Source organism: Pseudomonas sp. IC_126, assembly GCF_004331835.1.
Lineage (GTDB): Bacteria > Pseudomonadota > Gammaproteobacteria > Pseudomonadales > Pseudomonadaceae > Stutzerimonas.
Genome location: NZ_SJSS01000002.1, coordinates 746,476 through 804,146 on the forward strand (window position 1 = coordinate 746,476; position 57,671 = coordinate 804,146).

General features: G+C 61.4%; 44 protein-coding genes, 2 pseudogenes and 1 riboswitch (2 of these 47 only partly in view). Of the genes and pseudogenes, 36 read left to right on the forward strand and 10 right to left on the reverse strand.

Features of this window, described 5'->3' with window-relative positions; genetic code table 11:
* From bioC to E0D86_RS08805, 6 genes are all read left to right on the forward strand, one after another.
* Positions 1-584, forward strand: partial view of a malonyl-ACP O-methyltransferase BioC gene (bioC, locus tag E0D86_RS08780; RefSeq protein ID WP_131649626.1) — the 3' portion only. It extends 238 nt beyond the left edge of the window; only the last 584 of its 822 coding nucleotides appear in the window; its start codon lies off the left edge, out of view; it ends in the stop codon at positions 582-584.
* 1 nt (position 585) lies between these two features.
* On the forward strand, positions 586-1,275 hold the full coding sequence (bioD, locus tag E0D86_RS08785) for a dethiobiotin synthase (protein WP_131649627.1): 690 nt from the start codon (positions 586-588) through the stop codon (positions 1,273-1,275).
* A gap of 90 nt (positions 1,276-1,365) precedes the next feature.
* On the forward strand, positions 1,366-1,620 hold the full coding sequence (locus tag E0D86_RS08790) for a hypothetical protein (RefSeq protein WP_131649628.1): 255 nt from the start codon (positions 1,366-1,368) through the stop codon (positions 1,618-1,620).
* Between the two features lie 322 nt (positions 1,621-1,942).
* Positions 1,943-3,763 carry a phenylacyl-CoA dehydrogenase gene (locus tag E0D86_RS08795; RefSeq protein ID WP_131649629.1) on the forward strand — a complete coding sequence of 607 codons (1,821 nt, stop codon included), beginning with the start codon at positions 1,943-1,945 and terminating at the stop codon, positions 3,761-3,763.
* A 286-nt stretch (positions 3,764-4,049) separates the two neighbouring features.
* Complete coding sequence (locus E0D86_RS08800; protein ID WP_131649630.1) at positions 4,050-5,354, forward strand: diguanylate cyclase; 1,305 nt, start codon at positions 4,050-4,052, stop codon at positions 5,352-5,354.
* Positions 5,355-5,510: 156 nt separating this feature from the next.
* Entirely contained in the window at positions 5,511-7,289 is a 1,779-nt protein-coding gene (locus tag E0D86_RS08805; RefSeq protein WP_131649631.1) for an acyl-CoA dehydrogenase C-terminal domain-containing protein, read from the forward strand.
* A 408-nt stretch (positions 7,290-7,697) separates the two neighbouring features.
* Here E0D86_RS08805 and msrA read toward each other — a convergent pair whose 3' ends face one another.
* Together msrA and E0D86_RS08815 are read right to left on the reverse strand one after the other, a co-directional pair.
* Positions 7,698-8,345: a peptide-methionine (S)-S-oxide reductase MsrA gene (msrA, locus tag E0D86_RS08810; RefSeq protein ID WP_131649632.1), complete on the reverse strand. Its 648-nt coding sequence runs from the start codon at positions 8,343-8,345 to the stop codon at positions 7,698-7,700.
* Positions 8,346-8,443: 98 nt separating this feature from the next.
* Positions 8,444-11,113, reverse strand: a complete 2,670-nt coding sequence (locus E0D86_RS08815) for a bifunctional diguanylate cyclase/phosphodiesterase (protein WP_131649633.1) — start codon at positions 11,111-11,113, stop codon at positions 8,444-8,446.
* Between the two features lie 109 nt (positions 11,114-11,222).
* Here E0D86_RS08815 and E0D86_RS08820 point away from each other — a divergent pair, with 109 nt between their 5' ends.
* Complete coding sequence (locus E0D86_RS08820; RefSeq protein ID WP_131649634.1) at positions 11,223-11,750, forward strand: hypothetical protein; 528 nt, start codon at positions 11,223-11,225, stop codon at positions 11,748-11,750.
* 117 nt (positions 11,751-11,867) lie between these two features.
* Here the strand turns inward: E0D86_RS08820 and aceF are convergent, their stop codons facing one another.
* Both aceF and aceE read right to left on the reverse strand, forming a co-directional pair.
* Positions 11,868-13,865, reverse strand: coding sequence for a dihydrolipoyllysine-residue acetyltransferase (aceF, locus tag E0D86_RS08825; protein ID WP_131649635.1), 1,998 nt, complete (start codon positions 13,863-13,865; stop codon positions 11,868-11,870).
* A gap of 27 nt (positions 13,866-13,892) precedes the next feature.
* The gene (gene aceE / locus E0D86_RS08830) at positions 13,893-16,538 is read right to left on the reverse strand and encodes a pyruvate dehydrogenase (acetyl-transferring), homodimeric type (protein WP_131649636.1); all 2,646 of its coding nucleotides are present in this window, start codon (positions 16,536-16,538) and stop codon (positions 13,893-13,895) included.
* A gap of 275 nt (positions 16,539-16,813) precedes the next feature.
* On the opposite strand from aceE, the gene glnE reads away from it, so the two are divergent.
* From glnE to E0D86_RS08900, 14 genes and pseudogenes are all read left to right on the forward strand, one after another.
* Entirely contained in the window at positions 16,814-19,759 is a 2,946-nt protein-coding gene (gene glnE, locus E0D86_RS08835) for a bifunctional [glutamate--ammonia ligase]-adenylyl-L-tyrosine phosphorylase/[glutamate--ammonia-ligase] adenylyltransferase (RefSeq protein ID WP_131649637.1), read from the forward strand.
* A 45-nt stretch (positions 19,760-19,804) separates the two neighbouring features.
* Entirely contained in the window at positions 19,805-20,728 is a 924-nt protein-coding gene (gene ilvE / locus E0D86_RS08840; protein WP_131649638.1) for a branched-chain-amino-acid transaminase, read from the forward strand.
* Positions 20,729-20,809: 81 nt separating this feature from the next.
* The gene (gene waaF, locus E0D86_RS08845; protein ID WP_131649639.1) at positions 20,810-21,844 is read left to right on the forward strand and encodes a lipopolysaccharide heptosyltransferase II; all 1,035 of its coding nucleotides are present in this window, start codon (positions 20,810-20,812) and stop codon (positions 21,842-21,844) included.
* Positions 21,845-22,846 (forward strand): lipopolysaccharide heptosyltransferase I, encoded by a 1,002-nt coding sequence (gene waaC, locus E0D86_RS08850; RefSeq protein WP_131649640.1) that lies wholly within the window; start codon positions 21,845-21,847, stop codon positions 22,844-22,846. It abuts the gene before it with no gap.
* Positions 22,846-23,967 (forward strand): glycosyltransferase family 4 protein, encoded by a 1,122-nt coding sequence (locus E0D86_RS08855; protein ID WP_131649641.1) that lies wholly within the window; start codon positions 22,846-22,848, stop codon positions 23,965-23,967. The genes waaC and E0D86_RS08855 overlap by 1 nt, the downstream gene beginning before the upstream one ends.
* A complete protein-coding gene (gene rfaP, locus E0D86_RS08860; RefSeq protein ID WP_131649642.1) occupies positions 23,964-24,776 on the forward strand; it encodes a lipopolysaccharide core heptose(I) kinase RfaP in 813 nt (270 codons plus the stop codon). Before E0D86_RS08855 ends, rfaP begins: the two co-directional genes overlap by 4 nt.
* On the forward strand, positions 24,773-25,510 hold the full coding sequence (locus tag E0D86_RS08865; protein WP_131649643.1) for a lipopolysaccharide kinase InaA family protein: 738 nt from the start codon (positions 24,773-24,775) through the stop codon (positions 25,508-25,510). Before rfaP ends, E0D86_RS08865 begins: the two co-directional genes overlap by 4 nt.
* Positions 25,511-25,622: 112 nt before the next feature.
* Complete coding sequence (locus E0D86_RS08870; RefSeq protein ID WP_131649644.1) at positions 25,623-27,062, forward strand: lipopolysaccharide kinase InaA family protein; 1,440 nt, start codon at positions 25,623-25,625, stop codon at positions 27,060-27,062.
* Between the two features lie 100 nt (positions 27,063-27,162).
* Positions 27,163-28,948: pseudogene (locus E0D86_RS08875) on the forward strand (carbamoyltransferase).
* A complete protein-coding gene (locus E0D86_RS08880; protein WP_131649646.1) occupies positions 28,902-30,020 on the forward strand; it encodes a glycosyltransferase in 1,119 nt (372 codons plus the stop codon). Before E0D86_RS08875 ends, E0D86_RS08880 begins: the two are co-directional and overlap by 47 nt.
* A 175-nt stretch (positions 30,021-30,195) precedes the next feature.
* Positions 30,196-31,017: a hypothetical protein gene (locus tag E0D86_RS08885; RefSeq protein ID WP_131649647.1), complete on the forward strand. Its 822-nt coding sequence runs from the start codon at positions 30,196-30,198 to the stop codon at positions 31,015-31,017.
* A gap of 21 nt (positions 31,018-31,038) precedes the next feature.
* The gene (locus tag E0D86_RS08890) at positions 31,039-31,998 is read left to right on the forward strand and encodes a glycosyltransferase (RefSeq protein ID WP_131650030.1); all 960 of its coding nucleotides are present in this window, start codon (positions 31,039-31,041) and stop codon (positions 31,996-31,998) included.
* 53 nt (positions 31,999-32,051) lie between these two features.
* Complete coding sequence (locus E0D86_RS08895) at positions 32,052-32,918, forward strand: DUF6625 family protein (protein ID WP_219852974.1); 867 nt, start codon at positions 32,052-32,054, stop codon at positions 32,916-32,918.
* Between the two features lie 30 nt (positions 32,919-32,948).
* The gene (locus tag E0D86_RS08900; protein ID WP_131649649.1) at positions 32,949-34,070 is read left to right on the forward strand and encodes a glycosyltransferase; all 1,122 of its coding nucleotides are present in this window, start codon (positions 32,949-32,951) and stop codon (positions 34,068-34,070) included.
* Here E0D86_RS08900 and E0D86_RS08905 read toward each other — a convergent pair.
* The gene (locus E0D86_RS08905; protein ID WP_131650031.1) at positions 34,022-34,651 is read right to left on the reverse strand and encodes a toluene tolerance protein; all 630 of its coding nucleotides are present in this window, start codon (positions 34,649-34,651) and stop codon (positions 34,022-34,024) included. The genes E0D86_RS08900 and E0D86_RS08905 overlap by 49 nt on opposite strands.
* 592 nt (positions 34,652-35,243) lie before the next feature.
* Between E0D86_RS08905 and E0D86_RS21575 the strand changes: the two are divergent.
* From E0D86_RS21575 to hldE, 3 genes and pseudogenes are all read left to right on the forward strand, one after another.
* Positions 35,244-35,669: pseudogene (locus tag E0D86_RS21575) on the forward strand (O-antigen ligase family protein); the annotation flags it as partial.
* 261 nt (positions 35,670-35,930) lie between these two features.
* The gene (msbA, locus tag E0D86_RS21580) at positions 35,931-37,748 is read left to right on the forward strand and encodes a lipid A export permease/ATP-binding protein MsbA (RefSeq protein WP_256681186.1); all 1,818 of its coding nucleotides are present in this window, start codon (positions 35,931-35,933) and stop codon (positions 37,746-37,748) included.
* 178 nt (positions 37,749-37,926) lie between these two features.
* Positions 37,927-39,348, forward strand: coding sequence for a bifunctional D-glycero-beta-D-manno-heptose-7-phosphate kinase/D-glycero-beta-D-manno-heptose 1-phosphate adenylyltransferase HldE (gene hldE, locus E0D86_RS08915; protein WP_131649650.1), 1,422 nt, complete (start codon positions 37,927-37,929; stop codon positions 39,346-39,348).
* Positions 39,349-39,528: 180 nt separating this feature from the next.
* Here the strand turns inward: hldE and E0D86_RS08920 are convergent, their stop codons facing one another.
* From E0D86_RS08920 to E0D86_RS08930, 3 genes are read right to left on the reverse strand one after another with little or no spacing between them, the layout of a single operon-like run.
* Positions 39,529-40,416, reverse strand: a complete 888-nt coding sequence (locus tag E0D86_RS08920; protein ID WP_131649651.1) for a metal ABC transporter ATPase — start codon at positions 40,414-40,416, stop codon at positions 39,529-39,531.
* 37 nt (positions 40,417-40,453) lie between these two features.
* Positions 40,454-41,269: an aldo/keto reductase gene (locus tag E0D86_RS08925; protein ID WP_165914227.1), complete on the reverse strand. Its 816-nt coding sequence runs from the start codon at positions 41,267-41,269 to the stop codon at positions 40,454-40,456.
* On the reverse strand, positions 41,266-42,438 hold the full coding sequence (locus tag E0D86_RS08930) for an FAD-binding oxidoreductase (RefSeq protein ID WP_131649653.1): 1,173 nt from the start codon (positions 42,436-42,438) through the stop codon (positions 41,266-41,268). Before E0D86_RS08930 ends, E0D86_RS08925 begins: the two co-directional genes overlap by 4 nt.
* Positions 42,439-42,632: 194 nt before the next feature.
* Between E0D86_RS08930 and waaA the strand changes: the two genes are divergently transcribed.
* Entirely contained in the window at positions 42,633-43,904 is a 1,272-nt protein-coding gene (gene waaA / locus E0D86_RS08935; protein ID WP_131649654.1) for a lipid IV(A) 3-deoxy-D-manno-octulosonic acid transferase, read from the forward strand.
* A 292-nt stretch (positions 43,905-44,196) separates the two neighbouring features.
* Here the strand turns inward: waaA and E0D86_RS08940 are convergent, their stop codons facing one another.
* Entirely contained in the window at positions 44,197-45,651 is a 1,455-nt protein-coding gene (locus tag E0D86_RS08940) for a TolC family outer membrane protein (protein WP_131649655.1), read from the reverse strand.
* Between the two features lie 197 nt (positions 45,652-45,848).
* Positions 45,849-45,955: riboswitch (TPP riboswitch) on the forward strand.
* Positions 45,956-46,057: 102 nt separating this feature from the next.
* Between E0D86_RS08940 and thiC the strand changes: the two genes are divergently transcribed.
* Positions 46,058-47,938 (forward strand): phosphomethylpyrimidine synthase ThiC, encoded by a 1,881-nt coding sequence (gene thiC, locus E0D86_RS08945; RefSeq protein ID WP_131649656.1) that lies wholly within the window; start codon positions 46,058-46,060, stop codon positions 47,936-47,938.
* A 332-nt stretch (positions 47,939-48,270) separates the two neighbouring features.
* Positions 48,271-49,572 (forward strand): putative hydroxymethylpyrimidine transporter CytX, encoded by a 1,302-nt coding sequence (gene cytX / locus E0D86_RS08950; protein ID WP_131649657.1) that lies wholly within the window; start codon positions 48,271-48,273, stop codon positions 49,570-49,572.
* Here the strand turns inward: cytX and E0D86_RS08955 are convergent.
* Complete coding sequence (locus E0D86_RS08955; protein WP_131649658.1) at positions 49,538-50,278, reverse strand: RsiV family protein; 741 nt, start codon at positions 50,276-50,278, stop codon at positions 49,538-49,540. The two genes, cytX and E0D86_RS08955, sit on opposite strands and share 35 nt — an antisense overlap.
* A 216-nt stretch (positions 50,279-50,494) precedes the next feature.
* Here E0D86_RS08955 and nudF point away from each other — a divergent pair, with 216 nt between their 5' ends.
* The 9 genes from nudF to parC form a co-directional block, all read left to right on the forward strand.
* Positions 50,495-51,112 (forward strand): ADP-ribose diphosphatase, encoded by a 618-nt coding sequence (gene nudF, locus E0D86_RS08960; protein WP_131649659.1) that lies wholly within the window; start codon positions 50,495-50,497, stop codon positions 51,110-51,112.
* Positions 51,109-51,555, forward strand: a complete 447-nt coding sequence (locus tag E0D86_RS08965) for a DUF1249 domain-containing protein (RefSeq protein ID WP_131649660.1) — start codon at positions 51,109-51,111, stop codon at positions 51,553-51,555. Before nudF ends, E0D86_RS08965 begins: the two co-directional genes overlap by 4 nt.
* Before the next feature lie 178 nt (positions 51,556-51,733).
* Complete coding sequence (gene cpdA, locus E0D86_RS08970; protein ID WP_231752154.1) at positions 51,734-52,543, forward strand: 3',5'-cyclic-AMP phosphodiesterase; 810 nt, start codon at positions 51,734-51,736, stop codon at positions 52,541-52,543.
* Positions 52,544-52,695: 152 nt separating this feature from the next.
* Positions 52,696-53,313 carry a YqiA/YcfP family alpha/beta fold hydrolase gene (locus E0D86_RS08975; protein ID WP_131649662.1) on the forward strand — a complete coding sequence of 206 codons (618 nt, stop codon included), beginning with the start codon at positions 52,696-52,698 and terminating at the stop codon, positions 53,311-53,313.
* 18 nt (positions 53,314-53,331) lie between these two features.
* On the forward strand, positions 53,332-55,218 hold the full coding sequence (parE, locus tag E0D86_RS08980; RefSeq protein WP_131649663.1) for a DNA topoisomerase IV subunit B: 1,887 nt from the start codon (positions 53,332-53,334) through the stop codon (positions 55,216-55,218).
* Positions 55,215-56,198: an esterase-like activity of phytase family protein gene (locus tag E0D86_RS08985; RefSeq protein ID WP_131649664.1), complete on the forward strand. Its 984-nt coding sequence runs from the start codon at positions 55,215-55,217 to the stop codon at positions 56,196-56,198. Before parE ends, E0D86_RS08985 begins: the two co-directional genes overlap by 4 nt.
* The gene (locus E0D86_RS08990; protein ID WP_131649665.1) at positions 56,195-56,722 is read left to right on the forward strand and encodes a TIGR02281 family clan AA aspartic protease; all 528 of its coding nucleotides are present in this window, start codon (positions 56,195-56,197) and stop codon (positions 56,720-56,722) included. Before E0D86_RS08985 ends, E0D86_RS08990 begins: the two co-directional genes overlap by 4 nt.
* Positions 56,719-57,069: a VOC family protein gene (locus E0D86_RS08995; RefSeq protein WP_131649666.1), complete on the forward strand. Its 351-nt coding sequence runs from the start codon at positions 56,719-56,721 to the stop codon at positions 57,067-57,069. The genes E0D86_RS08990 and E0D86_RS08995 overlap by 4 nt, the downstream gene beginning before the upstream one ends.
* A 31-nt stretch (positions 57,070-57,100) precedes the next feature.
* On the forward strand, positions 57,101-57,671 hold the 5' end (the start) of the coding sequence (gene parC / locus E0D86_RS09000; protein WP_131649667.1) for a DNA topoisomerase IV subunit A. 1,682 nt of this gene lie beyond the right edge of the window; only the first 571 of its 2,253 coding nucleotides appear in the window; its start codon is at positions 57,101-57,103; the stop codon falls past the right edge of the window.

Genomic DNA, 57,671 nt, shown 5'->3' on the forward strand with positions numbered 1-57,671 from the left:
CAAGCGAAGGTGTCGCGCTGGATATCGCCGAAGGTATGTTGCGCCATGCACGGCCTCAAGGCGGCGCGGCTGCGTTCATTGCCGGCGATGCTGAATGCCTGCCGCTGCGAGATGCATCGGTCGATCTGGTCTTTTCCAGTCTGGCGCTGCAATGGTGTGAAGATTTTTCCGCCGTACTGAGCGAGGCGAAAAGGGTGCTGCGTCCAGACGGCGTTCTGGCCTTTACCAGTCTGTGCAGCGGCACCCTGCAGGAGCTGCGCGACAGCTGGCAAGCAGTGGACGGTTTTACCCACGTCAATCGCTTTCGTTCCCTGGAGGTTTACCAGCAGCTCTGCGCCGCCAGTGGATTGCGGCTGGACCGGCTCGATGTCGAGCCCCAGGTGCTGCACTTCGCCGAGCTGCGTCAGCTGACCCATGAGCTCAAGGCGCTCGGTGCGCACAATCTGAATCCCGGTCGTTCCGGCCGTCTTACCGGCCGTGCGCGCATTCGCGCATTGATTGATGCGTACGAGCAGTTCCGCACACCGAGCGGGCTGCCGGCGACCTATCAGGTGGTATACGGCGTGTTGCGCAAGGATTTCTGAGATGACCGCGGTTTTTTTCGTCACCGGTACCGATACCGAAGTCGGCAAGACCACCGTCGCCGCCGGGCTGCTACATGCGGCGCGGCTGGCGGGGCACAGCACGGCTGCGGCGAAGCCGGTGGCGTCGGGGTGCGAGATGTCCCTTGATGGGTTGCGCAACAGCGACGCGCTGGCGTTGCTCGGCGAATGCACGCTGCCGCTGCGCTACGAGGAGGTCAATCCGTTCGCCTTCGAGCCGGCCATTGCGCCGCATCTGGCCGCGCGCGAAGCCGCTGTCGAATTAAGCGTGGCGGCGCTCGCGAAGCCGGTTCGGCAGATATTGGCGTTGCAGGCACAATTCTCGCTGGTGGAAGGCGCCGGCGGTTGGCGCGTGCCGCTGGCCGGTCGCGAAAGTCTGTCCGATCTCGCTGTGCAGCTGGGATTGCCGGTGATTCTAGTCGTCGGGGTTCGCCTGGGCTGCATCAATCACGCTTTGCTCACGGCCGAGGCCATCGAGCGCGACGGGTTACGGTTGGCGGGCTGGGTTGCCAACATCGTCGATCCGGCAACGTCGCGGCTGGAGGAAAACCTCGCCACGCTGACCGAGCGGTTGCCGGCGCCTTGCCTCGGGCGGGTGCCGCACCTATCCGAGGCGTGTCCCGCCGACGTTGCGCGCTATCTGGATATCGGGCCGCTCATCCCGGCTTGTTGATGCTTCAGGTCCGCTTATAACGATGCGTTACTGGCGGCTGAGTTTCAGCTCTGCTTCAATGATGGCGAATTGACTACCTGGAAGTCGCACATGCAGATCTCCAATCTTCTCTCTTCCGGTCTGGCCGCTTTCCAGGCCGGCCAGCAGCGCGTCGATGATGCCGGCGCTGCGATCGCCGCCGATACGTTGCCGGTTGCCGAAAATTCTCAAACAGTCGCCGATGCCGTCGAGCTGACCGAGCAGCTGATCCAGATGAAGGTCAGCGAGCACGCGGCGAAAGCCGGCGCACGGATGTTGCAGAGCGCAGATGAAGTGCTTGGCACTTTAATTAATACCAAAGCCTGACTCCCTCCGGTCGGTCTCTCCGAAATCCTTCCATCCTCGGGCTGTTGCTGTTTCGCTGTGAGCCGTGTTGCTGCGCGGTATGGCGTTTCTTGTCGTTTGTTTGAAATGACCAAGCAATGGACAGCCCCTACGGGCCATCTCTTTCTAGACTCTCATTAGTAGGGCGCTCCGACCAACGGCGTTCTGGCCCCTGCTTGACATCGCGCAGGGCGAAACGTATGTTTCAAACGCCTGTTTGACCTGCCATGTGGCGGTCACTATCCAAACCAAGAGTGGCCGGTCGGTCACCTGAATCAAAGAGCCCACCGCTGAGGTTTACGCTATGCCTGATTACAAGGCCCCCTTGCGCGATATCCGTTTCGTACGTGACGAACTGCTCGGCTACGAAGCGCACTATCAGAGCCTTCCGGGTTGTGAAGACGCCACCCCGGACATGGTCAATGCCATTCTCGACGAAGGCGCCAAGTTCTGTGAGCAGGTCATCGCCCCGCTGAATCGCGTCGGTGACCTCGAAGGCTGCACCTGGAGCGAGTCGGGCGTAAAAACGCCGACCGGCTTCAAGGAGGCCTACCAGCAGTTCGTCGAAGGCGGCTGGCCGAGCCTGGCCCACGACGTCGAGCATGGCGGTCAGGGCCTGCCGGAGTCGCTGGGCATGGCCATCAGCGAGATGGTCGGTGAAGCCAACTGGTCCTGGGGCATGTACCCCGGCCTGTCCCATGGCGCGATGAACACCCTGCACGCCCACGGCACGCCCGAGCAGCAGGCCACCTATCTGACCAAGCTGGTATCCGGCGAGTGGACCGGCACCATGTGTCTGACCGAGCCGCACTGCGGCACGGACCTGGGCATGCTACGCACCAAGGCCGAGCCTCAGGCCGACGGCAGCTACAAGATCAGCGGCACCAAGATCTTCATCTCCGCGGGCGAGCACGACATGGCCGACAACATCGTCCATATCGTACTGGCCCGTCTGCCCGATGCGCCGCAAGGCACCAAGGGCATTTCGCTGTTCATCGTGCCCAAGTTTTTACCAAAAGACGGCCTGCCGAACGCCGAAGGCGGCGTCGGTGAGCGTAACGGCGTGTCCTGTGGCTCGCTGGAGCACAAGATGGGCATCCACGGCAACGCCACCTGCGTGATGAACTTCGACAGCGCTACCGGCTTCCTGATCGGCCCGCCGAACAAGGGCCTGAACTGCATGTTCACCTTTATGAACACCGCGCGTCTGGGCACCGCTCTGCAGGGCCTGGCCCATGCCGAGATCGGTTTCCAAGGTGGTATCAAGTACGCTCGCGAGCGTCTGCAGATGCGTTCGCTGACTGGTCCCAAGGCGCCCGAGAAAGCCGCTGACCCGATCATCGTCCATCCGGACGTGCGCCGCATGCTGCTGACCATGAAGGCCTTCGCCGAAGGCAATCGCGCGATGCTCTATTTCGCCGCCAAGCAGGTCGACATCACTCAGCGCAGTCAGGACGAGGAGCAGCGCAAGGCCGCAGATGCAATGCTGGCCTTCCTCACTCCGATCGCCAAGGCGTTCATGACCGAAGTGGGCTTCGAAGCCGCCAACCACGGCGTGCAGATTTACGGTGGGCACGGCTTCATCGCCGAGTGGGGCATGGAGCAGAACGTACGTGACAGCCGTATCTCCTGCTTGTACGAAGGTACTACTGGCATTCAGGCACTCGACCTGCTGGGCCGCAAGGTGCTGATGAGCCAGGGCGAAGCGCTGAAGGGCTTCACCAAGGTGGTGCACAAGTTCTGCCAGGCCAACGAAGGCAACGAGTCGATCAAGCAGTTCGTCGAGCCGCTGGCCAAGCTGAACAAGGAGTGGGGCGATTTGACCATGAAGGTCGGCATGGCTGCGATGAAAAACCGCGAAGAAGTCGGTGCCGCTTCGGTGGATTACCTGATGTACTGCGGTTACGCCTGCCTGGCCTACTTCTGGGCCGACATGGCGCGCCTGGCGTCCGAGAAGATCGCAGCCGGCGAAGACAGCGATGGCTTCTACACCGCCAAGGTGCAGACGGCGCGCTTCTACTTCCAGCGCATCCTGCCGCGCACTCGCACCCACATCGAAACCATGCTGTCCGGTGCTGACAACCTGATGGATATGGACGAGGCTCACTTCGAGCTGGCGTACTAAGGTTGTGCTGAGCTGAGATCCGTTGCCTTGGCAATGGACTCAGCTGATGACGAACCCCGCTAATCGCGGGGTTTCGCCTTTATAAGGCAGTCGTTATGAAGGCGTGCCGTGGAGCGATCGGATAGACCACCGATAGCCGCGTGACGCGCTACCGTCGTTACTTGAATCACTGCTTCGCCGGTGGCCTTCAATCCGAGCAAAAGGTGCTCACGCTCGATCTGAGGTGATCGCCTGATCGAGTTAATGGCACAATGCCTGGTTCTCGCGACCATCTGCCGGAGCCGTCGTGCCTCGCCTGAATGCTGCACGCCTTGTTAGTCATCTGTATGCACCGCTGGCCTTGCTATTCGGCTCGCTGATCGCTGCGCGGCAGACGAATCTCAACGAGTTCTTCACATCGCTGTTCAACGTACTGCCGACTGTTCTGCTATTGCTCGGTGGCGCGTTCTGTATCGCCTATGCCCGGGTCCGCGAGGGCTTTCTGTTGTTGGTGGTCTATCTCGTCTATTTTTTGCTGGATACCCAGGTCGATCATTACCGGCTTACAGGCGCTTTATTGCCGGAAGCCGCATTGACGTTTCATCTCTGCAGCCTGCTGTCGCCTGCGCTTTACGGGCTCTACGCGCTGTGGCGTGAACGTGCTCATCTGCTGCAAGACGGTTTGGCGCGCCTCGCTGTGCTGTTTGCCGTGTCGGTGTTGGCGCTGGCCTTGGCGCGACGGTTCCCCGAGGCCACGCTCGACTGGTTGGTAGAGATTCGTTGGCTCTCCCTGCAGACGGACTGGTTGTCACTGATCCAACTGGCCTATCCGGTTTTTCTGGTGGCGCTGACTGGCTTGCTGGTGCAATACCTGCGGCGTCCGCGCCCGGTGCATGCTGCTCAGTTCGTCGCGCTGATTGGTTTGCTGCTGATGCTGCCGCAGGTGTTCAGTCGGCCGGGCACGCTCAATGTTATGAGTAGCCTGCTGATGTTGATGCTGGTGGTAGCGATCGCGCAGGAGGCCTACCAGATGGCGTTTCGTGACGAGCTGACCGGCCTTCCCGGGCGCCGGGCGCTCAACGAACGGCTACAGCGGCTGGGGCGCAATTACGTCATCGCCATGGCCGATGTGGATCGCTTCAAAGCGTTCAATGACACCCATGGCCATGACGTCGGCGACCAGGTGCTGCGACTGGTTGCGAGCCGGTTGCGCAAGGTGGGCGGCGGCGGGCGTGCCTATCGTTACGGCGGCGAAGAGTTCGCGCTGGTGTTTCCGGGCCGCGATCTGGAGCATTGTCTGGTGCATCTGGAGGCCGTCCGGCAGGCGGTCGAGGACTATCCATTGCAGCTACGGGATAAGTCGAATCGGCCAAAGGATGCGGAGCGAGGGCGGCAGCGTCGTGGTGCCAGTTCGGCGGCGTCAGTCTCGGTGACCATCAGCATTGGCGTGGCCGAGCGGCTGATCACGCAGCGCAGCCCGGAGGAAGTTATCAAAAGCGCTGATCAGGCGCTTTATAGCGCCAAGAGTGCAGGGCGCAACTGCATTCGCTCGCATGGCGAGAATCGGTGTGGCGCGGTACGGACGGCAAAGCGTTCGGCCGCTGATACCTAGCGGCCGTGGCGACGCAATCACGCCACCTCAATGGCGCCAGCATGAGAACCAGTCGGTCACTTTAAGACGCTTCGGGCGCCGATTGGTCTTCAGTTAGACTCGCAAAACTCCTGCGGCCAACCGGCCCGGCGTCATGTTTTCTGCGAGGTCTCTCCCATGGCTGATTACAAAGCACCGTTGCGCGATATGCGATTCGTCCTGAATGAAGTCTTCGATGCCCCGAAGCTCTGGCAGACGTTGCCAGCGCTGGCTGAGGTCGTGGACGCGGAAACCGCCGATGCCATTCTTGAGGAGGCGGGCAAGATCACCGCCAATACCATCGCCCCGCTCAACCGCAGCGGCGACGAGGAAGGCTGTCACTGGACCGATGGCGCGGTCAGCACGCCGGCCGGTTATCCCGAAGCCTATCGCCTGTATGCCGAAGGTGGCTGGGTCGGCGTGGGTGGCGACCCGGCCTACGGCGGTATGGGCATGCCCAAGGCGATCTCGGCTCAGGTCGAAGAAATGATGAACTCCGCCAGCTTGGCATTCGGCCTCTATCCGATGCTGACCTCTGGCGCCTGCCTGTCGGTCTACGCCCACGCCAGCGAAGAGCTGAAACAGAAGTATTTGCCGAACATGTATGCCGGAACCTGGGCTGGCTCGATGTGCCTGACAGAGCCGCATGCCGGCACGGACCTGGGCATCATCCGCACCAAGGCCGAGCCGCAGGCCGACGGCACCTACAAAGTCAGCGGGACCAAGATTTTCATTACCGGCGGGGAACACGACCTGACCGAGAACATCATTCATCTGGTGTTGGCCAAGCTGCCGGATGCGCCGGCCGGCTCGCGTGGTATCTCGCTGTTCCTCGTTCCCAAGGTGATGGTCAATGAGGACGGTTCGCTGAGCGAGCGCAATTCGCTGTCTTGCGGTTCCATCGAGCACAAGATGGGCATCCAGGCTTCGGCGACCTGCGTGATGAACTTCGACGGTGCGACCGGCTGGATGGTCGGCGAGCCGAACAAGGGCCTGGCGGCGATGTTCACCATGATGAATTACGAGCGGCTGGGCGTCGGCATCCAGGGCTTGGCGACCGGCGAGCGTTCCTACCAGAGCGCCATCGAATATGCGCGTGAGCGCGTGCAGAGCCGCGCTCCGACCGGCCCTGTCGCGCAGGACAAGGTGGCCGATCCGATCATCGTGCACCCGGACGTTCGGCGCATGCTACTGACAATGAAGGCGCTGAACGAGGGTGGCCGCGCATTCTCCAGCTACGTTGCGTTGCAGCTGGATATCGCCAAGTTCAGCGAGGATGCCGAGGCGCGTCAGCGCGCCGAAGCGCAGGTCGCGCTGCTGACGCCGGTGGCCAAGGCGTTCCTCACCGACATGGGGTTGGAAACCACGGTGCATGGCCAGCAGATATTCGGCGGTCATGGCTTCATTCGCGAGTGGGGCCAGGAGCAGCTGGTGCGCGACTGCCGTATTACTCAGATCTACGAGGGCACCAACGGTATTCAGGCGCTGGATCTGCTGGGGCGCAAAGTTGTGGGCAGCGGCGGTGAGCTCTACAACGCTTTTGCAGAAGAGATTCGAAGCTACTGCGCTACGACAAGCGCCGAGTTGGACGAATTCGTCGCGCCGCTCAAGGCTGCGCTGGAAAATCTCGATGAGCTCACTGCGTTCGTCCTAGATAGCGCCAAGCGCAACCCTAATGAAATAGGTGCCGCCTCGGTCGAATATCTGCATGTGTTTGGCTACACCGCGTACGCCTATATGTGGGCTCGCATGGCGGGCGCTGCGTTGGGTAAGGAAGGACAGGACGATTTCTATGCCAGCAAACTCGGCACGGCACGTTTCTTCTTCGCGCGCCTGCTGCCCCGTATTCATTCGCTGAGCGCATCGGTCCGGGCGGGAAGCGACTCGCTCTATCTGCTCGACGCAGCACAGTTCTGAACGCTTAACCCGTAAAGGCACAATGAAATTAATTAGCCAGCTCTGGGAACAAGGCGCCACTACGCCAGTCATAGTTCCGCATCGTTTGTAGTCAATGGCTTACAGAGTGACCTAGGGAAGGGTTTTCTGTAAGTCTTTGCTTACAAATCGCGGTGCAGATGGCTACTACAGGTTTATTCGGCTGAACGGTAGTCTTTTGCGCTGTGGACGCCGCGTAGGGAAGCGCATAGAAAACACGGAAGCGTAGCGGAACGACGCCAGGAAGGCGCAAGTCACGGATGTCAGGATTCAGTCTGCAAAGGCCCCGCTTCGGCGGGGTTTCTTTTTTTGCGGAACCCTTTCGCAAAGACTGGCAAGAAGCATCGCCCGAGCACTGCTGCGTGATGCTCAGGCATTAATGCTTGAATCTCAGAGTGGCATGCAGACGCCAGTGCTACCCAGTCCACAGTAACCGCCCGGATTCTTCGCCAGATATTGCTGGTGATAAGCCTCGGCGTAATAGAACGCAGGGGCTTCAGCAATCTCCGTGGTGATGCCGCCAAGCCCATGCCTGGTCAACTCTGCCTGGAAACGCTCCTCGCTGGCACGCGCTTCGTTCAGTTGGGCTTCGTCGAGGCAGTAGATCGCCGATCGATATTGGGTGCCAATATCGTTGCCCTGCCGCATGCCTTGGGTCGGATTGTGCGCCTCCCAGAATAGCTTGAGCAGTTCGCGGTAACTGATTTGCTGTGGGTCAAAAACGACCAGCACGGCCTCGGTGTGCCCGGTGAGGCCGGAGCAGACTTCTTCATACGTGGGGTTTGGCGTGTGGCCTCCGGCATAGCCCACCGCGGTGGTCCAGACGCCAAATTGCTCCCAGAACCGCCGCTCCGCCCCCCAGAAGCAGCCCATGGCGAACAGTGCCTGCTGCAAGTGGGCCGGGAAGGGTGGCTGTAGCGGGTTGCCGTTGACGAAATGCGCCTCGGGTACCGGAACCGCGGTGGCACGTCCGGGTAGCGCCTGTCCGGCATCGGGTAGCGCCTGTTTTTGAACATGAATTTGTGAGCGCAGAGTCATGATGATCCTCGAGCCTGGAGTAGGGAGCTGCTGGGAGCCTAGGCTATCAAGCGGACAATACCAAAACGCTGCCGCCAGTCTGTACGCTGACGAAAGGCTCAGATCCAGTGCGGATAACGGCTGAGCGAGCCGACGAGCTGGGTGCCGGGTATGGGTTTGTCGAATAGGTAGCCCTGGCCGATATCGCAACGCTGATGGCGCAGAAACGTCAGCTGCTCGGTGGTTTCGATGCCTTCGGCGACGACTTTCAGATTGAGGTTGCGGGCCATGGCGATCACCGCAGAAGTGATTTCGATATCGTCCTGGTTGCCGGGAATGTCCTTGATGAAGCTTCGATCGATCTTGATGACGTCGATGGGAAACTTCTTCAGATAGCTCAACGATGAGTAGCCGGTGCCGAAATCATCCATCGCCAGCGTTACACCGAGCGCCTTCAGGCCAATCAGCTGCTGGCGTGTCTCCTCGGTGGCTTCGAGCAAAAGGCTTTCGGTCAGCTCCAGCTCCAGGCAGCCCGGGGGCAACTGAACTTCGGAAAGAATGGCGGCAATCGAGTCAACCAAATCAGGGTCGGAGAACTGTTTCGGTGAAAGGTTTATCGCCATCTGCGGCGCGCCGATGCCCAGCGCCGCGAGCTTCATTCCCATCCGACACGCTTCGCGCGCGACCCACTTGCCAATCGGGATGATCAGCCCGGTTTCTTCGGCAACGCTGATGAACTGATCCGGGCGGATCATGCCCTTTTCCGGGTGATTCCAGCGCAGCAGCGCTTCCAGCCCTTGCAGTCGCCCGGTCCGCAGGCAAAGCTTGGGTTGGTAGAAAACTTCGAGCTCGTTCTGCGCCAGCGCGCGGCGCAGATTGTTTTCCACGAACAGCTTGTAGTTGGCCTCGGCATGCAGGGCTTCGGTGAATACCTGCACCTGATTCTTACCGTTGGCCTTGGCTTTGTGCAGGGCCTGGCCGGCGTGTTTCATCAGGGTTTCTGGATCGTGGCCGTGCAGCGGGGCGCAGGCCAGACCCAGGGAGCCGCTGACACTGATCAGCTGCTTGTCGACGAACAGTGGCTTTTCCAGAATACGCAGCACCTGATTGGCCAGGTGCTGGCCTTCTTCGAGGTCCATGCCGTCGAGCAGGAGTGCGAATTCATTGCTGGCGAAGCGTGCCAGCACGCTATCGCGGCTCAGGCTATTACGCAGGCGCCGCGCGAGGCTGGCCAGCAGCTTATCGCCGGTCTGGTGGCCAAGGCTGTCATTGATGCGCTTGAAATTGTCGATGTCCACCAGCAGCAGGCACAGCTGCGGAGTCTTGTCGTTGGCGAAGCGCTCTTCGATGCTGCGAATGAAGAAGGGGCGATTGCCGAGGCTGGTCAGGTTGTCGGTATAGGCCAAGCGTTCGATGTGTTGCTGCGCCAACTTGCTATGGGTGATGTCTTCGTAGATGCCGATGTAGTGGGTCAGCTCGCCGTTTTCGCCATACACCTTAGAGATCGAGAGCTGGCCCCAGTACGGCTCGAGATCCTTGCGTCGGCTGCGAAACTCGCCTTGCCAGCTGTTGCTTTTCGCTAGATTGGATGAGGTGTCGAAAAGCAGCTCGCCGAGGTTTTCCAGCGCAGTCAATTCCGTGAGGCGACGTCCGCGGACCTCATCGGCGGCAAATTGGGTGATGTCGGTGAAGCTCGGATTGACGTAATCGACCACGCCGTTCTTGTCGACCAGAATGAAGGCGCTTGCGCTTTGCTCTACTGCGCGCTTGAACAGATGCAGTGTATGGGTGGCGCTAAGTCTTTGCTGGTTGGCCAGCACCTGCGCGTATTGATCGGCCAGTTCGCCGACGAAAGCCACCTCATCGGCATGCCAGTTGCGCGCATTGCCCGAATGCTCCAGACAGAGCACGCCAATGACCTCACCGCCAACCCGAATGGTCGCATCCAATATGGAAATGATACTTCGTGGCCTGAAAAGGCTTTCGGTGAGTTCTCGGGTGCGGGGGTCTTCGTTGACGTTGGCTACGTCGAGGGCTCGACCGCTGTGCAGTGCCTCCAGGTAGCGGGGGCACACAGCGATATCCAGCGTGGGAGGGTGCTCGTAGCTGTCGTTATCGCGTCGATATATGGCGACGGCTTCGAGCTGGTCACCGTTCAGGTGCCAGATCGCCGCTCGGGCGATCCCATAGGCTTCGCTGGCGGCCTGGGTGATCAGCTGTGCCGCTTCGAGCTGGGGGTTAGCCGAGCTGTAGCGGTGCCGTGCCAGGCGCACGATCAAGCTCTGTTGCGCGCGTGAGCGAATCAGATGCTCGAGATGCACATCGGGGGTTTTCTGATAAAGGTCCCCCGACAGCTTGAGCATGGAGTTTTGCAGCTGCGGAGTCGCTTCAGCTGAGCAGGCTTCGACGATCAGGTAGCCGCGCAGCAATTCCCGACCATACTGTTGGCACGGCTCGCCGATTTCCAGCAGCTCCAGCGAGCCGATCGCCGCATGCACGCAATAACGAATGGAGTAGTGGCCTTGGGCGCTTAGCTGTGCTTGGACGACGTCATGCATGTGCAGGCGCGTCGCCGGTTCCATCAGGCTGGCGTACGGTGAGTCGATCAGCGAGCATAACTCGTGCGCCGGTTGGCCCAGGTGACGTTCGCAAGCGGGATCCAGATAGAGCAACGCCCAGCTGGACTCGTTCAAACGCTCGAAACGCAGCATCCCGAGCCTGGAAGGCACTGGCAACTGCGTCACAACCTCGGTCGCCAAACGGCTGGCGGCATCGGTATGTATTTTCATCGAGCGGTTTGCTTCCAGTATGCTGCGGGAGCCGCTTCGCTAGCCGCTGTTGACGGCATTTTTGCGGTGGCGATGGCTAAATAATATTAAATTACGGCAAGGGTGCATCATGCGACAGGGACTGACAAGTCGGCTTTCGAAGTTACTGCTGATCTCACTTCTTCTGGCTACCAGCGTATCGCTGCAAGCTGATGAATCACCCGCCTTGAGCTCGGATGAATCGGCCAATTACCTGGCCGAGCTGAAGGCGCTCTATCTTACCTCGGATGAGCGAAAAGCCCTGCTTGCGCATAGCAATGCCTTGCTTGAAACCCACGGGCTAAAGGCCGCGTACCAGGTTGGGCAGGCCAATCCGCAGGATCTGTCCTATCGCCTGAGCGTGGGCGCGCCGGGTGAATTACGCATCCGCGAAGAGAGGCGAGATGCGTCCGGCAACATCGCTGTGCGCAACAGCAGCTTTTCGGTGTTCGGAATGGACCCTTATTTACGCTATCAATGCCCGCCACAAGGGATTGTTTGCGTCTTTACCAGCCCGGCCGATGGGGACCCCTGGCTGACCATATTGCGTGATCCCGCCGGAGCTGAAGAGCTGGCAAAAGCCTTGTCTTTCCTGTTCCGCAATCTGCAGAAAGGATAGGAACCGTCAAAGCCGCAGTAGAAAACAAAAAGCCCCAAGCTTTCGGGGCTTGAGGCTTCGGCGCTGAGCTTGAAGGAACAGCCCCGCCGGATGGCAGGGCTGTTCCGACTCACACGATCACAACAGCATCGTGCGGATGTCCGCCAGCAGCTCGGACAGACGCTTGGTGAAGCGCGCCGCCGCGGCACCGTTGATCACGCGGTGATCATAGGACAGCGACAGCGGCAGCATCAGGCGCGGCTGGAACGCACTGCCGTCCCATACCGGCTGCATGGTTGCCTTGCTGACACCCAGGATCGCCACTTCCGGCGCGTTGACAATCGGCGTGAAGCCGGTACCGCCAATGTGGCCGAGGCTGGAAATGGTGAAGCAGGCGCCCTGCATGGCATCCGGTGAAAGCTTCTTGTTGCGCGCCTTTTCGGCCAGCTCCGCCGCTTCGCCTGCCAGTTGCAGCAGGCTCTTTTGATCGACGTTGCGAATCACCGGGACCATCAAGCCGTCCGGCGTATCGACGGCGAAGCCTACATGCACGTACTTCTTGCGGATCACTGCCTTGCCGCTGGGGGCTAGCGAGGCATTGAATTCCGGCAGTTCCTTGAGCAGGTGCGCGCAGGCCTTGAGCAGCAACGGCAGTACGGTCAGCTTGACGCCGGCCTTTTCCGCGATTGCTTTCTGCGCGACGCGGAAGGCCTCCAGCTCGGTGATGTCAGCCGATTCGAACTGGGTCACGTGCGGCACGTTGAGCCAGCTGCGGTGCAGGTTGGCGGCGCCGACCTGCATCAGGCGGGTCATTGGCACTTCCTCGACTTCACCGAAGCGGCTGAAGTCGATGGTCGGGATCGGCGGAATACCCGCTCCGCCCGTAGCGCCTTCTGCCGGCGCCTGCTTGGCCTTGCTCATCATGTTCTTGACGTAGGCCTGGACGTCTTCCTTGAGAATTCGTCCCTTCGGCCCGGTGCCCTGGACATCGGCCAACTCGACACCGAATTCGCGCGCGGTCATGCGTACCGCTGGGCCGGCGTGCACCTTTGTGCCGGCCTTGCTTGGTCCGCTTACTACGGGCGGCGCCGTTGCGGCCGCCTGGGCTTCTGGCACGCCCTGCTTGTTCGGCGCGACAGCCTGCTGCTGCGGTGCCGCTTCCTCGCGTTTGGCCTCGGGTTTCTTCGCCGGCGCGGCGCCTTTCACTTTCAGTGTCAGGATCAGGTCGCCGGTCTTGGCTTCGTCGCCGACCTTGATCGACAGCGACTCCACGACACCGGCCTTGGGCGCCGGGATTTCCATGCTGGCCTTGTCAGACTCGAGCGTGATCAGCGATTGATCCGCCTCGACGCTGTCACCGGCTTTCACCATGACTTCGATGACATTGGCGGCGCCGCTGGAGCCAATGTCCGGAATGCGGACTTCTTCCACGGATTCGCCGGCCGGCTCGGCCGCTGACTCTTCAGCTGCTTCCGATTGCTGCGCCTTGGGCTTTTCCGCCGGCGCGCTGGCTGCAGTTGCAGGCTTGCTGGTTGCCGCGCCCTTGAGGATTAGGATCAGATCGCCAGTGCCGACTTCGTCGCCCACCTTGACCGAAATACTCTCGACGACGCCCGCCGCCGGAGACGGAATCTCCATGCTGGCCTTGTCGGACTCCAGGGTGATCAGCGCTTGCTCGGCCTCGATGGTATCGCCGGCCTTGACCGAGATTTCGATCACGCTGGCTTTGCCCGAGGAGCCGATGTCCGGCACCTTGATTTCTTGGGATTCGCCTTCCTCCGCCGAGGCCGAAGCATTTACGTCACCCGGCGGTGTCGGTGCTTCGGTCTCGTCGGTCGGGCCACCGCTGGCGGCGCCGGCAGGCTCGTCGGCCTTTTCAGTCGGAGCTGCAGCTTCTTCGCTACCTTCGCTTTCCAGCTCCAGTAGCTCGTCGCCCTCCTTCAACCGATCACCCATCTTGACCTTCAGGCTCCTCACCACGCCAGCCTTGGGCGCGGGAATTTCCATGCTGGCCTTGTCGGATTCGAGCGTCAGGATGCTCTGGTCGGCTTCGATACGGTCGCCGACCTTGACGAACAACTCGATTACTTCACCCTCACCGCTGCCGATGTCGGGTACGCGTATGGTTTCACTCACAATAGGTTCTCCTGTGCGCACGCTGCATCAGCAATCCAGCGGATTGCGCTTATCGGGGTCGATACCGAACTCGATGATGGCCTCGGCCACGACCTTGCGTTCGATGGCGCCGCGATCAGCGAGTGCCTTGAGTGCGGCGAGAGCAACCCAGCGGCGATCCACTTCGAAGAAGTCGCGCAGCTTGGCGCGCGAATCGCTGCGACCGAAGCCGTCGGTGCCCAGCACCTCGTACTCGCGCGACGGCACCCACTGACGGATCTGATCGGCGAACAGCTTCATGTAGTCGGTCGAGGCGATCACCGGACCTTCGCGACCTTCCAGGCACTGCTCGACGTAGGTCTTGCGCGGTTCTTCTGTCGGATGCAGACGGTTCCAGCGGTCCACGGCCAGGCCATCGCGGCGCAGCTCGTTGAAGCTGGTGACGCTCCAGACGTCGGCGCCCACGCCTATCTTCGCCAGCATGTCCACTGCGGCGCGTACTTCGCGCAGGATGGTGCCGCAGCCTAGTAGCTGCACGCGATGCTTGAAGTCGCCCTTGGCTTCCTCGAGCAGGTACATGCCCTTGATGATGCCGTCCTCTACACCCTGCGGCATGGCCGGCTGCTGGTAGTTCTCGTTCATCACGGTGATGTAGTAGTAGACGCTCTTCTGCTGCTCCATCATCTCGTGCATGCCGTAATGCATGATCACCGCCAGCTCGTAGCCGTAGGTAGGGTCATAGCTGCGGCAGTTGGGGATGGTGCTGGCGAGGATGTGGCTATGGCCGTCCTCGTGCTGCAGGCCTTCGCCGTTCAGCGTGGTGCGTCCGGCGGTACCGCCCAACAGGAAGCCGCGCGTCTGCGCATCACCGGCCGCCCAGGCCAAGTCGCCGATACGCTGGAAGCCGAACATCGAGTAGAAGATGTAGACCGGCAGCATCGGCTGGTTGTAGTTGCTATAGGCGGTGCCCGCCGCGATGAACGAGGAGAAGGCGCCGGCTTCGTTGAGACCTTCCTGCAGGATCTGGCCGTCTTTCTCTTCGCGGTAGTACATCACCTGATCGCGGTCGACTGGCTCGTACAGCTGCCCTACCGGGGAGTAGATACCCAGCTGACGGAACATGCCTTCCATGCCGAAGGTACGGGCTTCGTCGGCAAGGATTGGCACGATGCGCTTGCCCAGATCCTTGTCCTTGACCAGCTGCGAAAGGATTCGACCGAACGCCATGGTGGTGGAGATTTCGCGCTCGCCGGAACCGTCGAGTACGGCCTTGAGTGTTTCCAGCGGAGGCGTCGGAATGCTGAAGCTCTTCGGCCTGCGCTGCGGCAGATGACCGCCGAGCTTCTCGCGGCACTTGCGCAGATAGCGCATTTCCGCGCTGTCTTCGGCCGGACGGTAGAACGGCAGCTCTTCGAGTTGCGAGTCGTTGACTGGAATGTCGAAGCGGTCGCGGAACATCTTCAGGCTGTCGATATCGACTTTCTTGGTGTTGTGGGCGATGTTCTTCGCCTCACCGGCACCGGTGCCGTAACCCTTGATGGTCTTGGCCAGGATGACCGTCGGCTGGCCCTTGTGGTTGACCGCCTGGTGATAGGCCGCATAGACCTTGTAGGGATCGTGGCCGCCGCGGTTGAGCTTCCAGACTTCCTCGTCGGACATCTTCTCGACGCGCTTGAGCAGCTCAGGGTCGGCACCGAAGAAGTGCTTGCGCACGTAGGCGCCGTCTTTGGCCTTGTAGTTCTGATACTCGCCGTCGATCGCTTCGTCCATGCGGCGCTGCATGCGGCCATCTTCGTCGGCAGCGAACAGCGGATCCCACAGGCGGCCCCAGACGACCTTGTTGACGTTCCAGTTGGCGCCTTTGAACACGCCTTCCAGTTCTTGAATGATCTTGCTGTTACCGCGAACCGGGCCGTCCAAGCGCTGCAGGTTGCAGTTGATGACGAACACCAGGTTGTCGAGATTCTCGCGTCCGGCCAGGGAGATCGCGCCGAGGGTTTCCGGCTCGTCGCATTCGCCGTCGCCGATGAAGCACCAGACGCGCTGCTTGCCTTTCGGAATGAAGCCGCGGTTTTCCAGGTACTTCATGAAGCGCGCCTGGTAGATCGCGGTGATCGGGCCCAGACCCATGGAAACGGTCGGGAACTGCCAGAAGTCCGGCATCAGGTGCGGGTGCGGGTAGCTCGACAGGCCGTTGCCGTCCACTTCCTGGCGGAAATTCAGCATCTGATCTTCGGTCAGGCGGCCTTCGAGGAAGGCGCGGGCGTAGATGCCGGGAGAGGCGTGGCCCTGGTAGTAGATCAGGTCGCCGCCATGCTCCTCGGTCGGGGCCTGGAAGAAATAGTTGAAGCCGATGTCGTACAGGGTCGCGCTGGAAGCGAAGGTGGAGATGTGTCCACCCAGGTCAGGGTCCTTCAGGTTCGCGCGCATCACCATCGCCAGCGCGTTCCAGCGGACCAGGGAGCGAATACGGCGCTCCATGAACAGGTCGCCGGGCATCTTCGCTTCACGGGTGACGGGGATGGTGTTGCGGTAGGGCGTGGTGATGCCGTAGGGCAGGGGTGTGCCGCTACGGGTGGCCAATTCACCCATCCGGGTCATCAGGTAGTGGGCGCGGTCTTCACCTTCGCGATCGAGTACTGACTCGAGGGCGTCCAGCCATTCCTGGGTTTCGACGGGATCGAGATCTTGCATGGCTTGCTCCAGGGCGGAAAGGCTTCCAGAATCGGTTGCCTGCTTCGCTGCCGGCTTCGTGAGCCGGTGCGTTTATGTTCTTGGATGTTTGCCGGGGGTAGAGCCGGGCTCTGTAGTTTTACTACAAAACTGCGACTGTTTCAGCCCCCTATGACATTCTTTCGTAGTAAAACTACAACCGCGACGACTCGGTTTGACGGGCTGGCTCGCGCTCAAAGGCTCTAGCCTGGCGCTTTCGCTGTCCTGCTGCCGACCACGGCGTAAAGGAACCTTACATGAGTCTGCCACCGCTGGTTGCATTGCCGACGCCGCTACTGCCATTGGTCAACCGTGCCGAGGAGACGTTCCTCTCGGCGTTGCGCGGCTCGTCGGAGCAGGCTGGCGAGCGCTTCGGCAAATGGCCGACGGAACGCCGCGAGGCATTCGGCAGAGTCTGTGCAGCCAGTGACTTCGTCACCGAGCAGGTTAGCCGAGATCACGAAATGCTGCTGGGGCTGGCCGAGTCGGGGCTATTGGAGCGCTCGCTGCGGGCCGGTGAAATGCGCGCGATGCTCGCCGAGGCGCTCGCCGGCTGCGAAGGCGAGGACAGTCTGGCGAGGCTGCTGCGGCGTTTTCGCAATCGTCAGCAGGTACGAATCATCTGGCGTGACGTGACCCGTCAGGCGGATCTGGCTGAAACCTGTGGCGATCTGTCCGACATGGCCGACGCCTGCGTCGACCTGGCTTACCAGTGGCTGTATGCGCGTCACAGCGAGCAGTTCGGGGCGCCGACCGGCCGGCGCAGTGGTCAGGCGCAACAGATGGTCGTCCTTGGGATGGGCAAGCTGGGTGCGCACGAACTCAACCTTTCTTCCGATATAGATCTGATTTTCGGCTATCCCGAGGGTGGAGAAACCGTGGGCGCCAAACGTTCGCTGGATAACCACGAGTTTTTTCTCCGCCTCGGCCAGCGTCTGATCAAAGCGCTGGATGCGCCGACCGTCGATGGCTTTGTCTTCCGGGTGGACATGCGCTTGCGGCCGTACGGCTCGTCCGGCGCGCTGGTGCTGAACTTCAATGCGCTTGAACAGTACTACCAGGACCAGGGTCGCGACTGGGAGCGTTACGCCATGATCAAGGCGCGGGTCGTTGCGGGTGATCAGGTGGCGGGCAAGGAGCTGCTCGACATGCTGCGCCCGTTCGTTTATCGGCGTTACCTGGACTTCTCGGCCATCGACGCGTTGCGGAGCATGAAGCAGCTCATCCAGCAGGAGGTGCGTCGCAAGGGCGTGGCGGCAAATATCAAGTTGGGTTCTGGTGGCATTCGCGAAGTGGAGTTCATCGCCCAGGCCTTCCAGCTGATACATGGCGGACGCGATCTGAGCCTGCAGCAGCGCCCGTTACTGAAAGTGCTGGCAACCCTGGCCGGACAGGGCTATCTGCCACCCGCAGCTGTCGAGGAATTGCGCGAAGGGTATGAATTTCTGCGTTACACCGAGCATGCGCTGCAGGCCATCGATGATCGCCAGACGCAGATGCTGCCGGACAGCCAGACCGACCGCAGCCGCGTGGCGTTCATGCTCGGCTTCGACAACTGGGCGGCTTTTCATGAACGCCTGCTGCATTGGCGCGACCGAATCGACTGGCATTTCCGCCAGGTCATCGCTGACCCTGACGAGGATGAAAATGCCGAAGGCGAGGCATTGGTCGGCGGCGAGTGGCTGCCGCTTTGGGAGCAGGACTGGGACGAGGAGTTCGCTTGTCGCCAGCTGACCGACGCCGGGTTCCGAGACGGTCAGGCTGCTTGCCAGCGCCTCGCCGCGCTACGTAGCGCCCAGCAGGTGCGAACCATGCAGCGCCTGGGTCGTGAGCGGCTGGATGCATTTATCCCACGGCTGTTGGCGCAGGCGGTCGAGCAGGATGATCCGGACCTGGTGCTGGAGCGCGTGCTGCCGCTGGTTGAGGCGGTCGCGCGGCGCTCGGCTTACCTGGTGTTGCTGACAGAAAACCCCAATGCATTGGAGCGATTGCTGGAACTTTGCGCGGGCAGCCCCTGGATCGCCGAGCAGATCGCGCGTTTTCCGCTGCTGCTCGATGAGCTGCTCAACGCCGGGCGACTGTTCCGTCCGCCGCAGGCGCCGGAGTTGGCCGCCGAGCTGCATGAGCGTCTGGCGCGGATTCCGGAAGACGACCTGGAGCAGCAGATGGAGGCGCTGCGGCACTTCAAGCTGGCGCACCGGCTGCGCGTGGCGGCTTCGGAGATCGCCGGCACCTTGCCCCTGATGAAAGTCAGCGACTATTTGACGTGGCTCGCCGAAGCGACCCTCGAACAAGTGCTGGCCCTTGCCTGGCGGCACACGGTGGCACGTCACGGCCAGCCGCAGCGGGTTGACGGCACGCCCTGCGATCCGTCGTTCGTCATCATCGGTTACGGCAAAGTTGGCGGCATCGAGCTCGGCCATAGCTCTGATCTGGATCTGGTGTTTATCCACGACGGTGATCCCAATGCCGAAACCGACGGTGCCAAGCCCATCGATGGCGCGCAATTCTTCACTCGTCTCGGCCAGCGCATCATTCATCTGCTGACCACCCAGACCACCTCCGGGCAGCTCTATGAAGTCGACATGCGGCTGCGGCCATCCGGCGCTTCCGGATTATTGGTGAGCTCGTTGGGCGCCTTCGAGCGCTATCAGACTCAGGAAGCCTGGACCTGGGAGCACCAAGCCTTGGTTCGTGCGCGAGTGTTGGTTGGCTGCTCTCAGTTGGCTGAAGATTTCGAGCGGGTGCGCGCGGCCGTACTGGCACGGCCGCGTGATCTAGAACAGCTGCGCCGTGAGGTCAGCGAGATGCGCAGCAAGATGCGCGACAACCTCGGCACGCGCACGACTCAGGCCGGCATGGCTGACAAGGCCTTCGAGGCAGAGGGCGCGTTCGATCTCAAGCACGACGCCGGTGGTATCGTGGATATCGAATTTATGGTGCAATACGCGGCTTTGGCGTGGTCGCACCAGCATCCGCAACTGCTGCGCTATACCGATAACATCCGCATTCTCGACGGGTTGGAGCAGGCCGGGTTGATGACCGGCGATGAGGTTCGGTTGCTGCAGGACGCCTACAAGGCCTACCGAGCAGTGGCTCACCGGCAATCACTGCAGAAGCTTCCCGGTGTGGTGAGTGGGGACCAATTCCATGACGAGCGTCGCGCGGTGATGCGCTTTTGGCGCGAGCTGGGGCTCAGCTGAACTCGTCTGCAAACAGAGCATTTATCGAATTCCGAGGTGGCAACAATGTCGATGGCCGATCGTGATGGCGTGATCTGGTATGACGGTGAGATGGTTCAGTGGCGCGACGCGACCACCCATGTGCTGACTCACACCCTGCATTACGGCATGGGCGTCTTCGAAGGGGTGCGCGCCTACGATACGCCGGCTGGCACCGCGATTTTCCGCCTGCAGGCGCATACCGATCGCCTGTTCGATTCGGCGCACATCATGAACATGAAGATGCCGTACTCGAAAGAAGAGATTAACGAGGCGACTCGCGCCGCGGTTCGTGAGAACAATCTGGAAAGCGCGTACATCCGTCCGATGGTCTTCTACGGATCCGAAGGCATGGGCCTGCGCGCCAGCGGCCTGAAGGTCCACGTGATCGTCGCCGCCTGGCACTGGGGTGCCTACATGGGCGACGAAGCACTGGAAAAGGGCATCAAGGTCCGCACCAGCTCCTTCACTCGCCACCACGTCAACATCAGCATGACCCGCGCCAAGTCCAACGGCGCCTACATCAACTCGATGCTGGCGCTGCAGGAAGCCATCTCCGGCGGCGCCGACGAGGCGCTGATGCTCGATCCGGAAGGCTACGTCGCGGAGGGTTCGGGCGAGAACATCTTCATCATCAAGGACGGCGTGATCTACACCCCTGAAGTCACCGCCTGCCTCAACGGCATCACCCGCGGCACCGTGCTGACCCTGGCCGACGAACTGGGCATCAAGGTGGTGGAAAAGCGCATCACCCGCGACGAGGTCTATATCGCCGACGAGGCCTTCTTCACCGGCACCGCCGCCGAAGTCACGCCGATTCGCGAAGTCGATGGCCGCAACATCGGCATTGGCCGCCGTGGTCCGGTCACCGAGCGCATCCAGAAGGCTTACTTCGATCTGGTGTCCGGCAAGACCGATGCGCATGCCGAATGGCGGACATTGGTCAAGTAAGCCGCAAGCTGGAAGCCAGAAGCTGGAAGTGAAGACCACTTCCGCGCTGGCTGCCAGCTTCAAGCTTATGGCTTCCAGCTTATGAATATTCTGATCGTAGGTCCCAGCTGGGTCGGCGACATGGTGATGGCGCAGACGCTGTTCATCTGCCTGAAACAGCGCCATCCGGATTGCCAGATCGACGTACTGGCGCCGGAGTGGAGTCGTCCGATCCTTGAGCGCATGCCCGAGGTCCGCCAGGCCCTGAGCTTCCCGCTCGGCCACGGCGTGCTCGACATGACGACCCGGCGCAAGGTCGCACAGAGCCTGCGTGGCCAGTATGAGCAGGCGATCCTGCTGCCCAACTCGCTGAAATCGGCACTGGTGCCGTTTTTCGCCGGCATTCCCAAGCGTACCGGCTGGCGCGGCGAGATGCGCTTCGGGTTGCTCAACGATATCCGCAAGCTAGACAAGCAGCGCTATCCGTTGATGATCGAGCGCTTCATGGCGCTGGCCTTCGAGCCGGGCGCCGAGCTGCCCAAGCCCTATCCGAACCCGTCGCTGCGCATCGACAGCGAGAGCCGTGATGCGGCGCTGGCACGCTTTGGTCTGCGCATGGATCGGCCGGTACTGGCGCTGTGTCCAGGCGCCGAGTTCGGCGAATCCAAGCGCTGGCCAGCCGAGCATTTCGCCAAGGTGGCCGAAGCGAAGATTCGCGAAGGCTGGCAGGTCTGGCTGTTCGGTTCGAAGAACGATCACGCCGTGGGCGAAGATATCCGTCAGCGACTGATTCCCGGATTGCGCGAAGAGGCGCTGAACCTCGCGGGTGAAACCAGCTTGGCCGAGGCGATCGATCTGCTGTCCTGTGCCGAAGCCGTGGTTTCCAATGATTCAGGGCTGATGCATGTGGCCGCCGCGCTCGCCCGCCCGCTGGTGTCGATCTATGGCTCCACGTCTCCCGCCTTCACACCGCCATTGTCCGAGCAGGTCGAGGTCGTCCGCCTGGGCCTGGACTGTAGCCCTTGTTTCGAGCGCACCTGCCGCTTCGGCCACAACAACTGCATGCGCGAGCTCGAGCCGAATAGGGTGAACGAGGCGCTGGATCGCCTGATTCCTCAGTCGATCGAGGTGCGCTGAGTGAGGGTGTTGCTGATCAAGACCTCGTCGCTAGGCGACGTGGTGCATACGCTCCCGGCGGTGACCGATGCACAGCGCGCGGTTCCCGGCATCCAGTTCGATTGGGTGGTGGAAGAGGGCTTCGCCGAAATCCCCGCCTGGCATCCGGCGGTGGCACAGGTCATCCCTGTGGCGATTCGCCGTTGGCGCAAGCAGCCTCTGCAGACGCTTCGTTCCGGTGAGTGGCGGCGGTTCAAGGCGCGCCTGCGCGAGGCCCGCTACGATCTAGTCATCGATGCCCAGGGGTTGCTTAAAAGTGCCTGGATGACACGTTACGTCAAGGCGCCGATTGCCGGTCTGGATCGTGACTCTGTACGTGAACCGCTGGCCTCGCGCTTTTATGATCGCCGCTACGCTGTGCCGCGTGACCAGCACGCTCTGGAGCGGGTACGCCAATTGTTCGCCCAATCGCTCGGCTATCCCGTGCCCGAGACGATCGCCGACTACGGCCTGGATCGTAACCAGCTGGCGACGCCGGGCGAGGCCCCCTATTTATTGTTCCTGCATGGCACCACCTGGCCGAGCAAGCATTGGCCGGAGCAGTACTGGCGCGAACTGGCCGAGCGGATGAGCGAATTCGGTTGGGCGATCCGTCTGCCGTGGGGCAATGCAGACGAAAAAGCGCGTGCCGAGCGCATCGCTGATGGCTTGGCTGGCGTGTCGGTACTGCCCCGGCTGAATCTCGGCGGAATTGCCAAGGTCGTTGCCGGTGCGCGGGCCTGTGTTGCGGTCGATACAGGCCTCGGTCACCTCGCGGCGGCGCTGGACGTGCCGAGCATCTCGCTTTACGGCCCAACGCTCCCTGGCCGTGTCGGTGCGTACGGGCGCTCGCAAGTACATCTGTGCGCCAGCGGCCCGAATGCCGGCAAAGGCGATCGTCATAAACCCTGCTTCGACGACCTCTCGCCCGAGCGCGTCGCAAGCGAACTCAAGGCCCTGTTGCGGTCATCGGGGATGCACTGATGCAGTTGGCCTTCATTCTTTACAAGTATTTTCCTTTCGGCGGACTGCAGCGGGACTTCATGCGCATCGCGCTCGAGTGCCAGCGTCGCGGCCATGGCATCCGGGTCTATGCGATGATCTGGGAAGGCGAGGTGCCGGACGGCTTCGAAGTATTGATCGCGCCGGTCAAGGCCCTCTTCAATCACGCGCGCAATGAGCGCTTCACGGCCTGGGTCGAGAAGGATCTGGCGAAGCGCCCGGTGGACCGGGTCATCGGTTTCAACAAGATGCCCGGTTTGGACGTCTACTACGCGGCCGACCCCTGTTTCGAAGACAAGGCGCAAACCCTGCGCAACCCGATCTATCGCCGCTGGGGGCGCTACAAGCATTTCGCCGAATACGAGCGTGCGGTGTTTGCGCCACAGTCGAAGACCGAAATCTTGATGATCTCTGAAGTGCAGCAGCCGTTATTCGTCAAACACTACGCGACGCCGGCAGAGCGCTTTCATTTGTTGCCGCCGGGTATTGCTCAGGATCGCCGTGCACCTGCCAACGCCGCAGAAATCCGCGCCGAGTTTCGCGAGGAATTTGAACTGCAGTACGACGAGTTGCTGCTGGTGCAGATCGGCTCCGGCTTCAAGACCAAAGGCCTTGACCGCAGCCTCAAGGCCGTGGCTTCCCTCCCTCGCGACTTGAAAAAGCGCACTCGTCTGTTCGTTATCGGCCAGGACGACCCCAAGGCCTTCCAGCTCCAGGCCAAGACGTTGGGCATTTCTGCGCAGGTCGAATTTCTCAAGGGTCGCAGCGATATCCCGCGTTTTCTTCTAGGCGCCGACCTGCTGATCCATCCCGCCTACAACGAGAACACCGGCACCGTGCTGCTGGAGGCGCTGGTCGCCGGGTTACCTGTGCTGGTGACCGATGTCTGCGGTTACGCGCATTACATCGCAGATGCCGACTGCGGGCGCGTTGTGCCGAGCCCGTTCAAACAGGACGATCTAGATCGTTTGCTGGCCGACATGCTGGCTGATGATGAGCAGCGCAGGCGCTGGGCAAAAAATGCGTTGGCTTATGCCGAGACCGCGGACCTCTACTCGATGCCGCAGAAGGCGGCCGACGTGATTCTGGCGGAACGTCCATGAAACTGATTCTTGCCGAGCCCTTCAAAACGCTCTGGGCGGGGCGTGACCCGTTCGAGGCCGTCGAACAATTGCAGGGCCAGGTCTACCGCGAACTGGAAGGCCGCCGCACCTTGCGTACCGAGGTCGATGGGCGTGGGTTTTTCGTCAAGATCCACCGCGGGATCGGCTGGGGCGAGATTTTCAAGAACCTGAGCACTGCCAAGGCGCCAGTACTGGGCGCCGGGCAAGAGTGGCGGGCCATTCAGCGACTGCATCAAGCGGGCGTGCCGACCATGACCGCGGTGGCTTATGGCGAGCGTGGTGGAAATCCTGCGGCGCAGCACTCCTTCATCATCACCGAGGAGCTGGCGCCGACGATCAGCCTCGAGGATTACAGCGCCGATTGGCTGCAGAATCCGCCTGAGCCGCCGCTCAAGCGTGCGCTGATCGCCGAAGTCGCGCACATGGCCGGCACCATGCATCGCGCCGGGGTCAATCATCGGGACTTCTATATCTGTCACTTCCTGCTGCACACCGACAAGCCAGTAATGGCCCAGGATTTTCGACTGTCGCTGATCGATCTGCACCGCGCCCAGACCCGTACACAGACGCCGCGTCGCTGGCGCAACAAGGATCTGGCCGGGCTGTATTTTTCGGCATTGGGCATCGGCCTGACCCGTCGCGACAAACTGCGTTTTCTGCAGACCTATTTCCAGCGTCCGCTGCGCGAGGCTCTGCGTGACGAGGCTCCGTTGCTGCGTTGGCTGGAAAGCAAGGCGGACAGGCTTCAAAGCCGTTATGAGCGCAAGTACGCGCCGGGTGCTCAATGAGTGGCTGGCGGGTCGTCGGCGACATTACGGCCGGCGCGGCACACGCGTTTGCCAGTCTGGATACGGTTTTTGCGCTTGAAGGCGAGCCGATCGCGCGCGACCCGCTCTCCGAGGTGATCCGCGTCGAATACGACGGCCTGCGCTATTACATCAAACGCTACTGGGCAGCGGGTAAGAATCTGCGACGCTACCTGGGGCGTCCGCGGGTCAAGGCTGAATGGCAAAACCTCAAGCATTTCGAGCGCTGGGGCATACCCGTGGCGCCGCTGGTGGCCTGGGGTATGGAACGCCGCGCTGGTGCATTCGCGCGCGGCGCGCTGATCACCCTGGAAGTACCAGATACCTTGGACATGGCGGCGCTGGCCAAAGGCAACGACCCACGCCTGGGCGACCGGAGCTGGGTCGAGCGCATCAGCCGGCAGGTGGCATCTGCGACCCGTACCCTGCACGACCATCGCTTCGCCCATAACGACCTGAAATGGCGCAACCTGCTGGTCAACGGCGCCGGTGAGCTGTTTCTGATCGATTGTCCGTCCGGCGACTTTTGGCGGGGGCCGCTGCTGCGCCGACGCATCGTCAAGGATCTGGCCTGCCTGGATAAAGTCGCCAAGTATCACCTGAGCCGCACTCAGCGGCTTCGTTTCTACCTGCAATACCAGCAACGCCCGCGTCTGGTATCGGCTGACCGCGCGTTGATCGACCAGGTGCTCAAGTACTTCGAGGGGCGTGAATGAGAGCCGAGCTAAACCCCGCCGAGGCCTATCTCAAGAAGGATGCCCGTGCTCCGGTCATCGATTCCTTGTTGGAGCGTATTGCCAGTCATCGGCAAAGCAAGGGCGCGCGTTCATGAATCTGACGGAACTCGCACGAGCCGGGCGCTCGCCGGCTTTGCCCTTGAACGTGACGCTACCCGCTGGCGAGCTGACGTTGCAGCGGTGGATGCGCGTATTGCCAGGGCAACGCTATGTCGCCAAGGCGCAATGGCAGGGCCGTGACGTGCTGGCCAAACTGCTGGTCGGTGGCAAGGCCGAGCGCCACTTCGAGCGTGAGCGGCGAGGCGCACGGTTACTGGCCGAGCAGGGGATGACCACACCCGCTTTGCTCGTCGAGGGGTTCGCGGCAGGGCAAGGCGGTTGGCTGCTGTTCGACTTCCTCACCGATGCCGAAAGCCTCGAACAGGCCTGGCGCGATGTGGCGCAACAGCCGCTGTTATCCGATGCGCAGCAGGCGGTGCTGGGTGAAGCGCTGGGCGCTGTGGCGCGCTTGCATTCCCGCGGCCTGTGGCAGAGCGACCTGCACCTGGACAACCTGTTGCGCCATGAGGGGCGGCTGTATCTCATCGATGGCGGCGGCGTGCAGGCGCAGACACCGGGCCAACCGCTTGATCGTGACAAAGTGCTGGCGAACCTTGGCGTCTTCTTTGCCCAGCTGCCTGCCAGCCTCGAACCGCATATCGAGGCGTTGCTTGTGCATTACGTCTTGGTCAACGGCGAGCATGCGCTGCCGCTGGAAGCCTTGCTGCGAGAAATCGCCAGCGTTCGGTGTTGGCGGTTGCGCGATTACCTTGGCAAGCTCGGGCGTGATTGTTCCTTATTCAGCGTAAGCCGCAGCCTCGGTCAATTGCGTGTCCTGCGCCGTGAGGATGAGCCGGCGCTGCGTGAGCTTCTGGCTGCGCCGGATGAGGCTGTCGAAGCAGGACGGGCGCTGAAACTGGGCGGTAGTTCGACCGTGGCCCTGGCCGAGCAGTCTGGACGGCAACTGGTCATCAAACGCTACAACATCAAAGGACTGGCGCACTGGCTGCGGCGTTGCTGGCGGCCGAGCCGCGCTTGGCACAGCTGGATAGAAGGCAATCGCCTGGCATTTCTCGGCATCGCCACGCCCCGGCCGCTGGCGATGCTGGAGTTGCGTTGGCTGGGCCTGCGCCGCCGCAGTTACCTAGTTACCGAATACAGCGCAGGCGAGGATATAATCGCTCGTTTCCAGCCGTATCTCTCCAGTTCACCGCCCGAGTCCGAATTGGTGGCGCTGGATCAGCTATTCGAAGCCATGCTGCGCGAGCGCATCAGCCATGGCGATATGAAAGGCACCAACCTGTTCTGGGAGCAGGATCGCTGGGCGCTAATCGACCTGGACGCTGCGCAGCAACATAGTAGCGATACCAGCTTCGCCCGCGCCTATGCCAAGGACCGTGCGCGGTTTCTGCGCAACTGGCCAGCCGACTCAGCGCTATGTCGGTTACTGGATGCACGTTTACCGAAGGACAGCTTGAAGCCAGAAGCTTGAAGCTGGAAGAAAAGCCCTCTGGGGTTGAACTAGACATATTCGCTGTTGCTTCGAGCTTCCGGCTTCAAGCTTCAAGCTGCTTTTAAGAGGCTTCCAACCCGTGTCATTGACGATTCTCGGCCTTTCCGGCGCCCTCAGTCATGATCCTTCCGCCGCGCTGTACATCGACGGCAAACTGATCGCCGCCGTCGAAGAAGAGCGCTTCGTGCGCGACAAGCATGCCAAGAACCGCATGCCCTACGAGTCGGCCAAGTTCTGCCTGGAGCAGGCCGGGATCAAGCCGAGCGACGTCGATGTGGTGGCGATTCCGTTCGCGCCCATCAGCATCTTCGAGAAGGCCCGTTGGCACTACGCCAAGCGCTACTGGTACGCGCCGGACCGCGCGCTGGACGCCATCCTCATGGGCAATCGCCGCTATCACCGCTACAAGAAGCGCATCCAGTGGTGCCTGCAGCAGCTCGGCTTCGACCTGAAGAAGGTCAAGCTGCAGCCGGTCGAACATCACCTGGCCCATGCCTCCAGCGCCTACCATTGCTCCGGCTTCACCGAGAAGACCGCCATCCTCGGCATCGACGGCAAGGGCGAGTACGCCACCACCTTCTTCGGCTGGGGCGAGAACGGCAAGATCCACAAGATCAAGGAATTCTACGATCCGGATTCGCTGGGCGGCCTGTACGGTGCGATCACGGAATACCTCGGCTTCGAGATGCTCGACGGCGAGTTCAAGGTCATGGGTATGGCGCCCTACGGCGATGCGGCTAAGTACGATTTTTCCCGTCTGGCGAAATTCGAGAACGGCGAACTGACCATCAACACCGACTACGCCAACGTCATCGGTTTCCGTCGCTACAAGGAAAAGGGCAAGGGCTTCTACTTCTCGCCCAAGCTGATCGACTGGCTCGGTCCCAAGCGCGAAGGCGATATCGCCGACGATCCCTACATCCATTACGCCGCCAGCATGCAGGCACTGTTCGAGAAGCTGGCACTTGAGATGTTGGACTATTACCTGGGTGACATCATTCGCGAGACAGGCAAGATCGCCTTCGCCGGAGGTTGCGCGCTCAACGTCAAGCTGAACCAGAAAATCATCGCCCGCCCCGAAGTGAAAGAGCTGTTCGTCCAGCCCGCCTCCGGTGATGCTGGCACCGCGGTCGGCGCTGCCGCCTACGTCTCGCACCAGCGCGGCGTGCCGGTGGAGAAGATGGAGCACGTCTACCTCGGCCCGTCCTATAGCAACGAGGACGTCATCGCTGCCTGTGCGCGCCACCCCAGCCAGCCGGTGTGGCAGAAGATCGACGACGTGCCCGAGCGTATCGCCAAGATCATGGTCGATGGCAACCCGGTGGCCTGGTTCCAGGGGCGTATGGAATTCGGTCCGCGCGCCCTCGGTGGCCGTTCCATCATCGGCTGCCCGAGCATTCCGGGCGTGGCCGACCGCATCAATGAGCAGATCAAGTTCCGCGAGCGCTGGAGACCTTTCTGCCCCTCAATGCTCGATACCGTGGCTGAGCAGATGCTAAAGGTTGACCATCCCAGCCCGTTCATGACTTTCACCTTCGAAGTCAATGAAGAGTGGAAAGAACGCGTCAGCGAAGTCGTCCACGAAGACGGCACCTCTCGCGCCCAGGTGCTCAAGCGCGAATACAATCCGCGCTGGTACGATCTGATGCTGGAACTGGAAAAGCTCACCGGCAACGGCGTCTCGCTGAACACCTCCCTCAACCGTCGTGGCGAGCCGATGATCTGCTCGCCGACCGATGCGTTGAATATGTTCTATGGGTCGGATCTGCAGTATTTGATCATGGAAGATATATTGGTTGTGAAAGGCGACAAGCTGGAATGACAGCGTCCGATCCATGGGTTTTGCAGTTCTGCCATGGCTATGACGGCCCGTTTCTGGATTGTGCGCGTCAGTACGCCGCGCTTTTCACAGGCACGCCGTACAAGGTCTGTACCGTCTACCTGACCGGGTCGCCGAGCGACGAGGTCATTCGCGGTTCGGCTTCGGATGAGGTGATCTTTCTCGGCTACGACAGCAAGGATGTGCGTGGGCTCAAAGTCGGTGCCATGCGCCGGCTTCGCAGCATCGCGGCCAAGCGAGATTATCGGTTCTGCATCGCTCATCGGTTCAAACCGATCTACATTGCGTTGCTGGCGACCGGGCTGCCGGTGATTGGCGTACATCATGCCTTCGGCGTTTATAGCCGGCCCATGCGCCGCTGGTTCGTCAATCGTTTTCGTGCTCGCTTGCTGCTGCTCGGCGTTTCCAATGCGGTGCGTGACGAGATGCGTGCTGGTCTCCCCGGCTGGGAAAGCGCGCGTATCGAAACCCTTTACAATCGCATCGACGTCGCCGCCGTGCAGGCCGAGCAGGTCTCCCGCCTCGATGCCCGTACGGCGCTGCGGCTGCCTCCGGATGCCTGGGTAGTTGGCAACGCCGGCCGCCTGCACCCCGACAAGGATCAGGCCACCCTGATACGAGGTTTCGCCCAGGCATTGCCACGACTGCCCGCCGGCAGCCTGCTCGTGATCATGGGTAGCGGCCGGTTGGAAGTGCCGCTTCGCCAACTGGCCAAGGACCTGAATATCGCAGATCAGGTGCGACTTCTCGGACAAGTGCGGCACGGCAGGCGCTACTTCAAAGCGTTCGATCTCTTTGCGTTGACCTCTGACCACGAGCCATTCGGCATGGTGCTGCTTGAAGCCATGGCGGCAGAGGTGCCGGTGGTCTGCACCGATTGTGGCGGTGGGCGTGAAGTAGTGGAGGGCATCGGAAAGGTATTTCCTTTGGGGGACAGCGATGCGTTAGCCGCTGAGTTGGTGGCAGCGGCACAACCGGATACTGGTTTGGCTCGACCGACAGCCACGACTCTCGAGCATCTCACCGAACGTTTTTCCGATGCACGTGCGCAGCGTGATTTCAATGCGATCTTGTCGAAAGGGTTCTTTCACGGATGATCGACGATTGCACGCCTGCTAACCGAGGATTCAAACAATCGAAAGTTACTAGAAGGCAGCGCCATGCTTCTTTAACTTCGCCAGCGTATAGCCAGATTTTCGACCGTGCTTGCAACGTGCCGTTGAGTATGGACCTAGCGCTGCGCAGTATGCGGTCTTACGCGTTGAATGATTCATGAAAATAGCAGTCGCATTTTTCGGAATTCCCCGCAACAGTTCCATCTGCTTTCCGTCTATTGAGCAGAACATCTATCAGCACCTGCCAGGCAATGCGCAGGTGCGGTCTTACTACCACCTTTACGAGCCCCAGCTGGTCAATAACCCGAGGTCTGGGGAGAACGGTTTCATTGGCGAGTCCAATTATCTGCCTTTCGCTCGTATGGACGGTCGCCTTGAGGAAGCGGGCGCCTGTCTGAAGCGCTGGGATTTCGACGAGATCAAGAAACACGGGGATGTATGGCGGGACGATTTCAAGTCCTTGTCCAATCTGATACATCAGTTGAACTCTCTGCATGCGGTAACTGCGCTGGTCGATGGGTTTGATCCCGACGTCGTGCTTTTCGTACGTCCCGATCTGCTCTATCACGATGCCCTGCCCAGGTTCGTGCTCAGCGCCTGTGCATCAGACCGCCGCGCGGTCTACATCCCCCATTGGCAATGGTGGAACGGTCTGAACGATCGTTTTGCTGTTTGCGGTCGTGACGTCTATGCCGCTTACGGTCGTCGTGCAGAGCTTATGATTCCTTTCTGTCTGCAGGAGCAGCGTGGTCTGCATGCCGAACGGTTGCTGCGTTTCTCCGTGGGCCAGGCTGGCGCTTTGGTGCGCACACTTGACATGCGGGCATCTCGGGTTCGACTGAATGGGGAGTTGGTCGAGGAAACTTTCTCATCCAAGCATTCCATGGGTCGTCGAGAGAGTCGTTTCGTGCTGCCGATGGCGCGTTTGCGCTCGCAGTTCGACAAACTACGGTATCGGCAGGGCGGTACGCTTGGCTGATTTATGGAAGACCGTCCAATGCTGACAGTTCTGCTACTTGTGCAAAAAGAACAGCGCGTCATGCTTGACCGCTTGTATGAAAGTATTGCGCATAATTGTGAATGCGACACTCGGTGGCTGAGTCGTAATGAACAGGCCAATTTGAAGCGCTACTTCGCCGAGAGCGTAAACCCGCAAGGGTATAACCGCATTGTGTTCTTCGTGCGCTTCAAGCAGGAGATTCGGCAAGTTGGCTTCATTCGCAGTGTGCCGAATCTGGTGATACTGGAGCACGACGCTTATCAGAACTACATCACCTGCAAATACACCGGGAAGTTCAGCGCACACTATCGGCGCTTGCCGTGGGTGCGTGTAATCAGCTCTGGTTTCATGGTCAGCGAGCGGCTTCGCCAGGAAGGTTTCGATGCAGTCTTCGTCCCCAAGGGTTACGACCAGACATCGCTGCGCGATCTGAGGCAGGAGCGAGATATCGAGCTGGCCTTCGTCGGCAGCACCAAAAGCGGCGCCTATAGCGAGCGCAAGGCGTTACTCGATGAGCTGGCAAAAGTCGAAGATCTGGTCGTTACACGCACCAATTCCGGCGAAGACTATTGCAATACCCTCAATCGTATTCGCTTCTTCGTCAGTGCCGACGTCGGCATGGGCGAATACATGATCAAGAACTTCGAGGCTATGGCTTGCGGTTGTGTATTGCTGGCGTGGGATCAGGGCGAAGCGGAAAACAAGGCGCTGGGTTTCGTCGATATGGAAAACCTGGTGCTTTACCGCAGTGTCGATGAGCTGCGAAGCAAGCTGGTGATGTTGCGTTCGGATCCCGACCTGGCGGCGCGCATCGCTTCTGCGGGTCGGGCCTTGGCGGAGCGGGAGTACAGTTTCTCGCGCATCGGGCAGCGTATCGTCCAGTCGTTGGATAAGCCGTTGCGGGACCGCCCGCCGATGGGCCTGTGGGATCGACTGCGCCTGTACTGGAGGCTAAAGTGAATCAATCACGTATTCGCTTGCTGATTCCCTATTTCGGCCGATGGCCGTTCTGGATGCCGTTTTTCCTGCAGACCTGCAAGCGGAACGCCGATATCGACTGGCTCTTTTTCAGCGATTGCGGAACGCCAGACGACCTTCCGGATAACGTACGGATCGTACCGATTTCGTTTGCTGACTACTGTCAATTGGTCAGCGAGCGTCTGGGCATATGCTTCAAGCCGACCAATCCTTACAAGCTCTGCGATATCAAGCCTGCGCTAGGGCATATCCACGCCGAGTATCTGGATGGCTTCGACTTCTGGGGGTTCAGCGATATCGATCTCGTCTACGGTGACCTGCGCGGCTATTTTTCAGAGGAGCGGCTCGTACGATACGATCTGCTGTCTACCCACGCACGTCGCGTTTCGGGGCATTTGTGTTTGCTGCGCAATAACGAGCGTATGCGCCAAGCGTTCATGCGCGTTCCCGGCTGGCAGGCCTGTTTCGAAAATCCCGAGCACCGCGCATTCGACGAAGCGGCGTTCAGTCGATTGTTCATTCGACGAAAAAACTGGCCCGAGGCGCTTCGGCGGGTCGCCGACCGCTTCAATCCGTGGCGTCGATGCAGTGAATTCAACGAGGCGTTCAGCACGCCGCACGCGCGGGTTCCATGGCTCAGCGGTGGCTTCGATTTCCCCGATTGCTGGATCTGGAGCGACGGGCGGCTGACCAACAACCGGGATGGTGCGCGAGATTTTCCCTATTTCCATTTCATAACCTGGAAGAACGCCAAGTGGTCCGGCCGTTCCCCAGAACTGCTGATGCAACCTGGCGATCTCGCCGCTCAGCCATCGTGGTGCGTTACCGAGCAAGGGTTTCGCACGTTTGACGGCGTGTTTGCCGCTACCGAGCGGAGAGCGGGTACCGATGACTCGCTTTAATCCCGGAGCCATCATGCTGGAGTATTCGGCTTGAGCATCGTCAGTATCGTGTGGTCTTCGGGCAACGCGCATGCCTCGATCCATCAGGTGCATGAGCAGATCCTTTCCCTCGTGGCTGATAAGAGAGGGGTCCACACCTGGATGCTGATGGGCCGAGAGGCTGCGAGGGATCCGGGTTGCGGGCAAACGCTGCATTGGCGGTTGAGCGCGAAGGCGCTCAAAGGCCGGGGTGTTTGGAAGCTTTCGCAGTGGTGGCTACAGCGGCGCCTCGCCCGCGAGATCGAACGGGTCAATCCGAAAGCGTTGTTGCTCGATGGCATTGGCGTGGCACGGCTGATCATTCCGGTGGTGGCGAGGCTGAACCCCTCCATTCAGGTCATCGTAGTCTTCCATGGGCAGAGCCGCATACGCCGCAGCGACTCGAGGTTGTTCAGCGCGATCGCTGCGCATCGCCTGAAGCTCGTCGCGGTGTCCGAGGCGCTCGCCGAATCCCTGGGCGCGAAGCTGGGGAGAACAGTATCCGCTACGCGAACGGCGATGAATCCGCACACATTCAAGCAGGCACTGATTTCCCGCGACGAAGCCAGGATGAGGTTGGGCGTTGATAGCGCATGCATTGTCCTGGGCGCGGTCGGACGGCTGGTCGAGGAAAAGGGCTTTCTGCCGATGCTCGATGTGCTGAGAGAGTTGTCGCGCACGCGGACGGACATCCACCTGGTGCTCGTGGGCGACGGGGAGCAGCGACCGGAACTAGAGTCACGTATCCGGTGCCTGGGCCTGGAGCGAATGGTGACGCTGGCGGGGCATCGCCAGGACGCTGCACAGCTGTACCAGGCGTTCGACGTGATGTTGATCCCGTCCCGCAGCGAGGGGTTGGGTTTGGTTTTACAGGAAGCGGTGATGGCGCATGTGCCGGTTGTGGCCAGTGATCTACCGGTCTTCGTCGAGCAGTTGGGGCTCAGAGGTATTTACGTCTCGCCGAACGATGTGTCCGGCTGGGTCGCGGCCATTGAGCACGTACTCGATTCGGATCGGCGATCGCTCGCCGGTGAGCAGGATCATCAGCTCGCACCGGAGGTCGCCTGGGAGCAGTTCTGCAACAGCTATGCGGAACTGCTGACCAATGACGCGGACCCGGTCAGGGCATCGTAGAACTGCGAAAACGGAAAGGCGTTCTGAAATTTTTCACGTTCCAGGTATCGGCTGAAGTGCGCTAGGTTGCGTCGGATCATGTGATTAGGTAGAGATCGACCCAGGAAACGCATGTCGGCGATATCGATCAGCCCCAGCGAACCGTGCGGGGTGAGGACGATATTGCCCAGATGCAGCGAGCGGAAGTAGATGCCCTTGCGGTGCAACTCGCGTACGAAGCGGATCAGTTCAGGCAAGATCGGCGTCCAGCTGAATTCAGGCTGCTTGGCGAGCTGAGTTAGCGAATTGCCTGGCAGCGGGGCGTAGAGCACCGCGCTGGCCGACTTGTCGGGAAGCTCGTATAGCGCCTGGACGCTCAGCGTGGCGATGCCAAGAGCCTGGAGGCGTTCGGCGTTATTGGCGAAGCGGCGCGAGTAAGGACGTAAAAGTGCTGAGGATAGCCAGCGCTTACGACGAAAGATTTTTAGAAACTGACCGTTCTCAAGCTGCAGGACTTTAGGGCCCAGGCCATCCGCCTCGAGAACGGCCGCATTATGGGTGAGCTGTTGCAAGTCTCGCTGGCATAATTGGCTTACGTGCATTGTGGAGAGGGCCTTAAGCAGTGTACGAACGTCGAGCAGGACGTGCATTCTAACATCGCTGATACTGGCGCATTTTGCTGTTTTCCGAAGGGGTAATATGGATAGCCGTCGCATAGGGCTGGCCTGGCTGACGCTGGGTTTGCTCTGGTTTTTGCTTGGTATAACGTGGATTTCGACGGCTAAGCTTTACCAACAAGGCTTGATTGTTCTGTTCTGGATTCCAGCTATCTGGTCGTCCTGGTCTTATCGCGCATTGCTACTCGACCTCTGGCGGCAGGAAAAGCCGCTTGTGGCGGCATTGTTTGCATTGGTCGCGTGGGCTGCAATCAGCGTGTTCTGGAGTACTGCCGAGGAGCCTGCGCGCGAAGCCAAACGACTGTTTTATGTGCTGTTTTTCCTACTGGGTTTGGTTTGCCTAGGGCAGATACCATCGCGTGTCGTCTCTGTCCTGCGGTGGGCTGGTTTCGGTCTGGCACTTGCTGCGCTGGCCGCGCTGATACAGCGCTATGGGCTCGAGGCGAAGCCCTGGGCATGGCGGGCGCAGGGGTTCGGCCTGCTCGATCATCCGATTATCGGCGGCTATGTATTTGGCATGGCGCTGATCTGGTGGTTCTGTTTGCCACCCAGGCGGACTGCGCTGCGGGTGGTCTGGGCGGCCGGTTTGTTGGCGCTTTTTACGTTCATCGTGATGACACAGAGCCGTGGTGTATGGGTTGCCCTGCTGGCCAGTGTGCTGTTGATGCCTGTTTGGCGGATTGGACGGGCCGGTTTGATCGCGGCCGTCTTGCTACTTTTGGTGGCTGCCGTCGGTTACTGGTTATTTGGCAACTATGTGGTCGCTAGAGGCACCTCTTATCGCCCCGAAATCTTCGCTGCAAGCCTAGGAATGGTCGCTGATCGGCCCTGGCTGGGTTTAGGGTTGGGGAGCGAGTACCAAGTCGAAGCCTTGGGGCGCATGTTCGACCATACTCATAACCTGTTTACCCATGTGGCTTTAGAGCTTGGACTTCCCGGTCTCGTGCTTTGGTTGGCAATCTGGGGTCGCAGCTTTGCCATCGCGATACAGGAGCGGTCAACGACTCTTGGTAGCGTGTTGTTGGGTATGCTGTTGTTCAGCACAATGGCGCTATTGTTCGATGGCGCGAACCTGTGGGACTCTCCTCGCCCCGAGTGGTTCTTGACTTGGCTGCCGGTGGGTCTAGCGCTGGGGCTGAGGGCAGGGTCGGCTACCTCACTGTGCTACCATTTCCGCCCTTCGACATATGAGTTGCATTCTCCTATGAGTGGCTCACCCCTGAAGGCCGACACGGCTTCAAGTCTAAGCATCTACCTGAGGTTGCTGCGCTACGTGCTCCCCTATTGGGGGCTATTCGCAATTAGCCTTCTCGGCTTCCTCCTTTTCGCCTCCACCCAGCCGATGCTGGGCTACATCCTCAAGTTCTTCGTCGATGGATTGAATAACCCGGATGCTAGCTTTTTCGCCCAGGTGCCTCACCTGAAAGAGCTGGAATGGCTGGCCGAGCTGAAGCTCCTGCAGGCCGTGCCGTTGTTGATCGTGCTCATTGCGTTGATGCAGGGCATTGGCTCATTTTTCGGCAATTATTTTCTAGCCAAGGTTTCGCTGGGCCTGGTTCATGACTTGCGCGTCGCGCTGTTCAACAACCTGCTGACGCTGCCCAATCGCTACTTCGACAGCCACAACTCCGGCCATCTGATTTCGCGTATCACCTATAACGTGACGATGGTCACCGGTGCAGCGACTGATGCGATCAAGGTTGTGGTGCGAGAAGGCATGACCGTCATTTTCCTATTTGGCACGCTGCTTTGGATGAACTGGAAGCTGACCATGGTGATGGTGGCGATTCTTCCCGTCATTGGTGTCATGGTTTCCAGCGCCAGCAAGAAATTCCGCAAGCAGAGCAAGAAGATTCAGGTCGCGATGGGTGATGTCACCCATGTCGCTTCCGAAACCATTCAGGGCTACCGAGTCGTGCGCAGTTTTGGCGGCGAGAGCTACGAGCAGCATCGCTTCTTCGGCGCCAGCACGGATAACACCGCCAAGCAGCTGCGCATGGTCAAGACTAACGCGGTCTATACGCCAACCCTGCAGTTGGTTATCTACAGTGCGATGGCGCTGCTAATGTTCTTGGTTCTGTTGTTGCGCGGGGATGCATCGGCGGGCGATCTGGTGGCCTACATCACGCTGGCGGGCCTGTTGCCAAAACCGATCCGGCAGCTTTCGGAAGTCAGTTCGACGATTCAGAAGGGTGTGGCTGGTGCAGAGAGCATTTTCGAACAGTTGGACGAGGCCCAGGAAATCGATAGCGGTACGCTTGAGCGTGATCGGGTCAATGGGCGTCTCGACGTCAGTGGCCTGAGTTTCGTTTATCCCGGCACCGATAAGCAGGTGCTGCATGATATCAATTTCTCGGTGGAGCCGGGGCAGATGGTGGCGCTGGTCGGACGATCTGGCAGCGGCAAGTCGACCCTGGCGAATCTGATTCCTCGCTTCTATCACCATGATCAAGGGCAGATTTTGCTGGATGGAGCGGATATTCAAAGTTACAGGCTGCGCAATCTGCGCCGGCATATCGCGTTGGTCACTCAGCAGGTCACGCTGTTCAACGACACGGTTGCCAATAACATCGCCTATGGCGATCTGGCCGGCGCACCGCTGGAAGATATCCAGCGTGCGGCCCGCGACGCCTACGCCGATGAATTCATTGAGCAGATGCCTGAGGGTTACCAGACCCAAGTTGGAGAAAATGGCGTACTGCTGTCCGGCGGCCAGCGTCAGCGCTTGGCCATCGCCCGTGCGCTGTTGAAGAACGCGCCGGTACTGATTCTGGACGAGGCGACCTCGGCGCTGGACACCGAATCCGAGCGGCACATCCAGGGTGCGCTGGATCATGCGATGACGGGGCGCACCACGCTGGTGATAGCGCACCGCCTGAGTACCATCGAAAAGGCCGATCTCATTTTGGTGATGGAGCAGGGGCGTATCGTCGAGCGTGGTACGCATGCCGAATTGCTTGTGGCCAATGGCGCCTATGCCAGGTTGCACGCAACACAGTTCAAGGATGAGGGCGAGGCCTAGGCTGAACGGTGGACCTGCCGAATGACGCAGGCCAAGGTCTGTCAGGTTCGGCCGGTTCACTGCGCCGCAGGTCCGCAACGCTCTGCAATCGCCATGCTCTCCCTGTGTTTACGGCAAGAATTCGCCAGTCCCATGCTGCTATGCTTTGCAGCGTTTTTTCTTCCGCCCCGGAGCCCTCATGAAACTGTCCATGCCCCGTTTCGACCAAGCCCCCGTTCTGGTAGTGGGCGATGTCATGCTCGATCGCTACTGGCATGGCGGCACGTCGCGGATTTCGCCGGAGGCGCCGGTGCCGGTGGTCAAGGTCGAGCAGATCGAGGACCGTCCCGGAGGTGCGGCCAACGTCGCGCTGAACATCGCGGCGCTGGGCGCTCCGGCTGCGTTGGTGGGGGTAACCGGTGAAGATGAAGCGTGCCAAAGCCTGGCCGACAGTCTGGCCGCAGCCGGTGTGCAAGCGCATTTCCAGCGCATCGAGCATCAGCCGACCATCGTCAAGCTGCGGGTGATGAGCCGCCACCAGCAACTGCTGCGCATGGACTTCGAGGAAGCCTTCGAAACCGATGCTGGAGCATTGCTCGAGGACGTCGAAGGATTGCTGGCTGGCGTCAGAGTGCTGGTGCTGTCCGATTACGGCAAGGGCGCGCTGAAGAATCATCAGGCGCTGATCGAGGCTGCTCGCCGCCGTGGCATTCCGGTGCTGGCCGATCCCAAGGGCAAGGATTTCGAAATCTATCGTGGCGCCTCGCTGATTACGCCGAATCTCGGCGAGTTCGAGGCCATCGTTGGGCGATGCGCTGACGAAGTCGAGCTGGTGGCCAAGGGCGCTGAGCTCATGCAACAGCTGGAGCTTGATGCTTTGCTCGTAACCCGAGGCGAGCATGGCATGACGCTGCTGCGTCCGGAGCACTCTCCGTTGCATTTGCCGGCGCGCGCACGTGAGGTGTTCGATGTCACCGGAGCTGGCGATACCGTCATTTCGACCCTGGCGGCAGCCATCGCTGCGGGGGAGGAGCTGCCGCAGGCCGTGGCGTTGGCCAATCTGGCCGCCGGTATCGTGGTTGGCAAGCTGGGCACCGCCTGCATCAGTGCGCCTGAGCTGCGCCGTGCCGTGCAGCGCGAGGAGGGTTCAGAGCGCGGGGTGATGACGCTCGAGCAACTTCTCACCGCGATCGAGGACGCCCGCGCCGAAGGCGAGAAGATCGTTTTCACCAACGGCTGCTTCGACATTCTGCACGCCGGTCATGTGACCTATCTGGAGCAGGCCCGCGCGCAGGGCGATCGACTGGTCGTTGCGGTCAACGATGACGGCTCGGTGAGTCGCCTGAAGGGGCCGGGCCGGCCGATCAATTCGGTCGATCGGCGCATGGCCGTGCTGGCAGGCCTCGGTGCTGTCGACTGGGTCGTTTGCTTCGCCGAAGACACGCCGGAAAAACTGCTCGCCAAGGTCAGGCCGGACGTGCTGGTCAAGGGCGGCGACTACGGCGTGGATCAGGTGGTCGGGGCGGATCTGGTCACCGCCTATGGCGGCGAGGTGAAGGTGCTGGGGCTGGTCGAGAACAGCTCGACCACGGCGATCGTCGAGAGGATTCGCAAGGCCTAGAGGGGTTGTAAACGGCCGAGCGTAACCATGCGCAAAGCGCTACGGTCGTGCTCCGGAGCGGACGGTAGAGTGAGCTCGTACTGTTCCTGCGTAGGAGTGGGTCATGCCCATGAAGAACTCCGCGCCGTATATGGCTTTTGTTCGCAGGCATGGCCTGCTCCTTCAAGGTTGGCGGGCCTCTCAGCGCGTCACGGCCGCGGGCCTCGCCGCCCACCATTCCCTCCAGCGGATGCGCTCATCGCGAACCACCCAGCCCTCCTGCTGCGTAAAGCTCTCGGCTAGCCATAGTCCCCGCGTGCCTAGCGTGGTGAGTTGGCCGTTGCGCAGGTGCAAGAGCTGCTCCTGCGGCTGGCCTTCATGCAGCGGGACCAGATAGAGGTCGGGCCGGCTACGGTCCAGTTGGGCGATCAGCTTGTCGCCCTCGAGCCGCTCGTCGACATGAAACAGGCTGAGTTCGCGGGTTTCCTTCGGCAGATCGAGGCGCATGTCGTAGATCAGTTGCAGGGAAGCGGTTGGTAGATGGACATAGGCCCGCGGGCGTTCCATCAAGGTCATCTGGCCGCATTGCACCGGTTTGGCCGATCCGGATAACGAAGCCAGATTGAAATGCACCGCCTCGCGATAACGCAGGCTGCCTTGGTAAGGTGCGGGCAGCCAGGTATCGCCAAATCGCCCGGCGAGCCAGCCTTCGGGCGTTTCCAGCAGGCATTCTTCAGCGACTTCGTGAATCGCGGTCAGCAGCGGCAGGCTGAGCTCATGAGCTGGCACGTAACCGGAAATCAACTTGAGCACGACGTCACCGCGGTCCTGGCGTTGCTGGCGCACCAGTACCCAATACTCCCGCCCCTGCCAGCAAAGCGTTAGGCGTACCGACACTCCGAGGTTGGCCAGTTCGATATCGAAGCGGCTCGGATCGTCAACGACCACGGGGCGGCGGCGCTCGAGCATCTCGCTGAAATTGAGCGGCCGCCCGAGGCTCTGGTACCGCAAGCCTTCGGGGTTGGCCTCGACGAGCAATGGCAGGGTTTTGAACGTGCTCGGGTTCTTGCGGATCAACACGCGCGGCATTCGGCTCCTCCTGACGTAGGCGGCCGTAGGGCCGTGATTATCGTTGTTGGGACAAAACCGCTGCAGCGGTACGCACGTTATCTGACAGGTGGTTCGGGTTTATGGTGCCGATGATGGCGGCGCCAACGCCTGGATGCGCGAACAGCAGTTCGAAGCTCGCTCGCACCGGATCTTCGCCGGTTTTTAGGCAGACGTGCCCGCTGGCCAGCGCTTTTTTGACCAGGATGCCCTTGGCGTGTGACTGAGCGTAGTCCAGAACAGGCCGCTCGCTCTGCTCGTTGAGGTTGTAGGTCACCATCGCGCAGTCGCCCTGTTCGAGCGCGAACAGGCCGCCTTCGACGGTCTTGCCGGACAGTCCGTAGCCGAGAATCTTGCCCTCGTACTTGAGATCGGCGAGGGTTTCGTAGACGCCGCTGTGCTGGAGAATTTCCAGGTCGCGTCCGTCCGAGTGCACCAGGACAAGGTCGATGCGGTCGGTCCGCAACCGCTGGAGGCTGCGCTCGACTGAACGTCGGGTATGGGCAGGCGAGAAATCAAAGTGCGATTGGCCATCGACGAATTCTTCGCCGACCTTGCTGACCACCACCCAATGGTCTCGCTGGCCCTGCAATAACGATCCCAGACGTTGTTCGCTGAGCCCGTAGGCGGGCGCGGTGTCGATCAGATTGATGCCCAGATCGCGGGCCAGTGCGATCAGTTGGCGCGCCTGCTCATCATCCGGAATGCGAAAACCGTTGGGATATTTGACGCCCTGGTCGCGACCCAGCTTGACCGTGCCCAGGCCCAGCGGTGACACGCTGAGCCCGGTGCTACCAAGAGGGCGGTGCAGCTCGTGCAAGGTCGTTGCCATCAGAGCAATCCTTCCCAGAAGGGTGCGGTAACCGTTGGGCGTGGCAGTTCGGGTAGCGGCGGACGCGGTTGCGGATGGATATTGTCGCGGGCCAAGGCGGCCTCGACGCGGTCGGCGAAATCGGGGGATAGTGCCAATTTCGTCGGCCAGCCAACCAGCAGCCGGCCCTGTTCGGCGAGAAATGCGTTGTCCGGTCTGGCCAGCGCTGACTGAGCCGGCTCGGCCCGGTCGATCCGCAGCGTCGCCCACTTCGCCGCGGACAGGTTGATCCAGGGCACCAATTCCGCCAGCTCCTTTTTCGCCGCGGCGATCTGCGCCGCCTCGTCGCGCGCGACGCCGTTGGCCTCGGCCAGATCGCCGCCTAGATACCAGACCCATTCGCCGTCAGCGGCCGGATGGCTGGTCACGGTGATGCGTGGTTTGGAGCCGCCGCCCAGGCAATGTGCATAGAGGGGTTTGAGCGTCGCCGCCTTTACCATGACCATATGCAGCGGGCGCTTTTGCATCGCCGGCTGCGTGAGCCCCAGCGCCTCCAGCAGCTCGGCGTTGCCCGCGCCGGCAGTCAGGACGATGCGCTGCGCGGTTATGGAGCGACCATCGACGATCAGACCGGTCAGTTCACCATTCTCCCGCAGCGGCTCGATCCGGTCGGCCTTCAACAGGCCGGGTCCGGCGAGCTCCGCGAGGCGCTGGATCAGGCTCGGCACGTCCAGCACCAGTTCGCTGAGCCGATAAACCTTGCCCTTGAATTTCGGGTGCTGCAGCGCCGGTGGCAATTCGTCGCCCTTGACCTGGCCGACCCGCGAGCGCACCGCCTTGCTGGCGAAGAAGCTGGTGAGATTGCCGGTCAGAGTGCCCGGCGACCAGAGATAGTGCGCATCGGAGAGCAGGCGCACGCCGGAAAGATCCAGCTCGCCGCCGCCTTGGAGTGCTTCACGCCAGCGCCGGGGCATGTCGGCGATGGCTTCCGATGCGCCGGTCAGCGCGCCGCTCAGCGCATACTTGGTGCCACCGTGGATGATCCCCTGGGATTTGACGCTCTGCCCGCCGCCAAGCACGCCCTTGTCCACCAGCAGCGTCGAATAGCCTTGCCGGCGCAGGCGCGCATTCAGCCACAGACCGGCAACGCCACCGCCTACGATCAGGACATCGGTGCTTAAGGAGTCGGGCATGTGTAAACCTCGCCTGTAAAGCGTAAATACGGGCCGGCAGTATAACCGTCGGCGTAGTCGTCGCAGCCATGGTTGGAAAGCTGGGAGCGGGGGTAAGACGTTGTGGGCTGGCTGTTGGTGGGCTGAAGCCCATCCTACTAACTGACGCGGAACGCCGCCCGTCAGCGCCCAGCTTTCAAGTAAACTCCGCCCCCATGAACCGAACCCTTTATACCCTGCTGTTCCATCTTGCCTTGCCGCTCGTGGTGGTTCGCCTGTTTTGGCGTGCCCGCAAAGCGCCGGCCTATTCGAAACGCATCGGCGAACGCTTTGCTGTAGGGCTGCCCGAATTCCAGCCGCATGGCATCTGGGTGCACGCTGTCTCGGTGGGTGAAAGCATCGCTGCCGCGCCGATGATTCGCGAGCTTATGGCGCGGTATCCGCACTTGCCGATCACCGTGACCTGCATGACCCCGACCGGCTCCGAACGGATCAGGGCGCTATTTGGCGATACGGTGCAGCATTGCTACTTGCCTTACGATCTGCCTTGGGCGGCTTCACGGTTCTTGCAACGACTGCAGCCGAAACTGGCTGTGGTGATGGAAACCGAGCTGTGGCCCAACCATATCCACCAGTGCGCGCATCGCGGTATTCCCGTGGCGCTGGCCAATGCGCGGTTGTCCGAACGCTCGGCGCGCGGCTATGCACGATTCGCCCGGTTGACCGCGCCCATGCTGGCTGAACTGAGCCTCATCGCCGTGCAGACCGAGGCCGAGGCGGCGCGTTTCCGCCAGCTCGGCGCACGTGATGCCTGCGTAGAAGTAACCGGCTCGATCAAGTTCGACCTCAGCGTCGACCCGGTGCTGCCCGAGCAGGCCGCCCAGCTCCGCCAGCAATGGAGTGCCGTGATGCGGCCGATCTGGATCGGCGCCAGCACCCACACGGGCGAAGACGAAATTCTGCTGGCTGCGCATCGGCAGTTGTTGAACACCTATCCTGACGCGCTGTTGATCTTGGTGCCGCGCCATCCCGAACGCTTTGGCTCGGTATATGAATTGTGCCGGAAGCAGGGTTTTGCCACTGTCCGACGTTCCCTCGGCGAGCCGCCGCAGGCCCGGACGCAAGTGCTGCTTGGCGACACCATGGGCGAGTTGCTGTTTCTCTTTGCGCTGGCCGATGTGGCCTTCGTTGGCGGCAGTCTGGTGCCTACCGGCGGGCACAATTTGCTCGAGCCCGCAGCGCTGGGTAAACCCGTACTGACCGGCCCGCATCTGTTTAATTTCCTCGATATCGCCGCGCAACTGCGCGATGCCGACGCGTTGAAGGAAGTCAACAGCGCCCCCGCGCTGGCGGTGGCAATCGAGGCGTTATGGACGAATCCGGCAAGTGTCGAACAGGCTCGGGCCGCAGGGTGCCGTGTGCTGAGGAATAATCAGGGCGCGCTGGAGCGGCTGCTGGCAGGGCTGGGACGGCTGCTCGACCAGTGATGCGGGATCTGGGCTGACTCTCGTCCCTGCTAGTTATCCGCCGAAGGCTACAGCGGCCAATGCGTGCCGCCCCGTAGGAGGGGCAAAGGTTCTGGCCGTCTCCATCTGCTCCTCGTTCTATCTCTCTTTCGACGCCTCCACTGAACGGCTGCGGCAGTGATGTAGGGTGGGCTTTAGCCCACCGGATGGCGTCTTGCTTGCAGTTAGAGATTGCCCCCGCCGAGATGTGACGTTGTCCGCAGGCATGGCGGAAGCCATCCTCGCCGCTAACTCACTCCTGAAGCGGCGCCCGTCAGTCCACGCGTACCGGCTGGCCGAAATTCTCAGACAGATCCGGCGGGAGGAAGTCGCTGTCCGGATCGTAGTCCGCCTTCAGATAACGCTGCAGATCCTCCAGATCACCCGGGTTGAGTGTGCCGGCGGCCTGTTTCAGGCGCAGGCTGTCGAGGATGTAGTCATAGCGGGCGTTGTTGTAATCGCGCACGGCAGCGAACAGACGGCGTTGAGCGTCGAGCACGTCGACGATATTGCGAGTGCCCACCTGATAGCCGATGTCGGTAGCTTCCAAAGCACTCTGGCTGGAAATGATTGACTGTCGGCGCGCCTGCACTTGCTCCACATCGGTATTCACCGCGCGATGCAGGTTGCGGGTGGACTCGACCACCTGACGGCGCAGGCTTTCGCGCTGCTGCTCGGTCTGGGTCAATTGATGAAAGGCCTCGCGCCGCTGTGAACTGGTCAGCCCGCCGCTGTACAGCGGAATGTTCAGCTGCAAACCGATGCTGCTCTGTTCGACGTCACCGGCGTAGCGCGGCAGGCGGTAGCCCGGAATATCCATGGAGCCGGTATTAGAGAAGCCCAGGCTGTCGTTGTCGCCCCTGCTGTAGCGCGCCACTGCGTCGACTGTCGGTGCATGGCCGGCCCGGCGCTGGCGCAGGGTTTCTTCGGCCGCGTTTACCGCCTGGTTGATCGCCAGCAGATCCAGGTTCTGCCGAGTGGCGGTGTTGACCCAGGCGCTGGCGTCGTTCGGGCTGGGCGGCAGTACTGGCAGGCTATGCTCCATGCCTTCCAGCGCGAGGTATTCGCGATTGGTCAGGGTGAACAGAGCCTGAAAGGCATCGTCAACCTGGCGTTGGGTAATCAGTCGATTGGCGCGCGCGGTATCGAAACCCGCCTGGGCTTCGAGCACGTCGGTGCGATCGGAAAGGCCCACTTCGAAGCGTTCGTCGGCCTGGTCGAGCTGCCGCTTGAAGGCCGACTCCTCGGCTTTGGCGGCGGCGAGATTGTCCTGCGCACGTAGGACTGCGAAGTACGCCTGAGCGGTCAGGCGGATCAGGTCCTGCTCGGCAATGGAGTACTCCAGCGCTGCCTGCTCGCTGATCGCTTCGGCCGCCTGCAACTGGAACCAGCGCTCGGCGCGGAAGATCGGTTGGCTCAAGGTGGCCTGATAGACGGTGCCACTACGTGACAGGGAGCGTGAACCGACGTCGGTGTCGAGGTCTGTGCGGGTGTCGCTCATCTCCGCGCCCGCGCTGAGATTCGGTAGCAAGCCGGCACGTGCCTGGGGTACGACTTCCTGAGTCGCCTTGAACTGCGCGCGCGCCGCCGCGAGGTCGGCATTGTTCTCCACGGCCTGGCGATAAACGCTCACCAGATCGGTGCGATTGGAGAGCGGAGGCGCCGTCTCGGCCCAAACCAGTCCCGACGAGGCGGCCACGGCCAGTGCCAGCGTGAGTCTACGCAGCATGTGCGTCTTTCCCTGAAGCGGAGTGATGGGCAAGGCTATGCGCGGTCATGCGGCCGGTCAAGCGGCTTGGCGGCGCCCTCCAGATGCCCGCTATGGTCGGTCTGGCAGGCTCGGCGAGATGTGGCAAATGTGACCCGGCGGTCGCGACATTCGCGGATCGGCGTGGCTTTCCTCTGGACTCTTGATTAGACTCGGTCGCGTTCTTGTCGGGGTGCCTTGAAGCGAAGGCTGAGATCGGAAAGTTCCGGATCCCGTTGAACCTGATCAGGTTAAGGCCTGCGTAGGGAACAAGATGTGCTCGCCAGTTCTCCAGCGAGTCTCTCGGCGCCAATCCCGGCGCACCCCGATGCCCTTATCCCGCCGTGTTTTTCAGGTTCGCTCCGACAACTATCGAGGAGCCAGTCTGATGCGTGCAGAACAACAACATCTCAGTGAATCCGCCCAGGTCGACCAGCAGTCGATCCAGCCTTTCCCGCGTTCGCAGAAAATCTACGTGCAGGGCTCGCGCCCGGACATTCGTGTGCCGATGCGCGAGATCAGCCTCGACGTGACGCCTACTGCGTTCGGTGGCGAGATCAACGCCCCGGTCACCGTCTATGACACCTCCGGTCCTTACACCGATCCCAATGTGCAGATCGACGTGCGAAAGGGCCTGGCCGATGTGCGCAGCGCTTGGATCGCGGATCGCGGAGACACCGAGAAACTGCCGGGGCTGAGCTCCGAATTCGGCCAGCGCCGCCTGGACGATGCCGAGCTGACCGCCATGCGCTTCGCCCACGTGCGCAACCCGCGCCGCGCCAAGCCGGGCAAGAACGTCAGCCAGATGCACTACGCGCGTCAGGGCATCATCACGCCCGAGATGGAATTTATCGCCATCCGCGAAAACATGAAGTTGCAGGAGCACCGCGCCGCCGGCCTGCTGGATCAGCAGCACGCAGGTCAGAGCTTCGGCGCCAGCATTCCCAAGGAAATTACCCCGGAATTCGTCCGTGACGAAGTGGCTCGCGGCCGCGCCATCATCCCGGCCAACATCAACCACACCGAGCTGGAGCCAATGATCATCGGCCGCAACTTCCTGGTGAAGATCAACGGCAACATCGGCAACTCGGCGCTGGGATCGAGCATCGAGGAAGAAGTGGCCAAGCTGACCTGGGGCATTCGCTGGGGATCGGATACGGTCATGGATCTTTCAACCGGCAAGCATATCCACGAAACCCGCGAATGGATCATCCGCAACTCGCCGGTGCCGATCGGTACCGTGCCGATCTACCAAGCGCTGGAGAAGGTCAACGGCGTGGCCGAGGATCTGACCTGGGAGTTGTTCCGCGATACGCTGATCGAGCAGGCCGAGCAGGGCGTGGACTACTTCACCATCCACGCTGGCGTGCTGTTGCGCTACGTGCCGCTGACCGCCAAACGAGTCACCGGCATCGTCAGCCGCGGTGGCTCGATCATGGCCAAGTGGTGCCTAGCCCATCACCAGGAAAATTTCCTCTACACCCACTTCGAGGAAATCTGCGAAATCATGAAGGCCTACGACGTCAGCTTCTCGCTGGGCGACGGCCTGCGTCCGGGCTCCATTGCCGACGCCAACGACGCCGCGCAGTTTGGCGAGCTGGAAACCCTCGGCGAGTTGACCAAGATCGCCTGGAAGCACGACGTGCAGTGCATGATCGAAGGCCCCGGCCACGTGCCTATGCACCTGATCAAGGAGAACATGGACAAGCAGCTCGAATGCTGCGACGAGGCACCGTTCTACACCCTCGGCCCGCTGACCACCGACATTGCCCCTGGTTATGACCACATTACCAGCGGCATCGGCGCGGCGATGATCGGCTGGTTTGGTTGCGCCATGCTCTGCTACGTCACGCCCAAGGAACACCTGGGCCTGCCGAACAAGGATGACGTCAAGACAGGCATCATTACCTACAAGATCGCCGCCCACGCCGCCGACCTCGCCAAGGGTCATCCGGGCGCGCAGATTCGCGATAACGCACTGTCCAAGGCGCGCTTCGAGTTCCGCTGGGAAGACCAGTTCAACCTCGGCCTCGACCCGGACACCGCACGCAGCTACCACGACGAAACGCTGCCCAAGGATTCGGCCAAGGTCGCGCATTTCTGCTCCATGTGCGGGCCGAAATTCTGCTCGATGAAGATCACTCAGGAAGTCCGCGAGTACGCCGCCGAAAACGGCCTGACCGACGAGCAGAAGGCCATCGAGGCCGGCTTCGCCGAGCAGTCATCGCGCTTCAAGGATGAAGGGTCGGTCATTTACCGGCAGGTCTAAAGCGTAGAAACGTTGGGAGGTCGGGGGCGACTCGCAGGGTGTGCATACATCCTGCGAATCGCCCCCGACCTGTTAGCCGTTCCAGCGGTTTGCGCCGGACAACCGGGCTCCACCGCCACTACGAGCGCTGGAGCATTCGGGGCGCATTCCATGCAGAGCGTAAGAACGATCAACCCTTTTTGAGACTCGTGGCGCGGGAACAACCCGCCGCAATGGTGGCTGAGTCTGGGCATCAACCCCGTAGCGGTTATCGCTACTTAATTCTTCGGCGGTCGCGAGCGTTCTCGCTCCCGCAGTTTGTGCCGGGCAACCGGTTTCTCTGAGAAAACAATGTGAACATTCCAGGCCGCTATTCCCCGCATCAAAGCGTCGCCCCTGAACACCGTGTGTTCGGCGGTCGTGACATGTTTTCCCTGTGGTTCTCCCTTGGCGTCGGCCTGATGGTGCTGCAGCTCGGCGCCTTGCTGGCACCGGGGTTGGGCATGAGTGGCGCGCTGCTGGCAATCGCCTGCGGAACCGCCGTCGGCGTGTTGCTGCTAGGGGCGGTCGCGGTGATTGGCACCGACACCGGCCTGTCATCCATGGCTGCGCTGAAGCTCACGCTGGGCAGCCGCGGTGCGGTGCTGCCGGCGTTGCTGAACCTTGTTCAGCTGATCGGCTGGGGCGCATTCGAGATCATCGTCATGCGAGATGCAGCCAGCGTGCTGGCGACCCGCGCATTCGGCGAAGGCAACGTGCTGAACAGCACTGCGTTGTGGACCTTGTTCTTCGGCGGTCTCGCCACGCTGCTGGCCGTCACCGGCCCGCTGACCTTCGTGCGACGGATACTGCGTAAATGGGGCATCTGGCTGTTGCTCGGCGCCTGTGTCTGGCTGACCTGGAATCTGTTCGACAAGGCGGACCTGGCGGCGCTCTGGGCTCGGCAGGGCGATGGCTCGTTGCCGTTCGCGCTGGGCTTCGATATCGCCATCGCCATGCCGCTGTCCTGGTTGCCGCTGATCGCTGATTACTCGCGCTTCGGCCGCGCGGCCGTGCGTGTTTTCGGGGGTACCGCGCTGGGATTCTTTGCCGGCAATTTCTGGCTGATGAGCCTTGGCGTCGCTTACACCCTGGCGTTCGCCAACAGTGAGGAAGTCAATGCGTTGTTATTGGCGCTGGCCGGCGCGGGGCTGGGTATTCCTTTATTGCTGATACTGCTCGACGAGTCTGAAAACGCCTTCGCCGACATCCATTCGGCCGCAGTTTCAGTCGGCATCCTGTTGCCGCTCAAGGTCGAGCATCTGGCGCTGATGATCGGCGCAATCTGCACGCTTATCGCCTGGTTCGCGCCGCTTGCCGAGTACCAGAATTTCCTGCTGTTGATCGGCTCGGTATTCGCGCCGCTGTTCGGCGTCGTGCTGGTCGATCATTACATTCTTCGGGGCCGAGGCCGCCTGGCCGCTCCGGCTGCCGGTTTGCGCTGGGAAACTCTGTTGGCCTGGGGCTGCGGAGCGGCTACTTATCACGTGCTCGCCAGCGCCTGGCCGGAAATCGGTGCCAGCCTGCCCGCGCTGTTCCTCTCCGGCGGGCTGTTGCTTGTGCTGAGCCGTTTCGGTCACGCTACGGCAGGTATTGAGGTTTCAGAATCGCGCTGAGTTCGGCGTACGGAATCTCCAGCTCTGGATGGCCGCTCGAATAGGGCGCGATACTGTAGACGTCGTATTTGAGCAGCACCTTGTCGCGTAGCAGGGCGACATTGGCGGTTCGCTGGAACGGCCATTGGCGAGAAAACTCGGCATCGTGCTCGTTCGCCAGCAGCCACTGCTGATGCGCTTTTGCGGCGGCACGCCAGAATGCGCCCTCCTTGCCGGGAAGCAGAACGTCTGCCAATTCCAGCTCGCGGCCCTGTTCCCGGTCGTAGTTGATGAATCCGCGACCGGGCATGCCATGGGCGCCTCCGGTGTACAGGTAGCTCGACAGCTCGACCACGAGCAGCGAGCCGTGCTGCTCTCGCAGCTTGGCCTGCAGATAGCTGCTCCAGCCGGGTTCTGCGCTACGCAGAAAATCGTCTTGGTAGAGTTCCAAGGTTGCCGGAGTTTGGGCGTCCGGGCTGTTGATCGTCATCCTGCGCAGTCGCTGGTCAATCAGGGCGTTCAACGCCGGCTCTTCGGCGAATAACAGCGTATCGATGTTTACCAGTGGGCAGCGATCGTCCTGCTCTGGACAACCGGCGGGGCGCTGCTCGCTGACGATCTGCCGAGCCTCGACGGGCGGCTCGCCGCGAAAATGCTGACAGGCGCTGAGTAGCAGGCTAAGAACGATCAATACGAAGACGTGGCGAAAAGGCTTCAATGGGTTCATGGCTCTTGTGTTGGCTGCAGTGCGGTTTCGAGTACCGGCAGGTTGTGAAGTTCGTAAATGGGCGTTTGGTAATTTTTCCGCGTGCAAGCGGTCTGCAAAGGGCTGCGCCTGAATAAACGGCGCGCTAGGATGACAACAGAGAGACCGCTCACGCCGTGACGGTTGCAGTCTTCTGGCGCCAGGCTGGCGCCGGACAATCCGATATGTGAGTGATTCATGACTGATATTTTCAAATCCGGCCCGGATGATGTCGAGATCATCGAGCGAGAGCAATGCTTCAGCGGTTTCTATCGTCTGGACCGCCTCCAGTTGCGTCATCGCCTGTTCAATGGCGACATGGGGCGGCAACTGGAGCGTGAGCTGTTCGTTCGTCACGATGCGGTCTGCGTGCTGCCGTACGATCCTCGTCGCGACGAGGTCGTGCTGATCGAGCAGTTCCGGGTCGGAGCGGTGGGCAAGGTCGACAACCCCTGGCTGATCGAACTGGTCGCGGGTCTGATCGACAAGGACGAGCAGCCTGAAGAGGTGGCGCGTCGCGAAGCCATCGAAGAGGCGGGGTTGGAAGTGGCCGATTTGTGGCCGGTGACGACCTACTTCCCGTCGCCTGGCGGCAGCACCGAGCGAGTGCACCTTTATTTGGGGCGTTGTGACAGTTCCAATGCCGGCGGGGTGTTCGGCCTGGACGAAGAAGGTGAAGATATCCGTGTGCATGTCTGGTCGTTGCAGCGTGCACTGCAGGCCGTGCGCGACGGCGGTATCGACAACGCCGCGAGCATCATTGCATTGCAGTGGCTGGCCCTGAATCGCGATGAAGTCAGGGAGGCGTGGACATGAGGCGAACACCTGAACGCTACCGTGTCGACTTACTGGAATTGCAATCGGCCTGCGAGGCGAACTACCTGCGGCTGATGCGGCTGCTGCCCGATATGCGCATCCAGCCTGATGTTCGCCGTATCGCCATGAGCCAGGGCGACCGCCTGTTGGGCGTGCTGGCACTGAAGGTGGTGGAAAGCTGCCCCTATACCACTACCGTGCAGATCAGCCAGCAGGACTGCCTGCCCTGGCTGCCCGCGCCACAGATGGAGGTGCGGGTATATCACGATGCGCGCATGGCGGAAGTCATCCGCGCCGAGAATGCTCGGCGGTTCCGGGGCATCTACAGCTATCCCAACGCGCAGATGCACCAGCCCGACGAGAAAAATCAGCTCAACCTGTTCCTCGGCGAATGGCTCGGCCACTGCCTGGCTTGCGGTCATGAGCTGGAGCCTGTGCTCTGACAACCGCTGCAAGCCGCAAGCTCCAAGGAAGGACAGCTTGATAACTTCTGAGCGCCAGCCCCGGCACTGATTCGCTGGCAGCTTCCAGCTTCTGTGATGCATGCCCGCATCGCGCGGTTTACCCCCGCAACCGCCAGCCACCATAATTCTATTGCGATTTCGCCAAAGGAGACGGGTCTTGGCTGCGCCCCTCATTGAAAAAGACTCGGTGCTGCTGGTGCAGTTGACCGACAGTCACCTGTTCGCCGAGGCGGGCGGCAAACTACTGGGCATGGACACCGGCGAAAGTCTGCAGCGCGTGGTCGATCTGGTGCTTGCCGAGCAGCCTTGCGTCGACCTGATTCTGGCCACTGGCGATCTGTCCCAGGATGGCTCGCTTGCGTCCTATCAGCGTTTTCGCCAGCTGTCCGAGCGCATCGATGCGCCGGCGCGCTGGTGTCCGGGCAATCATGACGAGCTGCCGGCCATGCAGGAGGCCGCTCGCGGCAGTGAGATGATGGCGCCTGTGCTGGATGTCGGCGCGTGGCGGGTCATCATGCTCGATACGCTGGTGCCGGGTTCGGTATTCGGCATGCTTCGCGATGATCAGCTGGAGTTGCTCGAACGGACCCTGCAGGACGCACCGCAGCGTCATCATCTGGTCTGTCTGCATCATCACCCGGTCACCATCGGTAGCCGCTGGATGGACAGTATCGGGCTGCGCAACCGCGACGCGCTGTTCGCAGTGCTCGACCGCTTCCCTTGTGTTCAGGCCGTGCTTTGGGGGCACATCCACCAAGAATTCGACGACCAGCGCGGCGACATCAGGCTCCTGGCAACGCCGTCGACGGGCGTTCAGTTCGCCCCGGGCAGTGAGGAATTCCAGGTCGATACGCTTGCGCCGGGCTATCGCTGGTTGCGTCTCCATGATGATGGACGTCTGGATACAGGCGTATCCCGAGTGGTCGGCATGACCTTCAAGGTAGATCACAGCATTAAAGGGTATTGAGTCAGCTACGAACCACGAGCTTCAAGCAAGAGCCGACCCAACAGGCTTGAGCGGCGCGCGGGCGCAAGCCCCGATACTGATTCGCTAGCGGCTTGCAGCCGGCGCGTCTCGCCTAGTAGCCTTTCCGTCTTTTGCCAGCCCAGCGAACCAGCATGACCCGCACGCAACCCGCCATCCTCTATATGCACGGCCTCAACAGCTCCCCGCTGTCGCAAAAGGCCAGCCAATTAACCGCGGCGCTGGAGCGCATTGGCATGAGTGCATGGCTGCGAGTGCCGGCATTACATCATCATCCGCGTCAGGCCATCGCCCAGCTCGAAGCGCTCATCGCCGAGCTGGGGCGTCCTGTGCTGGTCGGCAGCTCCCTCGGCGGATACTATGCAACGCACCTCGCCGAGCGCCACGGGCTCAAGGCGCTGCTGATCAATCCGGCCGTGACGCCGCACCGTCGCTTCGATGGTTACCTCGGGCCGCAGACCAATCTCTACACGGGCGAAGTCTGGGATCTGACCGAAGACCATGTCGTTGCCCTGGCCGAGCTGGAAGTACCGCCGCCACAGGATGCCGAGCGCTATCAGGTCTGGCTGCAGACGGGCGATGAAACGCTGGATTACCGCCACGCGGCGGATTTCTACAAGGGATGCGCGTTACGCATCCAGGCCGGCGGCGATCACGGTTTCCAGGGGTTCGCTGAACGAATCCCCGCGTTGCTGGCCTTCGCCGGCTTCGATCCGGGCATCTTTGCAGAGCTCGATTTCTCCGAATCATAAGGACATCAAGAGACGCACATGTCTTATACCGCCGAAGCCATTGAAGTCCTCTCCGGCCTGGATCCGGTGCGCAAGCGTCCGGGTATGTACACCGACACCTCGCGGCCCAACCATCTGGCCCAGGAAGTCATCGACAACAGCGTCGACGAAGCGCTGGCGGGCCACGCCAGCTCCGTGCAGGTGATCCTGCACCAGGACAATTCCCTGCAGGTGATCGACGACGGTCGCGGCATGCCGGTGGATATCCACCCCGAAGAGGGCGTGTCTGGCGTCGAGCTGATCCTGACCAAGCTGCATGCCGGCGGCAAGTTCTCGAACAAGAACTACCAGTTTTCCGGCGGCCTGCATGGCGTCGGTATTTCCGTGGTCAACGCGTTGTCGACGCGGGTGGAAGTGACGGTCAAGCGCGACGGCAACGAATATCGAATGGCCTTCAACGATGGCTTCAAGGCCAGCGAGCTGGACATTATCGGTACGGTTGGCAAGCGCAACACCGGCACCAGCGTGCATTTCTGGGCGGACCCGAAATATTTCGATTCAGCGAAGTTTTCCATCAGCCGACTCAAGCACGTGCTCAAGGCGAAAGCCGTACTCTGCCCGGGCCTGAGTATCAGCTTCGAGGACAAGAACACCGGCGAGAAGGTCGCATGGCATTACGAGGATGGGCTGCGTTCGTACCTGACCGATGCGGTCAGCGAGTTCGCCCGTCTGCCTGACGAGCCGTTTTGCGGCAGTCTGGCCGGTAACAAGGAAGCGGTCGACTGGGCGCTGCTGTGGCTGCCGGAGGGTGGCGATAGCGTCCAGGAAAGCTACGTCAACCTGATCCCGACGGCGCAGGGCGGTACTCACGTCAATGGCTTGCGTCAGGGGCTGCTGGACGCCATGCGCGAGTTCTGCGAGTTCCGCAGCCTGCTGCCGCGCGGCGTCAAGCTGGCGCCTGAGGACGTCTGGGAGCGGATTGCCTTCGTGCTCTCGACGAAGATGCAGGAACCGCAGTTTTCCGGCCAGACCAAGGAACGCCTGTCTTCCCGCGAGGCGGCGGCATTCGTTTCCGGCGTGGTCAAGGATGCCTTCAGCCTGTGGCTCAACGCCCATCCCGAACTGGGTTTGCAACTGGCCGAACTGGCCATCAGCAACGCCGGGCGCCGACTCAAGGCCAGCAAGAAGATCGAGCGCAAGAAAGTCACTCAAGGGCCGGCGTTGCCCGGCAAATTGGCCGACTGTGCCGGACAGGACCCGGCGCGCTCCGAGCTGTTTCTGGTCGAAGGCGATTCGGCGGGCGGCTCCGCCAAGCAGGCGCGGGACAAGGAGTTCCAGGCGATCCTGCCGTTGCGCGGCAAGATCCTCAATACCTGGGAAGTGGACGGCGGCGAGGTGCTGGCCAGTCAGGAAGTGCACCACATCGCCGTCGCCATCGGGCTGGATCCAGGCTCGTCCGATCTGTCGCAATTGCGTTACGGCAAGATCTGCATCCTCGCCGACGCCGACTCGGATGGCCTGCACATCGCCACGCTGCTTTGCGCGCTGTTCGTCCAGCACTTCCGCCCGTTGGTGGAGGCCGGACATGTCTATGTCGCCATGCCGCCGCTGTATCGCATCGATCTGGGCAAGGACATTTTCTATGCCCTGGACGAGGCCGAGCGCGACGGCATTCTCGATCGCCTAACGGCAGAGAAGCGCCGCGGCAAACCCCAGGTCACTCGCTTCAAGGGTCTCGGCGAGATGAACCCGCCGCAGCTGCGTGAAACCACCATGGACCCGAACACGCGCCGGCTGGTGCAGCTGACGCTCGATGATTTCAGCGGTACCCGTGAAATGATGGACATGCTGCTGGCCAAGAAGCGCGCAGGGGATCGCAAGAACTGGCTCGAGTCCAAGGGCAATCTCGCCGAGGTGCTGATTTGAACAAGCCCTGGATCGCGCTGTTGTTTGCGCTGACGACACCAGTATGGGCCGTCGCTGCGGCGCCCGAGCTGACACTGGTCAGCGAGCACCCTGTCGAAGGGATCGCCCAGGGCAACCTGTCCGGGCTGGCCTGGTGCGGCGATGGGCTGTGGGCCGTGTCGGATCGCGAGGACAACGTCCTGTATCGCCTCGATGCCAGCGAAACCGTCTGGCGCGCGGAAGCCGAGCGTTTCGAATTGCCGCCCGTGCCGAACACCGGTTTGTCGTGGGGCGTGCGCATGCGTGCCGCCGTGACCGGTCTGTTTCGCGGCGGCGAAATGGATTTCGAGGGCCTGAGCTGCGACCGTCTGGGCAACCGCTATTTGGTCAGCGAAGCCTATGCTGCTGTGCTGCGTGTCAGCCCGGCGGGCACCGCCGAATGGCTGAGCCTGCCCGCCGGTGTCGTTCGCCAGGCGCGCGCGAGCGGGATGTTGCAGCAGTTCAACGCCCTGTTCGAGGGTGTCGCGGTCGATACGGATGCCAATCGCCTATGGCTGGCGGCCGAGCACAATCGTCGCGGCCTGATGGTGATGCACCGCAAGCAGAGTGTCTGGCAATGTACCGGCGGCTGCGTATTGCTGGCCGAAGGCGGGCGGGAGACACCGCCGGCGGCGTTGAGCGAAACCGATCAGCCGCGCAGATTTTCCGGGCTCGCGTTCCATGCGGACAAGCTGTTCACCCTGGAGCCCGTCCCTCATCAGGTCTGTCGGCGCAAGCCGGCGAACGGTGATAGCGAGGCATGCTGGTCCTATGCGGCTACGGCGCTGGCGGATTCCCGTCGCTACGACACGCCGTTCGGCAATGCCGAAGCACTGTGGGTCGATGCCGAGGGCGCCTGGGTCGGCGTCGATAACAACCAGCTCACGCGCGCCGATGGAGAGAAGCGTCCGATCGTCTGGCGCTTCGCCGCGCCCAAGGGCGGCTGGGGTGCCAAGCAGTGACACAGCCTGCCGGCCGCCGCGCCGGCCGCGTCATGCTGGTACTGGCATGGGGCGCGGCGCTGTGGCTGGCCACGCGTTTTTTTGCTGACTGGGAGCAGGGCCGCTTCAACCCCAACCGCGAGCCCGTTTCCCTCGTGCAGGGCGACCAGATCGAGGTTCATCTGGAGAGCAATATCCAGGGGCACTTCGTCGCTGACGGGCTGATCAATGGCCAGCCGGTTACCTTCCTGCTGGATACCGGCGCCACCGACGTTGCCATACCGGCAGAACTGGCCGAAGAGCTGGATCTCGCGCGCGGCGCTCCGGTGCGGTTGCAGACAGCCAATGGCCAGACCACTGGCTATCGCACGGTGCTCGACAGCCTTGCGCTTGGCGACATCGTTCTGCAGGACGTGCGTGCGCTTATCGCGCCTGGCTTCGGCGGCGAGCAGGTGCTGCTCGGCATGAGCGCCTTGAAACAACTCGAATTCACCCAGCGCGCCGGCACTCTGGTGCTGCGCCAACACGCCACGGATCGACCATGAGCGCACTCATACAGGCGACAGTGCCGGTGCTGGCCTCGCTGGGCCTTGATGAAAGCCGGGCCTTCTATACCTCCTTCCTGGGCTTTCGCATGCGGCAGCAGGCCGCTGATTACTTGATCCTGGAACGTGACGGGGCCGAACTGCACTTCTGGCTCTGCGCCGAGCGACACCTGGCGGAAAATACCTCCTGCTACGTGCGTACCGGCGATTGCCAGGCGTTGTATGAAGAGTTCAACCAGCGCGGCCTGACCTTGGAGGCCCCGGTGCTGCGGCCTTGGGGCATGAAAGAACTTTACGTTATCGACATCCACGGCAACCTGCTCAAGTTCGGCGAGCGACAGCCGTGAGTCATCCAACCTTTACTGAAGAACACTGCTGATGAGCGAAACAATCGATCTGAGCCTGGATGGCGTGGAGCGCCGCTCCCTCGCCGATTTCACCGAGCAGGCCTACCTCAACTACTCCATGTACGTGATCATGGACCGCGCACTGCCGCATATAGGCGACGGCTTGAAGCCGGTGCAGCGGCGCATCGTCTATGCCATGAGCGAGCTGGGACTGAACGCCGATTCGAAACACAAAAAGTCGGCGCGTACCGTCGGCGACGTCCTCGGCAAGTTCCATCCGCACGGCGACTCGGCCTGCTACGAAGCCATGGTGTTGATGGCGCAGCCGTTCAGCTATCGCTACACGCTGGTCGATGGCCAGGGCAACTGGGGTGCGCCCGACGATCCGAAGTCCTTTGCCGCCATGCGCTACACCGAGGCACGCTTGTCGCGCTATTCCGAGGTGCTGCTGTCCGAGCTTGGGCAGGGCACCGTCGACTGGGTGCCGAACTTCGACGGCACACTCGACGAGCCGGCGACCTTGCCGGCGCGCTTGCCCAACCTGCTGCTCAATGGCACGACGGGTATCGCAGTGGGCATGGCCACCGACGTGCCGCCGCACA

Coding starts and splice junctions, on each gene's coding strand:
- bioD (WP_131649627.1), top strand. CDS start 586: ATGACCGCGGTTTTTTTCGTCACCGGTACCGATACCGAAGTCGGCAAG.
- E0D86_RS08790 (WP_131649628.1), top strand. CDS start 1,366: ATGCAGATCTCCAATCTTCTCTCTTCCGGTCTGGCCGCTTTCCAGGCC.
- E0D86_RS08795 (WP_131649629.1), top strand. CDS start 1,943: ATGCCTGATTACAAGGCCCCCTTGCGCGATATCCGTTTCGTACGTGAC.
- E0D86_RS08805 (WP_131649631.1), top strand. CDS start 5,511: ATGGCTGATTACAAAGCACCGTTGCGCGATATGCGATTCGTCCTGAAT.
- msrA (WP_131649632.1), bottom strand. CDS start 8,345: ATGACTCTGCGCTCACAAATTCATGTTCAAAAACAGGCGCTACCCGAT.
- E0D86_RS08815 (WP_131649633.1), bottom strand. CDS start 11,113: ATGAAAATACATACCGATGCCGCCAGCCGTTTGGCGACCGAGGTTGTG.
- E0D86_RS08820 (WP_131649634.1), top strand. CDS start 11,223: ATGCGACAGGGACTGACAAGTCGGCTTTCGAAGTTACTGCTGATCTCA.
- aceE (WP_131649636.1), bottom strand. CDS start 16,538: ATGCAAGATCTCGATCCCGTCGAAACCCAGGAATGGCTGGACGCCCTC.
- glnE (WP_131649637.1), top strand. CDS start 16,814: ATGAGTCTGCCACCGCTGGTTGCATTGCCGACGCCGCTACTGCCATTG.
- ilvE (WP_131649638.1), top strand. CDS start 19,805: ATGTCGATGGCCGATCGTGATGGCGTGATCTGGTATGACGGTGAGATG.
- waaF (WP_131649639.1), top strand. CDS start 20,810: ATGAATATTCTGATCGTAGGTCCCAGCTGGGTCGGCGACATGGTGATG.
- E0D86_RS08855 (WP_131649641.1), top strand. CDS start 22,846: ATGCAGTTGGCCTTCATTCTTTACAAGTATTTTCCTTTCGGCGGACTG.
- rfaP (WP_131649642.1), top strand. CDS start 23,964: ATGAAACTGATTCTTGCCGAGCCCTTCAAAACGCTCTGGGCGGGGCGT.
- E0D86_RS08865 (WP_131649643.1), top strand. CDS start 24,773: ATGAGTGGCTGGCGGGTCGTCGGCGACATTACGGCCGGCGCGGCACAC.
- E0D86_RS08870 (WP_131649644.1), top strand. CDS start 25,623: ATGAATCTGACGGAACTCGCACGAGCCGGGCGCTCGCCGGCTTTGCCC.
- E0D86_RS08880 (WP_131649646.1), top strand. CDS start 28,902: ATGACAGCGTCCGATCCATGGGTTTTGCAGTTCTGCCATGGCTATGAC.
- E0D86_RS08885 (WP_131649647.1), top strand. CDS start 30,196: ATGAAAATAGCAGTCGCATTTTTCGGAATTCCCCGCAACAGTTCCATC.
- E0D86_RS08895 (WP_219852974.1), top strand. CDS start 32,052: ATGCCGTTTTTCCTGCAGACCTGCAAGCGGAACGCCGATATCGACTGG.
- E0D86_RS08905 (WP_131650031.1), bottom strand. CDS start 34,651: ATGCACGTAAGCCAATTATGCCAGCGAGACTTGCAACAGCTCACCCAT.
- msbA (WP_256681186.1), top strand. CDS start 35,931: ATGAGTGGCTCACCCCTGAAGGCCGACACGGCTTCAAGTCTAAGCATC.
- hldE (WP_131649650.1), top strand. CDS start 37,927: ATGAAACTGTCCATGCCCCGTTTCGACCAAGCCCCCGTTCTGGTAGTG.
- E0D86_RS08920 (WP_131649651.1), bottom strand. CDS start 40,416: ATGCCGCGCGTGTTGATCCGCAAGAACCCGAGCACGTTCAAAACCCTG.
- E0D86_RS08930 (WP_131649653.1), bottom strand. CDS start 42,438: ATGCCCGACTCCTTAAGCACCGATGTCCTGATCGTAGGCGGTGGCGTT.
- waaA (WP_131649654.1), top strand. CDS start 42,633: ATGAACCGAACCCTTTATACCCTGCTGTTCCATCTTGCCTTGCCGCTC.
- E0D86_RS08940 (WP_131649655.1), bottom strand. CDS start 45,651: ATGCTGCGTAGACTCACGCTGGCACTGGCCGTGGCCGCCTCGTCGGGA.
- thiC (WP_131649656.1), top strand. CDS start 46,058: ATGCGTGCAGAACAACAACATCTCAGTGAATCCGCCCAGGTCGACCAG.
- E0D86_RS08955 (WP_131649658.1), bottom strand. CDS start 50,278: ATGAACCCATTGAAGCCTTTTCGCCACGTCTTCGTATTGATCGTTCTT.
- nudF (WP_131649659.1), top strand. CDS start 50,495: ATGACTGATATTTTCAAATCCGGCCCGGATGATGTCGAGATCATCGAG.
- E0D86_RS08965 (WP_131649660.1), top strand. CDS start 51,109: ATGAGGCGAACACCTGAACGCTACCGTGTCGACTTACTGGAATTGCAA.
- E0D86_RS08975 (WP_131649662.1), top strand. CDS start 52,696: ATGACCCGCACGCAACCCGCCATCCTCTATATGCACGGCCTCAACAGC.
- parE (WP_131649663.1), top strand. CDS start 53,332: ATGTCTTATACCGCCGAAGCCATTGAAGTCCTCTCCGGCCTGGATCCG.
- E0D86_RS08995 (WP_131649666.1), top strand. CDS start 56,719: ATGAGCGCACTCATACAGGCGACAGTGCCGGTGCTGGCCTCGCTGGGC.